Annotated in this window: 38 protein-coding genes and 5 tRNA genes (2 of these 43 running past the window's edge); 2 read left to right on the top strand and 41 right to left on the bottom strand. The window is 44.0% G+C overall.

The features are described from left to right. The 27 genes from ACX0G7_RS05365 to rplK form a co-directional block, all read right to left on the bottom strand. Positions 1-1,807, bottom strand: the 5' portion of a protein-coding gene (locus ACX0G7_RS05365) for a glycoside hydrolase family 2 protein (protein WP_458922399.1). The gene continues 1,043 nt to the left of window position 1, outside the view; the window shows 1,807 of its 2,850 coding nt (coding positions 1-1,807); it begins with the start codon at positions 1,805-1,807; its stop codon lies beyond the left edge, outside the window. Positions 1,808-1,843: 36 nt separating this feature from the next. Beyond that, complete coding sequence (locus ACX0G7_RS05360; protein ID WP_458922398.1) at positions 1,844-2,821, bottom strand: mannonate dehydratase; 978 nt, start codon at positions 2,819-2,821, stop codon at positions 1,844-1,846. A 22-nt stretch (positions 2,822-2,843) separates the two neighbouring features. Then, complete coding sequence (locus ACX0G7_RS05355) at positions 2,844-3,638, bottom strand: SDR family NAD(P)-dependent oxidoreductase (RefSeq protein WP_458922397.1); 795 nt, start codon at positions 3,636-3,638, stop codon at positions 2,844-2,846. Positions 3,639-3,647: 9 nt separating this feature from the next. Continuing rightward, positions 3,648-4,838 (bottom strand): enolase C-terminal domain-like protein, encoded by a 1,191-nt coding sequence (locus ACX0G7_RS05350; RefSeq protein WP_458922396.1) that lies wholly within the window; start codon positions 4,836-4,838, stop codon positions 3,648-3,650. A 62-nt stretch (positions 4,839-4,900) separates the two neighbouring features. Continuing rightward, positions 4,901-6,229, bottom strand: coding sequence for an endo-1,4-beta-xylanase (locus ACX0G7_RS05345; RefSeq protein WP_458922395.1), 1,329 nt, complete (start codon positions 6,227-6,229; stop codon positions 4,901-4,903). Positions 6,230-6,300: 71 nt separating this feature from the next. Continuing rightward, positions 6,301-7,749, bottom strand: a complete 1,449-nt coding sequence (locus tag ACX0G7_RS05340) for a RagB/SusD family nutrient uptake outer membrane protein (protein WP_458922394.1) — start codon at positions 7,747-7,749, stop codon at positions 6,301-6,303. A gap of 94 nt (positions 7,750-7,843) precedes the next feature. Further along, positions 7,844-10,864: a SusC/RagA family TonB-linked outer membrane protein gene (locus ACX0G7_RS05335; RefSeq protein WP_458922393.1), complete on the bottom strand. Its 3,021-nt coding sequence runs from the start codon at positions 10,862-10,864 to the stop codon at positions 7,844-7,846. Positions 10,865-11,481: 617 nt separating this feature from the next. Then, a complete protein-coding gene (locus ACX0G7_RS05330; RefSeq protein WP_458922392.1) occupies positions 11,482-12,216 on the bottom strand; it encodes an IclR family transcriptional regulator in 735 nt (244 codons plus the stop codon). Between the two features lie 351 nt (positions 12,217-12,567). Then, the gene (locus ACX0G7_RS05325) at positions 12,568-13,524 is read right to left on the bottom strand and encodes an isoaspartyl peptidase/L-asparaginase family protein (RefSeq protein WP_458922391.1); all 957 of its coding nucleotides are present in this window, start codon (positions 13,522-13,524) and stop codon (positions 12,568-12,570) included. A gap of 27 nt (positions 13,525-13,551) precedes the next feature. Beyond that, positions 13,552-14,547, bottom strand: a complete 996-nt coding sequence (locus tag ACX0G7_RS05320) for a bifunctional heptose 7-phosphate kinase/heptose 1-phosphate adenyltransferase (RefSeq protein ID WP_458922390.1) — start codon at positions 14,545-14,547, stop codon at positions 13,552-13,554. 84 nt (positions 14,548-14,631) lie between these two features. Then, positions 14,632-15,132, bottom strand: coding sequence for a YybH family protein (locus ACX0G7_RS05315; protein ID WP_458922389.1), 501 nt, complete (start codon positions 15,130-15,132; stop codon positions 14,632-14,634). Positions 15,133-15,229: 97 nt separating this feature from the next. Then, positions 15,230-15,487: a hypothetical protein gene (locus tag ACX0G7_RS05310; RefSeq protein WP_458922388.1), complete on the bottom strand. Its 258-nt coding sequence runs from the start codon at positions 15,485-15,487 to the stop codon at positions 15,230-15,232. Positions 15,488-15,505: 18 nt separating this feature from the next. Continuing rightward, positions 15,506-16,945 (bottom strand): APC family permease, encoded by a 1,440-nt coding sequence (locus ACX0G7_RS05305; protein ID WP_458922387.1) that lies wholly within the window; start codon positions 16,943-16,945, stop codon positions 15,506-15,508. A 154-nt stretch (positions 16,946-17,099) separates the two neighbouring features. Continuing rightward, positions 17,100-17,696 (bottom strand): OmpH/Skp family outer membrane protein, encoded by a 597-nt coding sequence (locus ACX0G7_RS05300; protein WP_458922386.1) that lies wholly within the window; start codon positions 17,694-17,696, stop codon positions 17,100-17,102. 327 nt (positions 17,697-18,023) lie between these two features. Next, positions 18,024-22,316, bottom strand: coding sequence for a DNA-directed RNA polymerase subunit beta' (rpoC, locus tag ACX0G7_RS05295; RefSeq protein WP_458922385.1), 4,293 nt, complete (start codon positions 22,314-22,316; stop codon positions 18,024-18,026). A 151-nt stretch (positions 22,317-22,467) separates the two neighbouring features. Continuing rightward, positions 22,468-26,271: a DNA-directed RNA polymerase subunit beta gene (rpoB, locus tag ACX0G7_RS05290; protein WP_458922384.1), complete on the bottom strand. Its 3,804-nt coding sequence runs from the start codon at positions 26,269-26,271 to the stop codon at positions 22,468-22,470. Between the two features lie 333 nt (positions 26,272-26,604). Beyond that, on the bottom strand, positions 26,605-28,149 hold the full coding sequence (locus ACX0G7_RS05285) for a RagB/SusD family nutrient uptake outer membrane protein (RefSeq protein ID WP_458922383.1): 1,545 nt from the start codon (positions 28,147-28,149) through the stop codon (positions 26,605-26,607). 23 nt (positions 28,150-28,172) lie between these two features. Further along, positions 28,173-31,289, bottom strand: a complete 3,117-nt coding sequence (locus ACX0G7_RS05280; RefSeq protein ID WP_458922382.1) for a SusC/RagA family TonB-linked outer membrane protein — start codon at positions 31,287-31,289, stop codon at positions 28,173-28,175. A gap of 440 nt (positions 31,290-31,729) precedes the next feature. Then, complete coding sequence (locus tag ACX0G7_RS05275) at positions 31,730-32,785, bottom strand: LacI family DNA-binding transcriptional regulator (RefSeq protein WP_458922381.1); 1,056 nt, start codon at positions 32,783-32,785, stop codon at positions 31,730-31,732. Positions 32,786-32,889: 104 nt separating this feature from the next. Next, positions 32,890-35,175 carry a GH92 family glycosyl hydrolase gene (locus ACX0G7_RS05270; protein WP_458922380.1) on the bottom strand — a complete coding sequence of 762 codons (2,286 nt, stop codon included), beginning with the start codon at positions 35,173-35,175 and terminating at the stop codon, positions 32,890-32,892. A gap of 63 nt (positions 35,176-35,238) precedes the next feature. Further along, positions 35,239-36,255 carry a LacI family DNA-binding transcriptional regulator gene (locus tag ACX0G7_RS05265; RefSeq protein WP_458922379.1) on the bottom strand — a complete coding sequence of 339 codons (1,017 nt, stop codon included), beginning with the start codon at positions 36,253-36,255 and terminating at the stop codon, positions 35,239-35,241. A gap of 189 nt (positions 36,256-36,444) precedes the next feature. Next, positions 36,445-38,064 carry a RagB/SusD family nutrient uptake outer membrane protein gene (locus ACX0G7_RS05260; protein ID WP_458922378.1) on the bottom strand — a complete coding sequence of 540 codons (1,620 nt, stop codon included), beginning with the start codon at positions 38,062-38,064 and terminating at the stop codon, positions 36,445-36,447. Between the two features lie 48 nt (positions 38,065-38,112). Then, on the bottom strand, positions 38,113-41,127 hold the full coding sequence (locus tag ACX0G7_RS05255) for a SusC/RagA family TonB-linked outer membrane protein (RefSeq protein WP_458922377.1): 3,015 nt from the start codon (positions 41,125-41,127) through the stop codon (positions 38,113-38,115). Between the two features lie 355 nt (positions 41,128-41,482). Next, positions 41,483-41,857: a 50S ribosomal protein L7/L12 gene (gene rplL / locus ACX0G7_RS05250; RefSeq protein WP_458922376.1), complete on the bottom strand. Its 375-nt coding sequence runs from the start codon at positions 41,855-41,857 to the stop codon at positions 41,483-41,485. 175 nt (positions 41,858-42,032) lie between these two features. Beyond that, a complete protein-coding gene (rplJ, locus tag ACX0G7_RS05245; protein WP_458922375.1) occupies positions 42,033-42,722 on the bottom strand; it encodes a 50S ribosomal protein L10 in 690 nt (229 codons plus the stop codon). Positions 42,723-42,748: 26 nt separating this feature from the next. Next, positions 42,749-43,441, bottom strand: coding sequence for a 50S ribosomal protein L1 (gene rplA / locus ACX0G7_RS05240; RefSeq protein WP_458922374.1), 693 nt, complete (start codon positions 43,439-43,441; stop codon positions 42,749-42,751). 42 nt (positions 43,442-43,483) lie between these two features. Then, complete coding sequence (rplK, locus tag ACX0G7_RS05235) at positions 43,484-43,927, bottom strand: 50S ribosomal protein L11 (RefSeq protein ID WP_458922373.1); 444 nt, start codon at positions 43,925-43,927, stop codon at positions 43,484-43,486. A 184-nt stretch (positions 43,928-44,111) separates the two neighbouring features. On the opposite strand from rplK, the gene ACX0G7_RS05230 reads away from it, so the two are divergent. Then, positions 44,112-45,371: a transglutaminase-like domain-containing protein gene (locus ACX0G7_RS05230; protein ID WP_458922372.1), complete on the top strand. Its 1,260-nt coding sequence runs from the start codon at positions 44,112-44,114 to the stop codon at positions 45,369-45,371. Positions 45,372-45,647: 276 nt separating this feature from the next. On the opposite strand, the gene ACX0G7_RS05225 is transcribed toward ACX0G7_RS05230, so the two are convergent. The 12 genes from ACX0G7_RS05225 to rpsU form a co-directional block, all read right to left on the bottom strand. Further along, entirely contained in the window at positions 45,648-46,043 is a 396-nt protein-coding gene (locus tag ACX0G7_RS05225; protein ID WP_458922371.1) for a hypothetical protein, read from the bottom strand. Between the two features lie 135 nt (positions 46,044-46,178). Then, the gene (gene nusG, locus ACX0G7_RS05220) at positions 46,179-46,769 is read right to left on the bottom strand and encodes a transcription termination/antitermination protein NusG (protein ID WP_458922370.1); all 591 of its coding nucleotides are present in this window, start codon (positions 46,767-46,769) and stop codon (positions 46,179-46,181) included. A 2-nt stretch (positions 46,770-46,771) separates the two neighbouring features. Next, positions 46,772-46,963 carry a preprotein translocase subunit SecE gene (secE, locus tag ACX0G7_RS05215; RefSeq protein ID WP_458922369.1) on the bottom strand — a complete coding sequence of 64 codons (192 nt, stop codon included), beginning with the start codon at positions 46,961-46,963 and terminating at the stop codon, positions 46,772-46,774. Positions 46,964-47,067: 104 nt separating this feature from the next. Continuing rightward, positions 47,068-47,138 (bottom strand) — tRNA-Trp (locus ACX0G7_RS05210). A 135-nt stretch (positions 47,139-47,273) separates the two neighbouring features. Next, entirely contained in the window at positions 47,274-48,461 is a 1,188-nt protein-coding gene (gene tuf / locus ACX0G7_RS05205) for an elongation factor Tu (RefSeq protein ID WP_458922368.1), read from the bottom strand. A 151-nt stretch (positions 48,462-48,612) separates the two neighbouring features. After that, a tRNA-Thr gene (locus ACX0G7_RS05200) sits at positions 48,613-48,684 on the bottom strand. An 84-nt stretch (positions 48,685-48,768) separates the two neighbouring features. Beyond that, positions 48,769-48,844, bottom strand: a tRNA-Gly gene (locus tag ACX0G7_RS05195). A gap of 176 nt (positions 48,845-49,020) precedes the next feature. Then, positions 49,021-49,102 (bottom strand) — tRNA-Tyr (locus ACX0G7_RS05190). A 17-nt stretch (positions 49,103-49,119) separates the two neighbouring features. After that, a tRNA-Thr gene (locus tag ACX0G7_RS05185) sits at positions 49,120-49,193 on the bottom strand. A 289-nt stretch (positions 49,194-49,482) separates the two neighbouring features. Next, a complete protein-coding gene (locus tag ACX0G7_RS05180; RefSeq protein ID WP_458922367.1) occupies positions 49,483-49,782 on the bottom strand; it encodes an HPF/RaiA family ribosome-associated protein in 300 nt (99 codons plus the stop codon). 163 nt (positions 49,783-49,945) lie between these two features. Continuing rightward, complete coding sequence (locus ACX0G7_RS05175; protein WP_458922366.1) at positions 49,946-50,848, bottom strand: tyrosine-type recombinase/integrase; 903 nt, start codon at positions 50,846-50,848, stop codon at positions 49,946-49,948. Positions 50,849-50,996: 148 nt separating this feature from the next. Next, on the bottom strand, positions 50,997-51,194 hold the full coding sequence (rpsU, locus tag ACX0G7_RS05170) for a 30S ribosomal protein S21 (RefSeq protein ID WP_458922365.1): 198 nt from the start codon (positions 51,192-51,194) through the stop codon (positions 50,997-50,999). An 87-nt stretch (positions 51,195-51,281) separates the two neighbouring features. Here rpsU and ACX0G7_RS05165 point away from each other — a divergent pair, with 87 nt between their 5' ends. After that, positions 51,282-51,878, top strand: coding sequence for a riboflavin synthase (locus tag ACX0G7_RS05165; RefSeq protein WP_458922364.1), 597 nt, complete (start codon positions 51,282-51,284; stop codon positions 51,876-51,878). Between the two features lie 2 nt (positions 51,879-51,880). On the opposite strand, the gene ACX0G7_RS05160 is transcribed toward ACX0G7_RS05165, so the two are convergent. Then, complete coding sequence (locus ACX0G7_RS05160; protein ID WP_458922363.1) at positions 51,881-53,401, bottom strand: hypothetical protein; 1,521 nt, start codon at positions 53,399-53,401, stop codon at positions 51,881-51,883. Between the two features lie 129 nt (positions 53,402-53,530). Then, positions 53,531-57,671: the 3' portion of a putative type IX secretion system sortase PorU2 gene (gene porU2 / locus ACX0G7_RS05155; RefSeq protein ID WP_458922362.1), read on the bottom strand. The gene runs 914 nt beyond the window's last position; only the last 4,141 of its 5,055 coding nucleotides appear in the window; its start codon lies beyond the right edge, outside the window; the stop codon is at positions 53,531-53,533.

The raw sequence follows: 57,671 nt of genomic DNA, 5'->3' as shown, positions 1-57,671 counted from the left end.
TTCTACCTAAGCCTTTAAACTCACCGTTATTAACCGTTTCGTAGAACAAGGAAGCTTCAGGCATGCTATGCATCCCGGTTTCTGAGATCCACGCTTCTTTGCCATAACTTTTATTGTACCAGGTCGGATCCATGTCCGGATATACATGGATGCTGCCATGATCGGGAGTTGTGCGAACAAAAAATCTCGAAGGATCAAAGGTGCGCAAATTCCTTTCCAGGATGCCGATGGAAGCCGCATTACCGTAAGAGTAGGGATTAAATTCATTACCCCCGCACCAGATAACAAGTGATGGATGATTTCTTAATCTTATGATATTCTGCACCACCTGTGCTTCCCAGATCTCCTGCGGATATTCCGGTGTATCCTGGTTACCTATGGGAAAATCCTGCCATACCATCAGCCCGAGTTCGTTACAGATCTTGTATAGCGTGTTTGTTTCCAGCAAGCCTCCGCCCCAGATCCTGATTAATTGTACACCCATTTTTTGTGCAGCCGAGAGTGTCCAGCGGTATCTTTCTTCCGAGGTTTCCAGCAGGATATCCTGCGGGGTGAAGTTCATCCCCTTGACAAAGATCTTCTTACCGTTTACAATGAATTGCCAGTTATCAAATCTGTCACCGGTTCTCGGACCCGTGCCAGGAACTCTTTCTATAGTGCGTATTCCATAGTCGAACTGAGCTTTATCGACTACCTGCCCGTCTTTTTTCAGTGATACAGTTACCTTATATAAATTCGGTTTACCAAGACCGTTAGGGCTCCAGATGAGTGGGTTGGGCAAATCAAAGTCCTGTTCCAGCCAGCTTCTTCCTTCAAATATTTTTGAAGGAAATTCTTTTTTAAAAGTTGCTTTTCCAGGTGCCTCCATTTCTATAACCACACTCACGTCACTTTTTACAGGAATAAAGGGAACCCCTTTCTCATCCGGGTGCCGGATCTGTGTATTGTTCCAGGGATGAAGTTGTTTCAGCAGTGAATGCTCACCGGAAAATATTTCGGCGGATAAATGGAGTGAACTCTTAGTCCCGTCAATACTTTTCGTAGTGAGATAAGGTCTTTCCAGATGTACTTTGGGTGCAATTTCGATCCTTACTCCCTGCCACATACCAATAGAAAAGAAAGCCTCACCGCCGGAGCCGCCCGAAATAACCCATGGCTTTATTATGCGTCCGCTTGCTCTTGGATTGAAGCCCGGGCGTTTGTCAAAATCAATCCTGCCGGAAACGGCACGCGGCAAGTCTTTTAAGTCTGTGGGTTTATTCCCCCAGTTACCTGCCCGTACTTCGACAACTATCTTGTTTGGCTGGCCGGGTTTGATAAAGCGACCAACCTCAACATTAGGGCCACCAAACATTCCTTCATGTTCACCAACGAGGCTATCGTTTAACCAGACTTTGGAAAAATAATCAACTCCATCAAAGCACAGAAAAACATAATTGTCCTTCACCGATGCAGGTATTTCAAATGACCTGGAATAATACCAGGCCTTTTCGTCTGTCCATTTATACAACACAGAATTAAGGTTATAATATGGATGCGGCAATTTACCTGCCTTAAATAAAGACCAATGCACCGAATTAGGTATGGTTGTTTCAAACGCGTCCTTTTGGTTACTTAGTTGTTTTAGGTCGGCGACAGAAGTATCCATGTATGACAGGTTCCATTTGCCATTCAGATCTATATGTTGGGTACCGGTTCTCGGGGTAATGTACCACGGCTGTGCCAGGCGCTGTGAAAATGCGATCACTGGTAATAAGAAGCAGATGATTGCAACGAGGTAAACAGGTTTCGTTTTATGATTCAACATAATATTTCAGTTAATTGTGATCGCTTTTCCAATAAGTCATTGATATGTTATACCGTTCGCATCCATTAAGCCCTTCATATAACCAATTCCAAAAAGATGTCCCTTCATTGCATAGCCGTGGTTTGAATTGTCGTCTCCTGCCATGGTTGGAACATGATCGGAACGGATAGGCCCGTTATATGAAGCGTTATGATAAGCAAGCAAGGCGGCGCTCATGTCCGTAGGACCATTATCATGAAAGGTTTCATGAAAGTCTGCGCTGTTGCCAAGCACGTCCCGGAGATGTACAAAGAATATTTTTTGCGTGGCACTGAACTCTGCAATCAGGTCGTATATGTTTTCACCCATGGTGACATAGGTGCCCTGGCAAAAAGTTAATCCATGGAACGGACCTTCCCATAAACTCAATGCCTTGCGGATAGCTGCTGCATTTGTGAAGATCCTGCCAATGCCCCTCAACGGTGAAACCGGCGGGTCGTCAGGATGCAGGGCCATTTTTACGCCGGCTTTTTCAGCAGCCGGCATAACCTTCATTAAAAAATATTTATAGTTGTCCCAGATCGTTGCTTCACTGATCTCCCCGGCGTCAGTATAGCCGGATTGTTTAGAATCGGCGAGATTAAATCCACTTACCAAGGCACCACCTCTTTCAGGTATCGTAGTATTTGTTCTGTACCATCCAATGCCTGCCATAAAATTGTAACAAAGAAGATTTATATTAAGTCTGCCCATGTTTTCAAGCATCAGGCAGTATTTGTCGAGATCTTCATCCCTCCCCGGCAGGCCGAGTTTAATTCTGCTCATGTCAAACTGGTCTCCCTCAAGCCCGGTAAGGCTTAAGCCAAACGAGTCAAAGGTTCTCTTGGAAGATTGTAAAGAGCTGAAGTCCCAGGGGGGTAGTTCACCAGTGAGTTCTGGAGCAAGCTTAGCTATGGCATAGCTGATACCCATCTGCCTGCACAGATGCCATTTTTCATCCGGCTTATTCCCGAAAAATAAAAAGGACAATTTCACAAGTACTGTTTTATTGTTTGATTCACTTGCTTTTTTTAAAAGGTTCTGGCTTGCTATAACCCTGCTTTAGCGTCCATCCACCGTCAATGGTTATTGTTGCCCCGGTCATATAGGTCCCGGCAGACAGCAGGTTACAGATAACCGCCGCAATCTCTTCCGGCTGACCAAGTCGCCCGAGGGGAATGTTTGATGTGACAAGCGCTAATTTGTCCACGTTTTTCCAGGTGTCAGCATTCATACCAGTCTGAATGGCACCAACCGCAAATGTGTTAACCCTGATATTATGCGGGGCGAGTTCAAGAGCAACACCTTTCATTAATGTCTCGAGAGCACCCTTTGTAGCTCCATACACGCTTAATCCTACACCTGGTTGTAATCCATTAATGGATGTGATGGTATATATACAACCCTCAGTTGAACTGTCTATCATTCTTTGTGCAAATCGTTGGGTCAGCAACAATGTGCCTTTAAAGTTTATGTCTATAAAATGATTGACGTCTTCGATTGTCGTATCAAGAAAATGTTTTTTGTAGGAGACCCCTGCGTTGTTGATAAGGAAATCAAACCCATTAAATTTTTGCCAGGCCTTGTCACCCAGCTGCGCCGCCTGTTCTATATTACCAAGGTCCGCCTGTATAATTTCCGCATAACCACCTCCTGCTTTAATCATCTCTGCAACTGACTCTGCTTTTTGCGCTTCCCTGTGATAGTGAATGAGCACTCTTACGCCCATTTCAGCCAGTTGTATGGCTATTGCCTTCCCTATCCCGGATGAAGCTCCGGTAACAAGCGCTTTTTTTCCTTTCATTTCAATCATAAAACATTTTTATAGTCCGCCTACGACCGGATACCAATCTGGTCTCCTGGGATCCTGGTGAAACCTGGCGTAATAATCGCCCATTTTATGAAAGTATTTCTCATAATGTTTCATTTTATCTTCATCCAGGCGGACACCCAGGCCCGGCCCCTGGGGAACCTGGATACTTCCGTTCAAATACTTTAGTGGTCCGCCTTCTATGATATCATCAGTGAGATAATGATAATGTGCATCGCCGGCGAAAGACATGGTCGGAATGGTTGAGGCAGTATGCAGCATGGCCGATAGTTCAATGCCAAACTCAGCACCACTATGCATGGAGATACCCAGGTTAAAAGCATTACAGACTGCTGCAAGGTCCTTTACTCCCCGCGGACCTTCCCAGTAGTGCAGGTCGGTAAGTACAACATCAACGGAGCCAAGTTTTATAGCTGGTGCCAGGTCTTCAAACTTTGCAGGAAACATGTTTGTAGCAACTGGTATTCTTACCTGGCGTTTTACGGCGGCGTTTCCTTCAAGTCCCCATGACGGGTCTTCGAAATATTCAATATTCAATGGTTCAAGGCGATGGCCAATCCTAACGGCAGTTGCCACGGACCATACGCCATTCGGATCGATCCTCAGGCCAAATTCATCGCCCAGCTGTTTACGACAAAGTTCCAGCACCCGTGCTTCTTCAGACGGCTTCATCACCCCCGCCTTTAGTTTCATCGAATTAACACCAAGTGTTTCATGCAGCTCCACGCAATGTTCAGCAAGATCTTCAGCAACGCTGTCATCGCCCCCGCCGGGCCGGTCGTAGCGCCAGAAAAGGTATCCAATCATCGGGATCTCACTGCGGACCGAACCTCCAAGCAAATCACTCATCGGGCGGTTCAGCACCTTGCCCTGTATGTCAAGGCAAGCCATTTCAATGGCTGCGTATAACCGGGCATTTGACATATAATAAATGCTGCGTAATACTTTTAGCTTTATTGTTTCCAGGTGAAAAGGATCTAACCCAATTATCCTTGGCTTAAGTTTCTGCAAGGCGCCGCACTGATCGCCGCCGCCAACTTCACCAAGCCCGGTAATACCTTCATCGGTAAAGATTTCAAGGATGGTCCTAAGAAAATATCCGGGATGCACACCGGTATTATGACGGAGCTGAGCATTCAATGGTATCGCCACACACCTGGTTCTGATGTCAATAATCTTCATGTAACAGTAATGGTTAGATAATAGATCTCTGTTAATTATTTCATGTTGAGAACACCTCCTGACTATGGCATTTTGCCAGACTTAGCAGCGTCTTTTGATAGCCTCAATTTGAGTTTTGTCTCTTTTTTCCCCTGTCGGACAGTTACCTCGTAATCGCCGTAAAATCCCCGGAATGAGAAACTGTCTTTACCGGTAAGAGTCGTATTAATGTTGGTTTTCCAATCGTGATTAATTAATCTGTCCAGCACTGTGTAAGATGGCTTAGCGGAAAAATCATTATTTAATAAACCGCCATTCCATTTGTCTTCCCCTTTCACGGCAGTTCCATCAACCAGGTTCCACCAGATGATTGCCTCAACGGCGGGATGACTGAACCATAGCCTGTAGAAGTTGCGTGTGAGCCTGGCCTGGTTCACCTGCCCTTCAGCGTTATAGGGAAGTGTCGGAATAGTGATCTCTGACACGTGCAATGGCTTGTTGAAGCGGCCGTATAAGTCAAGGGCGCTGAACAATTGTTTTGGAGTCATAGCCGAGCCTGCCACAACGTTTTGATGCAACTGTTCATTGAAAAAATGGAACTGCATACCGATCGCATCAATTCTGCAACCTCTTAGAAGGAGGTTCTGAATAAGCATATAATAAGGACTATACTCCTGTTGATTATTCTGCCAGATGGAAGTCACCTCGTTAATCATGAGTTTGGTAGACGAAGGGAAAGCTTTCATAGCAGTGATAAAAGACTTATATACATAATCCCCGGGCATGGGTACATCCGGAAAATAATGCAAAGCCTCATTTACAACATCCCAGGTGGAAATTTGCTTACCATATCGTTCTCCTATCTCACGAATACGATTGGTGATTAGTTTTTCAATCTCCGCTGTGTCCTTAGGTATCCACGTTGGGACTGCATGCGCCGGATGGTTCCAGACCAATGTATGACCTTTTGGCGTTATGTTGTATTTACTGCAAAACGCCAGAACCGCGTCAGGCGGAGGTCTTCTGTAAATTACAGAGCTATTGGCAGCATAGCGAAGCTCGCCGCGTTTAGGCTCAAGTGTTTGCCAGTAAAAAGGAACAGCCGCCTGATTGAACACCTTTGCAAAGGAATCTTCATATTGCTTATTTCTTTGTTCATTTTCAAGTCCATTCACCATAAACGCATTGGCACCAAACTGAAATTCATGGCTGATCTGCCTGACAGACAGTTCAGTCTTTCCCTTATAGACTGGAATGCTGAAGGAAATCTCTCCCTTCCTGTTTTTCTCAATGCCCTGGCTGATCCGGCTTTCAATCTCTGTGTCCGACCAGATAGAATCAAGGCGTTGGTTTTGAGCTTGTACTACCCAGCATACCGGCAGCATAACAACCACAGCAAAAAGTTTTTTCATACGCATCGTATCGCTTGCATTTTCATGCAACTGATTTTACATAGTGAATGATGAATGCACAGCAATTGCTCTCAATAGCCGGGGTTCTGATCGGCTACCGGATCCAGTGCTTTGTTATAGTTCATCTCGGATAATGGAATTGGCCAGAGCAGAAATTTGTCTGCCACGTTTACGCCCTTTACTTCGAGGATTTTCGCTTTAACAATGCCCATGCGTTTCAGATCATGCCAACGCTTGGCTTCGTAAACTGTCTCATAGCCTCTTTCTTTCACTATTTCATTAAGGAATGTGGTGGCATTATAGTCTGCTATCTTAAAATCAATCGAAGAAGGTAACAACGGTGGCAGGCCATAAGCCCGTCTGTGCACCATGTTCAATCTTTCAACAGCTAATGGTGTAGGTCCGTTGTTGGCACGGCTCGCTGCCTCAGCATACAACAATAAAATATCTGCAAAACGATAGAACGGATAATCATTTCCCGCGGACGTTTGTGTGCTTGCAGCAACATCTTTGAATTTTCTGAACAGGACCGAAGTTTTTCCCAGGCCAATGTCGTAGCTATAAAGATTGTAAACTTTACGCAGGTCAGACGTACTCCAGTTTTTGATAACCGGGTTGGTTACAGAATCAGAATAATGTGCGTAGAATCCACCGGCTCCGTGATAGCCGGCTCCGGGATGATGCGCAAACATAACATACTGCCAACCCTGGCCGCTTCCCTGCTTGCTGAATTTGAGGTAAAAGATCTCCTCAGAAGTATTGACCACGTCCGGTCCGAAAACCTTTTCAAAGTCGGCACTCGTGGTGACCGGTACTAAAGAAAACTTACCTGACACAATCACCTCATTGGCTTTTTGCGTGGCTTCGGTATATTTTTTCTGATACATATATACTTCTGCAAGCACGCTCTTGGCTGACCATCGTGATGGACGTCCGGGCTGACTGCTGACATCAGGCAGAGCCGATTCTGCATCTGTCAAATCTTTAACAATGAGATTGTAAACTTCAGCTTCAGTTGACTTTTCTATATCCTGTTCCGTCATATTTTCTTCAGTGCGAATTGGCACCCCGCTCCAGTTTCGAACAAGAAGAAAATAGGTAAACGCACGTAAGAACTTTGCTTCGGCGACAAACCTGTTCACATCATTTGCACTGATATTAGTGCCGTTCGGAGCATTGGCTATTACCAGGTTGGCATTTCTGATCGCCCGGTAAAATTGATCCCAAATTTGTCCGGTACGTGTAATATTTGTGTTGTCAAGTGTCTGGTATGCATTCAATGGCAGATAACTACCGCGTCCATAAATATAGTCACCATATGTTTCTATCTGCGCCGGGTAAAGCCCACTCAGGCAGTTTGGATCACGCAGAGGGCCATAGATGGCATTCACTGCTGTTTCAACTTCGGGTGCCGTATTGTAAAACACTTCTGCAGCACTTGATTTTGGTTCTTCTGTCAAAACTTTTTTGCAGCCGGTCGAAACAACGACCATCGCAAAAAGGAATATTATATATTTCATACGTTTATTTTTTTCGTCGCTTGAAGCGAGTTTGTAAACTTTTTTAGGTCTTGACAACGGGCGCACCGTCGTTTCGCACAAACCAGCGGATTCGTCAGAAGCCGGCACGAACTCCGATCGTTACTGCTTTGGCTGTCGGATAACTATAATGGTCAATACCCTGCATGATCGAATTCGATCCGCCGTAGCTATTGATCTCGGGATCAAAGCCGGAATAATTGGTGATCGTGAGTATGTTCTGACCGCTTGCGTAAACCTGTAAACTTTTGACCCATTTCATATTTGTTTTTTGCATGGGTATGTTATATGCAAGCTGAATATTTTTTAATCTCAGGTAAGAACCGTCTTCAACAAACCTGGTTGAGATCTGTGCTGCGGTTGTACGGCTGATGATGGGGTATTTGCTGTTTGTGTTAGTTGGTGACCAGTTGCTGTTATAAACATCTACCGGCATATTCAACCCGAAGCCGTAGTCAAGGGTTTGATTCACTGAACTCAGATTGAAGATATCGTTGCCCTGTGATCCCTGGAAAAAAGCGCTCAGTTCAAAACCTTTCCATGCAACAACCGTATTAAAACCATATATAAAATCTGCAGTCGGATCGCCGATAAAGGTTTTATCATTGGTATTGATCACTCCATTCTTATCGATGTCCTCGTAAATTATCTTTCCTTTTGAATCATAACCAATATCCCTGAAGCCGTAAAACTTACCGATTGATTCGCCCTCACGAAGCCTGTTTATATAATCATTAACTACCGTGATGTTAATACTTGAACCGAGTACGTCTGCTCCATTATAGAGTTTAACTACTTTGTTCCGGTTAAATGCAATATTACCGGAAACAGTAAGTGATACATCACCATCGCGTAGTATATCTGCGTCAGCGGTTAACTCCCATCCTTTATTCTGGACCTCACCGATATTCTGTATGGTAGATGTGTAACCAAGCGATGAAGGCAGCTGCACAGTGTTTAATAAGTCAGTCGTGTTTTTGACATAATAGTCAACACTGAGCCTGAGGGCATTGTTAAGAACAGCAATGTCTGCACCTATATCGAGTTGTTCTGTTGTCTCCCACTTAAGGTCGGCCGGTAGTCTTGAACCCGGTGAATAAGTCGGATAAAGTGCGTCACCAAAGATCACCGACCCGGTACCTAAAAGATTGAGTGTCTGATATGGTCCGATGGCTGTACTTCCTGTAATACCCCAGCTACCCCTGATTTTCAAATCAGAGATAAAAGATTGTTGCTTCATAAACTTTTCTTCGGTAACCTTCCAGGCTAAAGCCATTGCCGGGAAGTAGCCCCATTTGTTATCCTCGCTGTACCTTGATGATCCGTCTGCCCGGAAACTGATGGTAGCAAGATATCGATCCATCAATCCATAATTGATACGGCCAAGTCCGGAAACCAGTGTAGACTTTGAATAGCCACTTCCGGGTGTTCCGAAAACTGCCGCCGCACCGAGGTCATATGACTCCTGGATATTACTGATAAATCCGCTTGCACCGGCATTCATATTTGTGTTCACGAAGTCCTGGTAAGTGAAGGCACCGGTTACAGAAAGATCATGCACACCAAATTTCTTTGTATAGTTTACAAGGTTCTCACTAAGTACACTGGTAAAGTTTGAAGAGCTTACTGCAGCCGACCCGGTTATTGTACTTGATGAAGTACCATTTGAGGTGATATAACCGTTATTGTATGCATTGGTTCCATTGTCTGTATTCTCTATACCACCGGATATCTTTATTGACAAACCCGAAAAAGGCTTGTAAGTAACTCCTGCATTAACAAGAACCTGGTTACTGCGAAGATGGTCAAGCTGTTCATTAACATTGAGAACAGGATTCTGCATTACATTCGAGGTGAAATTATAAGACGTCGACAAGTTGCGGTAAATTCCATTGGGAAGATACGGTGTGAGTGTCGGTGCGGCTGATAACATAGCAGATATCGTAGAACCTCCGCGGTTACCACCGCCAGAATTCCTGCGTTCTGATTCAATGCGCGCAAGGTTCGCCATCACATTGATACTTACTTTGCTACTGATGTCGCTTTCGATATTGGTGCGGATCGTATACCGGTCAAACGTACTGTTTTTCACTATTCCATCCTGTTTGAAAATTCCTCCTGATACAGCATAACGGGTTTTATCGGAACCACCACTCACAGTAACGTTATGGCTGAATAACGGTGCATTGTCATCTAAAACCAGGTCCTGCCAGTTTGTGCCGGCCACCCCTTTAAGGCTATCCACCTGCTCCTGTGTGAAGTAAGGAGCGATGTTATCATTTTTTGCCTGCAGATTATAAAACTCGGCCCATTGACCGGCATTCATCATGTCCAGTTTTTTCGTTGGAGACTGACTGGAATATCCAAAATCATAGTTCACCCTCACATCGCCTTTTTTTCCTTTTTTGGTTGTAACCAACACCACACCATTTGCCCCGCGGGTACCATAAATCGCAATAGCCGAAGCATCTTTAAGTACTTCAACAGATTCAATATCGTCTGTGTTCAGTTGGTTGAGACTACTGCCGTTCAAAGGAAATCCATCCACTACATATAATGGTTCATTACCACCCTGAACGGAGTTTGTACCTCTTATCCTTACGCTGATCGCACCGCCCGGCGATCCGTTGTTCTGGATCACCTGCACCCCGGCTGCGCGGCCCTGTAAGGCCTGCACAGGGCTCGTATTTGGGAAGATGCCGATGTCTTTCGACTTAATCTGTGAAACAGATCCCGTGAGGTCTCTTTTCCTGACTGTTCCATAGCCGATGACAACTACATCATCAAGTCTTGATCCGGCTAGTTCAAGGGTTACGTTGATGACCTGCTGATTGTTGATTTCTACTTCCTTTTCTGCGTATCCGACATGTGATACGAGGATAGCGCCTGTACCGGAGGGAGCGTTTAACCGGAAATTTCCCTGGTCATCAGTGTTGACACCATTTTCATTTCCTTTTAATCTGACACTCGCTCCTGCAATCGGAACATTTTCTGCTGAAGTTACTTTACCAGAAATGGTGAAGGTCTGGCTGAATAAGTTTGGGGATACGATGCTACACAGGATTGTGAGAAGCATCAGGACACTTTTGGCGGGCATAAGCAATTGTTTACAATTTTATAATGTAAAATTCAATTTTACTATATAATAAATATAGTCAATCACCTGCATTCGGAACAAATAATTATTGAGAAATATTTTGAAATTTTATTTTGCTGCTCTCGGGGAAGGGCGATACGGGTTGTCGGTTTACAAAAAAATATCGCTTTGCCGATGAAAATTATCTGGGCTTAGCCCGTATTGATCAACACCATCAAGATGATAATAACCGAAAAGGTCATCGTAATCGTAAGTACCCTTCGTCATATTAAATACAGTTGGCACCCTTGCATAACACTCGGTGTCATGTATAGATGTCTCATAGTGAATAACAATGGTTACCGTAAATCCTAGTTGTTATTTTGGAATAAAAGTCGTTATCGTAAATCACAGGTGTTATAGTATAAGCACAGTCGTTACCGTAAGTCACAGGTGTTATAGTATAAGCACAGTCGTTACCGTAAGTCACAGTTGTTATAGTATAAGCACAGTCGCCATCGTTGAAGAACAGTCGTTATCGTAAATAATGGTTGGTATCGTTGAAGATAAAGGCTAGCGTGCAGAATGATTGGTTTGGAGACGAACAGTGTATCCAAATGATATATGCGGAATGCTGGCTATGATAAGTTTGCACCAATTACTTCGGATGCTTTTTTGATCTGCCTGATTATATCAACCTTCTTAAGATTGTTAAAACGAAGCGATGGCATGTAAACGCTGAGTGCTGCTATCACTTTTTCTTCTTTATATACTGGCAGTGCTATCCCAACTATCTGGTTAACCGTCGTCTGGATGGCATAGCCCTGGCTTTTTATTTTTTTCAGATTCCTGAGGAGACTCTTAAGATCGGTTACACCATCCCATTCGCCGGTAGCCGGAGGGCCATACTTTTCTATAAATTTCTCAATCTGAGGTTCGGGCATCATAGCCAGTAGTAAACGACCGGAAGCCGTATCGTAAGCCCTTTTTTCTGTCGCCGTGTTCGCCTGGAGGTAGTTTTTACTTTGAACCCGGTAGATTACCGACCTGATATCGCCCTTAAGCACACAAAGCAATGAATTTTCATTCATGCTTGAAGTAAGTAGCTCCATCTGTTCCCGCGAAGCATCAACAAGGTCTTTCTGATAGCCGGCATTGCCCGTGAGTTCGTAAGCTTTTGAGCCAAGGCAATAGCCTTTTTGTTTACCAAGTTTATCGAGGTATTTGCGATCAACCATTGTCTTGATTATGTTGGCGCAGGTACCCGCATTGAGATTCAGGTCGGAGGCGATCTCTCCGAGCGGCCTGGGACTTTCCGGATCTTTTGCTATGTATTCCAAGATATCAAGTGCACGGTTTATCACCTGGATCATATACTGAATTGATTTAATAACCCGAAGCCGGGTTAAGGAAATAACGAAATGTAAATTACTATTTTATAATGTAAAATCAAACGTGGGTGGCTTTTGGCGCCCCAACCATCATGTTATCGCGGAATTAAATGGTTATAGCGGCTCATACCTTAGTGGGGCGACGTACGGGACGCACCGAAACCGGGAAAAATCGTCGATTTTATATTATAAAATGAAATTTTATAATACCATAAAAGTAAGTCCGGTTTCGAAGTATTCCAAAAAGCATTACCTGATCCTGATAATGGTAAGTATATTTAGGTATCAACTCCTTTACCTATCGGCATACCAGGTATGATTTCAGAAAAAATATCAGTTGGATGGTTGATAAATAGCCACATCAGAAAAACCATCACTACTTCGCATTGCCCTGTACATGCCAGCACTGTTAAACACCATAGCTGCATTACCCGAGGCATCAACACCGATCAGCCCCCCTTCTCCCCCGATGGATATCAGCTTTTCCTTTACCACGTGATCCATTGCCTGTTGCAATGTATAGTTTTTGTATTCCATCAATGCGCTGACATCATATGCAGCTACGCACCGGATGAACATTTCACCGTGACCCGTACCCGAAATGGCGCAGGTAGCATTATTCGCATAGGTTCCTGCCCCGATTATCGGGCTGTCACCAATTCTTCCATATTTTTTATTGGTCATCCCACCAGTGCTGGTTGCGGCTGCAAGATTTCCATGCTGGTCACACGCAACGGCGCCAACAGTCCCAAACTTTTTATCTCTCATCAGTTCTTCCAACTCCTGGTGAGTATGGTCCAATGAATAGTTGTCCGAATCCCTTATCTTTTTCCATTGATCATAACGAAACTGTGAAAAAAAGTATTCGTCTGGTTCCAGCTTCACCCCTTGTTTGATGGCAAAGTCGTTGGCACCTTTGCCACTCAGAAAAACATGATTACTGTTACGCATTACTTCAGTTGCGAGTTCAATAGGGTTCCGAACATTCCTTACCCCGGCAATGGCGCCGGCAGCCAGAGTACTGCCATCCATGATGGCAGCATCCATCTCCTGCACACCTTTCTTTGTAAAAACCGAACCACGTCCTGCGTTGAAAAGGACATTATCTTCAAGTATAACAAGGGCAGCTTTGATGGCGTTAATAGCAGAACCACCTTCTTCAAGCACCGCATAACCCGCATTCAATGCTTCCCGCAGACCATAATAATAAGCCGATTCAAGTTCAGGAGTCATATCCTGCTTAAGAATCGTACCCGCTCCTCCATGTATCACAAGTGTATATCGGCCCATAAATAATACTAAGCTTTAATTAAGCAATTATTGCAATAATAATTTGCATTCATGCAGGAGTTTACCTTTGTCGATCGCGGCAGTTCCCACTTCCTCACAAACCAGTCCACCCGCTATGTTCGCAACCTCGGCCATCATATCAACCCTGCCGGTAGCCGCATAAATAAGAGAGGCAACCGCAATCACCGTATCACCAGCACCGGAAACATCGGCGATGTTCCTGATGTGCGAAGGAACGATATTCCCTGAATGCCCATCCTGGTAAAACACCCCTTTTTCTGATAGGGTGATGAATGAAATGCGATGGTTCAGCCGGGCATGTAACTGCTGATGAATATCGTTCAGTGTTTCTTTATTGACCTCTTCTATCAGCAGGTTAAGGCCATCTTTTACTTCCTTAAGATTGGGTTTAAAAATATCAACCTCCTGGTAACCGAAAAAATTCTTTCGCTTGGGGTCAACAGCGGTTACAACCTGATGTTGCCGGCAGATCGCTATTGCGTCCCTGATCAATCCTTCCGTCAGCACCCCTTTGTTATAATCTTCAAAGATGAGTATCGCCGGCTTCTCGGTTTCTACATAAGAACGGATATTGTTTAACAGTTCCTGTTCATCGTCCTTATCGAGGTCCTTCGTAATCTCGGAATCCAGGCGCATCATCTGCTGATTCCTGCTGATCACCCTGGCTTTGTTCGTTGTGATGCGTTTACTGCTTTGAAGCAGGTAATCGGTATTGATCCCTTTTGATTCAAAAAGCTGTTTCAGGGATCGTCCATCTTCATCCTTCCCTGTGGTAGTAATAATAGAAACCTGTGCTCCCAACGAAACAAGGTTAAGCGCCACATTACCCGCACCGCCCATCCTTAGTTCTTTTTTATCGAGCGCTACGACGGGCACTGGTGCCTCAGGAGAAATTCTCTCTACGTGCCCCCACAGGTAAGTGTCAAGCATCACATCGCCCACCACTCCTACTTTAATCTCTGAAAAACGGTCAAACAATTTATCGAAATCTATGAAAGCCATTAACTAAGCTTTATTTGAAGCTGCAATATAATATAAAGCTCATGCCCGCAAAACTTTGAGAGGTACCGGCCTGGCACGGGGCGGTCAGTTCTTTTCAAACTTGGTTCTCGTGAGATAATCGCGGAAAATCTTATAGGATCCCCCAGGGTGTTTTCTCCAGATCAACACAAAGTTCGTGATTGAATTTGCCTCCTTGTCTTCTCTGAGATATTTCAGATCCGACCTGCCGAGCTGATACACAAATTCACCTTCACCTCCAACTTCGACCACTGATAATTTCCAACCCCTTCCTTTGTCTTTAAGTGCCACCCAGTATTTTTCAAGTCCTTCCCTCCCCTTAACAGTATAGCTTTCATCCACAATCTCCCCGTCATCCGCATAGAATGCAGCGACTTTCAACATATCGTTGTTATTGAAAGCAGCTTCCATTTCCTGGTTCAATCTTGCGATCTCTTTTTTCACCGCGGCCTTATCCGGTAAAGACTGAGCCACCAGCGTGAGAATATTGAAGTGAATAAGAATGAGTGTGAAAAAAATACCGGTGCAGATCCTATCCTGGATTGCGGTTTTATAGATATTATACATACCCGGAGATTTATTGATTAAACGTAATGACCAGGAATCCGATTCCCGGTTCAATTTAACACAATCAACAACATCTTAAAACAATCAATCGACATCATCAATGCGCCGAAAAATGCTGGGCAGTCAACAGGTAAACGTGTGCAACCTGGACAGTCAACAGCTTAACGTGTGCAACCTGGAAAGTTAACAGCTGAGCGTGTGCAACCTGGAAAGTCAACAGGTGAACGTGAGCAACCTGGAAAGTTAACAGGTGAACGCGAGCAACCTGGACAGTCAACAGCTGAGCGTGTGCATCCCGGACAGTCAGCAGCTGAGCGTGTGCAACACCTGTGGTCGGTAAGCTTCGCCGATGCAAATCAAGCCGGGTTATTCATCAGGCAGACTGCGGCTTATTCTTTGAGGCAGCAAGGTAATACAGCGGTATGCCCAATAAAACGATCGCCAGGCCGATACCGGCATATAATGGCTTCAATTTTATGAGGAACACGCAGAACACAATGGCCAGGATGATATAAATAATGGGCAGGAAGGGATATCCAAATGCTTTATATGGCCTTGGAAGATCCGGTCTTTTCTTCCGGAGAATAAAAATGCCGCCAATAGTAAGTGCATAAAATAGTACGACCACAAAAGAGATCATATCGAGCAGGTTGCCGTAGCTTCCACTAAGGCATAGCAAAGAAGCAACAAGACACTGGATCCAGAGTGCATATTCGGGAACCGCATGTTTATTCAGCTCACTGGTTTTGCGGAAGAACAAACCATCTTTTGCCATCGTATAATAAACCCTGGCTCCCGCGAGGATCAGGCCATTATTACATCCAAATGTTGAGATCATGATCATCACGGCAATGATGATAGCACCTGCTTCAGCAAAAATCTTTTGGGCAGCTGAGGTAGCCACGCGGTCATTGGGCGCAAAAGCAATTCCATCCAGCGGGAGAACATACAAATACATAAGGTTCGCAGACACATAGATGACTGTAACGATCAATGTACCCAGGAACAGGCTTAACCCGATATTTCTTTGAGGGTTTCTGACTTCGCCGGCAATAAACGTTACGTTGTTCCAGGCATCAGAACTAAATATGGATCCTACCATCGAGGCGGCAATTGCCCCGATCAATACTGTTCCCCCTATTGGTTCCCATGCTGATGCAACCGGTGCGGCAGTATCGCCTTTAAATGAAAGCGCATTAAATCCTGTAGCCCAGTTCTCATCCCAGAAGTTTTCTGTTACGAGCAAAAATCCAAAGATGATCAAACCAAACAAAGAGATAAGCTTGGCTGATGTGAAAGTGGTTTGAATCAACTTCCCACCTTTTATGCCTTTGGTGTTGGTATAAGTTAGAAATATGATCAGGGCTATACCCAATAACTGGGCCGCTGAAATAGTAAAGGGCTTATCCGATGAACCAAGTGAAAGGAGGACATTATTTTCGCCAACCGAAGGAAATAGATAAGCGGTATACCGACTGAAGGCCACTGCTACAGCCGCAATGGTAGCTGTTTGGATAACAGCAAAGAAACTCCAGCCATATAAAAAACCCATCATGGGGTTATAGGCCTCTTTAAGATACACGTACTGGCCACCTGCTTTTGGATACATGCTACTCAATTCGCCGTAACTGACCGCAGCACTGATGGTCATAAAGCCGGTAATCAACCAGACCGCAATGAGCCAGCCTGCACTTCCCACATTTCGGGTTATATCTGCACTAACGATAAAAATTCCTGAGCCGATCATTGATCCGGCAACGATCATTGTAGCATCAAATAATCCGAGGGAGGGCTTAAATGCGGGTGACTCCATATTGAATTTTGGTTTTTTCAGATGTTAACCGGAACACACTGACGTGTAACCGAAGACCTTGTATTGAATAAACAATTAATACCAGGCTTGAAGGTTCAATATACAAACGTCAAATGGTTTATCAATTAAAAACTGAAAAAACCGCCACCTATGGTTATTTTTTCTTGCTCTTATACTCCAGGTTCAAACCGGCGATGAGGTCGCGCGTAATATTGTGAGCGGTGTCTTTATAATAAATGAGACCAGGCTGACTTGTCATAATATAAGAGTAGCCCTTGTCTTTATTGAATTTTTTGAGGAAATCTTCGATGGTTTTATTCATCTCCTGGGCCATCTTAAACTGCAGATCCTGCAACTCCATCTCCAGCTTTTGTTTCTGGGTCTGGTAATTTTCATTCATCTGGTTGTATTCGCGCTGCGCAGCTTCACTTTCTGTCTGCGTCATGGTTTGTCCCTTCTTGTTCCATTCTTCAATTCTGCGCTGATAATTGTTTTTCAGCCCGTTCAATTGAGTATTCATCTGTTGTTCCTTCAGCTTGAATTTTTCCATGGCGTCCTTAACATAGTCAAGGCTGTTTTCAACCGAATCCATTTCGAAATAAGCGATAGTAACCCCGGTGTTAGCTTTCTTCTGAGCAGTATTTTCCGCCCTGATCTTTTTCACTTCCTCCTGGTGATTGAAATGCAGATAAAATAAAACAGCAACCAGGATAAGAGCAAGTGCACTGAGAAGGGTAGAAATATTCTTCATAATGTTTGTTTAGGAAAAACCTGCGAAGTTCTTTACACCGTAAAGACAGGGCTTGTTAATTAATGTGGTTAATATTAGTTTGATTGGCAATGTTAACAAGCAAGTAGCCTGTAGTGAAGCCCCGGACCGTAAATTCGGGGATTGCAGAACCAAGGCTTGCAAGATAAAATGTTATCCGAAATAAATTTGTTAAAAATCCCCCCGTGCCGGTTAAGCTGCGCCGGTCTTAAAGCCGGTCAATGGCAAAAAAAAACCTGGTCCCGCATGTGCGGGACCAGGCAAATTAAATTGACTTATAACATTGAACAAGATGTTTTTACACCAATCTTATTCTTCATCATCAAAGTTCATTGCTTCGCGCGTTGTTTGCAGCAATTCATACTCTTCCTTGCTACCCACAATCATATTTTCGAAATCGCGTAAACCAGTACCAGCCGGGATCGGATGACCTGTAATTACGTTTTCTTTCAATCCAAGCATATCATCTGTTTTACCCTGTATGGCAGCTGATGACAATACCTTGGTTGTTTCCTGGAACGACGCAGCCGAGATCCAGCTTTGTGTACCCAGTGACGCCTTTGTAATACCCAGCAGGACAGGATGTGAAGTTGCTGAATTAGCATCACGGAATTCCACGAGTTTTTTGTCTGAACGACGCAACATTGAATTCTCTTCACGGATCTCTCTGAGCGATGCTATCTGACCAGCGCGCATTTTTGTGCTCTCGCCCGGATCACTAACAACCTTCTTATCGAAGATCCAATCATTTTCTTCAATGAAATCAAGACGGTCAACAAGATCTTCTTCAAGGAAACGGGTATCACCCGGATCAATGATCTCAACCTTCTTCATCATCTGGCGTACGATCACCTCGATGTGTTTGTCGTTGATCTTAACACCCTGCAAACGGTAAACTTCCTGAATTTCATTCACAACATATTCCTGTACTGCAAACGGTCCTTTGATAGAAAGTATATCGCCCGGAGCAACCTGTCCATCTGACAACGGCGCTCCCGCTTTAATAAAGTCACCGTCCTGAACCAGGATCTGGCGTGTCAAAGGCACGAGGTATTTCTTTACAACACCATCTTTCGCTTCAACCACAATCTCGCGGTTACCACGTTTGATAGCTCCGAATGCAACCACACCATCGATTTCGCAAACGATAGATGGATTACCAGGGTTACGTGCTTCGAACAATTCTGTTACCCGTGGCAGACCTCCTGTGATATCACGCTGCATACGCAGAGTTCTTGGGATCTTCACGAGTACCTGTCCAGCTCTCACATCGTCAGCCTCATCAACTGTGATATGTGAACCAACCGGAAGGTTATATAACTTAACATCCTTTCCTTCAACAATAAGTGTCGGAATCTTTGTTTTATCTTTTGTTTCAATGACAACTTTCTCACGGTGACCAGTTTGCTCATCAGCCTCTTCACGGTAAGTGATACCTTCAATTACATTGTCAAACTTGATGCTACCGGCAATTTCTGCAACGATAACGTTGTTGAACGGATCCCATGTACAGATCGTATCTCCTTTCTTAACTGTCTGACCATCCTTAACCAGCATAGTGGCACCGTATGGTATATTAACAGTGATCAGCAGACGATCATTCTTGACATCCATGATCCTCAACTCACCGGTACGACCGATAACCAACTGGGTTTTTTCACCAGCTTCGTTTTCAGTTGCAACAAGTCTCAGACCATCGAACTGGATTGTTCCATCAAATTTGGCATACAGTGAAGATTCAACCGAAGCTGATCCCGCAACACCACCCACGTGGAAGGTACGAAGCGTAAGCTGTGTACCTGGCTCACCAATTGACTGGGCAGCGATGATACCAACTGCATCACCTTTCTGTGCAAGATTACCTGTTGCCAGGTTCTTACCATAACACTTCACACAAACACCGCGCTTGCTTTCGCAGGTAAGTACGGAACGGATCTCAACAGTTTCGATACCGGCCTCTTCAATGCGTTTTGCAATGTAGTCGGTGATCTCAGAACCTGCTTCAACAATTGTTTCGTCTGTCTGGAGGTTATAAATGTTATGAAGAGAAGTACGTCCCACAATACGATCCAACAGTGGTTCAACAACTTCCTCATTATCTTTCAGCGCAGAGGTGGCAATACCACGCAATGTGCCGCAATCTTCTTCAGTAATAACCACATCCTGTGCAACGTCAACCAGACGACGGGTAAGATAACCCGCATCGGCCGTTTTCAACGCTGTATCCGCAAGACCTTTACGCGCACCGTGCGTAGAGATGAAGTAGTCCAATACGTTCAGACCACCCTTGAAGTTTGACAGGATCGGGTTTTCAATAATCTCAGATCCTGATGAACCTGATTTTCTTGGCTTAGCCATCAGACCCCTGATACCGCACAACTGTTTGATCTGTTGTTTGGAACCACGCGCACCTGAGTCAAGCATCATATATACCGAGTTGAACCCTTGTTTATCCTGGGCCAGTTCACGGATCAATGTTTCAGTAATACGGGTATCCACACGTGACCAGATATCAACGATCTGGTTGTAACGTTCGTTGTTGGTGATCAGACCCATGTTGTAGTTATCCCATACTTCATCAACTTCACCTTTTGCATTTTCCAATACTTCCTCTTTAATAGAAGGAATGATGAGGTCATTGATGTTGAAAGACAAACCACCCTGGAATGCGATCCTGAATCCAAGCAACTTGATATCATCAAGGAATTTCGCCGCCTTTGGTACATTGGTGATGGTAATGATATCACCGATGATCTCACGCAGATTTTTCTTCGTTAGCAGGGCATTGATATAACCTACTTCTTTAGGAACATTCTGGTTGAAGATGACACGACCAACAGTTGTTTCAATCAGCTTACGCGTGAAATTGCCCCTGATATCGCGAACTTCTGCTTTTACTTTGATGAATGCATGAAGGTCGATTTTACCTTCGTTGTAAGCAATCACCACTTCTTCAGCAGAATAGAAATGTTTACCTTCTCCGCGAACGATCTCATCGCCAATAGTCTTTTTACCCTTGGTAATATAATAAAGACCAAGTACCATGTCCTGTGAAGGCAGGGTGATCGGCGCACCGTTCTGCGGGTTAAGAATGTTATGGGAAGCCAGCATTAACAACTGTGCTTCAAGAACAGCTGCATTGCTCAAAGGAACGTGAACCGCCATCTGGTCACCATCGAAATCCGCGTTGAATGCAGAACACACAAGCGGATGTAACTGGATCGCTTTTCCTTCAATCAATTTTGGCTGGAAGGCCTGGATTGATAAACGGTGCAGTGTTGGAGCACGGTTTAACATCACCGGGTGACCTTTCAATATATTTTCAAGAATATCCCAAACAACGGCTTCTTTCCTGTCAACCAGTTTCCGGGCAGACTTAACCGTTTTAACGATACCTCTTTCAATCAGTTTGCGAATGATAAACGGCTTGAACAACTCGGCGGCCATATCTTTTGGAAGACCGCATTCGTGCAGTTTCAATTCAGGACCAACAACGATAACGGAACGACCGGAATAGTCAACACGTTTACCAAGAAGGTTCTGACGGAAACGACCTTGTTTACCTTTCAATACATCACTGAGTGATTTCAATGCACGTCCACCTTCCGCTTTAACAGCATTCGATTTACGTGAGTTATCAAACAATGAATCCACGGCTTCCTGCAACATACGTTTTTCGTTACGCAGGATCACCTCTGGTGCCTTGATCTCCAACAGCCTTTTCAGACGGTTGTTCCGGATGATCACCCGGCGATACAGATCATTCAGATCAGAAGATGCGAAACGACCGCCATCCAAAGGAACAAGCGGACGGAGTTCCGGTGGAATAACAGGAATATATTGCATGACCATCCACTCAGGACGGTTTGTAATTCTTGTGTTTGCTTCACGGAAAGACTCAACAACACTCAGACGTTTAAGAGCATCCGCCTTACGTTGTTGTGAAGTTTCAGTTGCAGCAGTATTACGAAGATCAAATGATAACTGATCAAGTTCAATGCGACCCAAAAGATCATGAACTGCTTCAGCTCCCATCTTGGCGATGAACTTCTGAGGATCTTCATCAGGAAGATACTGGTTGTCTTTTGGCAAACCTTCCAGGATCTCGAGATATTCTTCTTCAGTAAGAAGATCGTTAGTTTTCAGGTTACGATCTTCACGGATACCAGCCTGGATCACCACGTATCTTTCATAATATACGATGCTTTCCAGTTTCTTTGAGCTAACGCCCAACAGGTAACCGATTTTATTTGGCAAACTTTTGAAATACCAGATGTGTACAACAGGCACAACCAGTTTAATGTGACCCATGCGCTCGCGACGAACCTTCTTTTCAGTTACTTCAACACCGCAACGATCGCAAACGATACCCTTATAACGGATACGCTTATACTTTCCGCAGGCACACTCATAATCTTTGACCGGTCCAAAAATACGCTCGCAGAACAAACCGTCACGTTCAGGTTTGTAAGTGCGATAGTTGATGGTTTCAGGTTTCAGAACCTCACCGTAGCTGCGTTCCAGGATGGAATCCGGAGAAGCAAGCCCGATAGTGATCTTTGAGAATGATGACCTTGGACGATTTTCCTTTTTGATAGCCATATTATTGAAATGCTTTCTTTTTTAAAATCAAGTTCTAATTTTCAGCCTCCGTTATCGGGTTTCGACTCGCTAATCGAGGGCTTCGCCCTCCGTAGCCCATGAACCACTCCCACAATCAACCCGATACGGGCGTAGGAGGGGCGTAGGCGGATTAGTCGAATTTCAGATCCAGTCCGAGACCTCTCAATTCATGTACAAGTACATTGAATGATTCCGGAATACCTGGTCTTGGAATATTATCGCCCTTAACGATGGCTTCATAAGTCTTCGCACGGCCGATGATATCATCCGATTTAAGGGTAAGTAATTCCTGGAGAATGTTTGATGCACCATATGCTTCAAGTGCCCAAACCTCCATCTCACCAAAACGCTGACCACCGAACTGTGCTTTACCACCCAGCGGTTGCTGCGTAATAAGACTGTATGGTCCGATTGAACGTGCGTGCATCTTATCGTCCACCATGTGGTGCAATTTGATCATATAGATAACACCTACCGTTGCTTTCTGGTGGAAACGCTCCCCTGTCTCACCATCATAAAGATAGCTGTGACCGAAGGTTGGCAGTTTTGCCTGATCGATATAATCAGCAATTTCTTCTACCGTAGCACCATCGAAGATCGGCGTAGCAAATTTCACCCCGAGTTTCAGACCTGCCCATCCGAGAACAGTTTCATAGATCTGTCCAAGGTTCATCCGGCTTGGTACACCCAATGGATTCAGTACGATATCCACCGGCGTTCCATCTTCCAGAAATGGCATGTCTTCTGCACGAACGATCTTTGCAACGATACCCTTGTTACCGTGACGACCTGCCATCTTATCTCCCACTTTCAGCTTACGCTTAACCGCGATATAAACTTTCGCGAGTTTCAGTACACCTGCTGGTAACTCATCACCGATTGATATGTTGAACTTTTCTCTTTTGTATCTACCCAGTTCTTCGTTATACTTGATATTGTAGTTGTGAAGAAGCGTATTGATCGGATCATCGATCGAAGGATCGCCTGTCCAGCCCAGTGGATTGATGTTCTGATAATCCAGTGTAGCCAGGTTTTTAGCGTTGAACTTCGCACCTTTACCGATCTGCATTTCACCGAAGTTATTGGCAACACCCTGCGAAGGTTTGTCTTTCAACAAAGTCTGCAGTTTGCTTAGCAACAGATCCTTCAGATCAGTTGTATTTTTTTCGTGAACTTTTTCAAGCTTCTCGAGAGATGCTTTCTCACGGATCTTTGCATTCTTATCTTTCTTGGCGCGTTGGAATAGTTTCTTGCCGATTACCACACCTTCAACCCCGTTTGGAGCTTTCAATGAAGCATCTTTCGCATCACCAGCCTTGTCACCGAAGATCGCACGAAGCAATTTTTCTTCAGGAGTCGGATCAGATTCACCCTTAGGTGTAATCTTACCGATCAGGATATCTCCTTCTTTAATAGCAGCACCCATACGGATGATACCATTTTCATCAAGATCCTTTGTTGCTTCTTCAGAAACGTTCGGAATATCCGGTGTCAGTTCTTCTTCACCAAGTTTGGTATCACGTACTTCCAGTTCATATTCAGAAATGTGAACAGAAGTGAACAGATCCTCACGAACCACTTTCTCATTGATTACAATCGCATCCTCGAAGTTGTAACCCTTCCATGGCATGAATGCCACCTGCAGGTTACGACCCAGTGCAACTTCACCATTCTGTACCGCATATCCTTCAGTCAGGAAGTCGCCTTTTTTCATCCGCTGGCCTTTCTTAACGGCAGGCTTGTGGTTGATACAGGTTTCCTGGTTTGTTTTGATGAATTTGGTCATGTTATAAACACGCAGATCATCTTCAAAACTTACCAGGCGGTCAGCTTCTGTACGATCGTAACGGATATGAATTTCTTTACCGTCTACGTATTCAATAACACCATCACCTTCTGCGAGTATCTGTACACGTGAGTCACGTGCTGCCTTTGCTTCCAGGCCTGTTCCAACAATTGGTTGCTGGGGACGGATCAAAGGAACAGCCTGACGTTGCATGTTAGAACCCATCAGGGCACGGTTAGCATCATCATGCTCGAGGAACGGAATCAGGGAAGCACTCAAACCAACGATCTGGTTAGGAGCAACGTCCATAAACTCAACCTCTGTTTTATCAAGGATCGGGAAGTCACCTGTCTGACGGGAACTAACCCTGTCTTCAGCGAATTCACCTTTCTCAGTTAATGGGGCACTTGCCTGCGCGATCTTAGCGATATCTTCTTCTTCAGCACTCAGGAAAGTAAGTTTCTTCATTTCAACTTTACCGTTATCCACCTTGCGGTAAGGAGTTTCGATAAAGCCCATCTCATTGATCTTTGCGTGAACACAAAGAGTAGAGATCAGTCCAATGTTTGGTCCTTCAGGTGTTTCAATGGTACAAAGTCGTCCGTAGTGTGAGTAGTGAACGTCCCGAACCTCGAAACCAGCTCTTTCACGTGACAAACCTCCGGGTCCGAGTGCAGAGATACGACGCTTGTGCGTGATCTCGCTCAACGGGTTGGTCTGGTCGAGGAACTGTGATAACTGGGAGGTACCAAAAAATGAGTTGATAACAGAAGAAAGCGTACGTGCATTGATCAGGTCAACAGGTGTGAACACCTCATTGTCACGAACGTTCATACGCTCACGGATGGTACGTGCCATACGGGCAAGACCAACACCGAACTGTGCATACAACTGCTCTCCCACTGTTCTAACACGACGATTGCTCAGGTGATCAATGTCATCGATCTCAGCCTTACCATTGGTCAGACGGACCAGGTACTTGATGATTTCGATGATATCTTCTTTTGTTAATGTCTTTTGTTCGATAGGATAGTTAAGATTCAGCTTACGGTTGATCTTGTAACGTCCAACTTCACCCAGGTCATAACGCTTGTCACTGAAGAACAATTTGTCGATGATACCACGTGCTGTTTCATTATCAGGAGCATCTGCACCGCGCAACTGGCGATAGATATGCTGAACCGCTTCCAGCTCAGAGTTGGAAGTATCCTTATTGAGTGTGTTGTAGATGATCGCGTAATCACCACCAACATCTTCTTTCTGAATAAAAACGCTTTTCACATCCATTTCAGAAACCATTTCTATGGCCTCTTCATCAAGGATGGTATCGCGCTCAAGAACGATCTCGTTTCTTTCGATGGAAACGACCTCACCGGTGTCCTCATCAACGAAATCTTCTACCCATGTTCTGAGAACGCGGGCAGCCAGGCGTTTGCCCAGGTATTTTGTAAGTTGTTTTTTATCAGCCTGAACTTCGTCAGCCATCCCGAAAAGTTCGAGAATGTCTTTGTCAGTTTCAAAACCAATAGAACGCAACAAGGTGGTAACCGGGAATTTTTTCTTACGGTCGATGTAAGCATACATGACATTGTTGATGTCTGTTGCAAACTCCATCCAGGCTCCTTTGAAAGGAATAACCCTGGCGGAATAGATCTTGGTTCCGTTCGGGTGGATAGACTGACCAAAGAATACACCGGGCGAACGGTGCAACTGTGAAACAACCACACGCTCAGCACCGTTGATAACAAAGGTACCGCGTGGGGTCATGTATGGTATATTACCGAGGAAAACGTCCTGAACTATAGTCTGGAAATCCACGTGCTCTTCATCGTTACAGCTTAACCTGAGCTTTGCTTTTAAAGGCACAGCATAAGTTAAACCCCGCTCCATACACTCTTCGATAGTATAGCGTGGGGGATCGATAAAGTAATCAAGAAACTCGAGGACGAATATGTTCCTGGTGTCCGTGATAGGGAAATTTTCCTTAAACACCTTAAACAATCCTTCGATATTCCTTTTGTCAGGAGTAGTCTCCAACTGGAAATATTCTTTGAAAGACTGGATTTGGACTTCTAGTAGATCAGGGGCGTCCGCTAAGTTTTTAATTTTACCGAAGTTGACCCTGTTTTGCAGTTTTGTAGACGACATATGTTTTAAAACCGGTTTTTTTAGTTGTTCGAACTTCAAAAGTGCCATATAGGCAAAAAAATTACATGGCAACCCTTAGGTTCCCGATGTATTGATAACGAGGCGATTATGAATTTTTCGTCATTAAAAATCTATCCTCAACTGATTATTAGAATGAAAAATGGAGGGCAAAGGTAAGGAATATACCAGTAAAAACAATAAAATCAAAAGTCTATTCTCAGCATTAAGGCTTCCTTCACAATTTCATAATGCCAGTGGTCCAGAACTGAAAAAACCACAATTCCGGAAGCGGCTGCTATCCGGAACTGTGGTTCACATTAATATAAGTTGTAATTAGTAACCCGGATTGTTTGGTGTCAGGTTCGGGTTATTTTTCATTTCGTTTGTAGGCAAAGGAAGCAAAAGATTCTTTTCCTGGTAAGTCACTCCGTTATCAGGGAACTTATGGCCGACCAATGGTTCGAAGGTTTTGGTAGTTACATTGAATGCCCTTCTTGTTCTGAGCATATCATACCAGGTGATTCCTTCATAAGCCAGTTCATGCCATCTCTCTTTCAGAACCGCATCACGGAAGCTTGCTTTGGTAAAGGTGCCGACAGCGGGCGTACCCAATCCTGCCCTGTCTCTGATCAGCTTCAGGGAATTCCAGGCCGCACCGGAGGGAGCAGCATCAACTTCATTCTGCGCTTCTGCGTGAATAAGTAATACATCTGCATACCTGATGTTCATAATATTCAGGCTGGATACATTTGTTCCGGGAACACCTGAAGTACCATTGGCAACAATATCAAAATGTTTGAATATGTATGGGTTACCTACTGATTTCAATGGACCACTTCCTTCTGTATAATAATTGGTGTAATAGAAGCCCTGGCGATCGATGGTCCTTTTGTCCCCGGCATCATAGGTTGCAACAAATGAAGGTACAGGTACGTTTGAACCAATCTCGGTACCATAGCTTGAAACACCCTTGAAGTTTGGCAGCAAGGCAGCCTGGATAGGGTTATCGGACACTCCACCCAGGTACTGTATTTCGAATATATGCTCATCCCGGTTCTCGGTAGACAAAGCATGCAGTTCATCATAAGTAGCAAATAACTTGAAGCTACCGCTGGTGATTACTTCATTAGCTTTATCTGCAGCCAGTTTGTAGTGGGTAGCACCTTTACTCAACGGGAATCCCGCCATTGTAAGATAAACTTTCGCTAATAGCGATTTAACGGCGCCTCTTGATGCACGTCCGCTGTTATCGGTCCATGGCAGATCGCCGGCCTCAGCAGAAACGAGATCAGCTACTATCTGGTCATAGACAGTTGCAGCAGCAGTGCGGTTAGGAAGCAACATTTCATCAGTGAAACTTTCAACAGGCTGAATGATCAAAGGAACATCTCCCCACATACGCACGAGGTAGAAGTACGCCCAGGCACGAAGGAAACGGGCCTGTGCCAGGATCCTTTTGCGGGCAGTTTCATCCATTGGTGTAATGTCCGGAACCTTTTTAAGGATCAGGTTGGTTTGTGCTATTATACTGTACAAGCCATTCCACCACTGTGTGATCAAAAGGTTATCACCGTTGTACGAAAGACCGATGATGTTGTTAAGATCGGAGTTCTGACCGGTTTCAGTTTTAGCTGTACCGCTAAGCATTTCCGGAAGCGACCAGTTTTGTACAAAGATACCGGCACCACCGCCGATGAAACGGGTCTGCGCATAAGCAGCTGCGATAGCTGCATCAGCATGACCCGGCAGCGTGAAATACGTTTCTTCCGTAAGGTTGCTTGGATCCTCTTCATCGAGGAATTTGTTACAGGCTGAACTGGTCATTACCACGGACAGCAACAGCACCTTGCTTATTGATTTTATATTGAATGTCTTCATGATTATTTCTTTTCAGTTACTGTTTAGAATCCGGTATTGATACCAAAAGTGAACATTGTTGGCTTAGGATAGTCAAAGAATGTTTGTCCCTGTGCAAATGCGTTACCATAGGTTGAAACTTCCGGATCGTTACCGCGATAGTCTGTTACCAGGAAGAAGTTCTGCACAGAAGCAAATACCCTGAGCCTGTTCAATTTCAGTTTTTCATATGTCGCAGCCGGGAATGTATAGCTTAACAACAGGTTTTTGCCACGGATAAATGAGCCATCCTGTACCCAACGGGTATCAACGTTTGTAACATAACCTGCCCTTGTATCCCTGATTGCTGCAATGTCAGAATTCGTATTTGACTTACTTGCATCATATGCACCGAGAACAGTACGGTAGCTGTTGGCGATAGCCTGACGATCTTCACCTGAGTGAGTGGACATATTCAGGATATCATTACCATACACATACTGTATTTCTAAAAGCAACTCGAAGTTTTTGTAACGGAAAGTATTAAACAAAGATCCCCATGCATCAGGATTACCGTTTCCGATAATGGAACGGTCAGCATCATTGATCTGGTAGTCACCATTTACATCAAGATATTTGATATCACCAGGCAAAATTGGTTTACCACCGCGATAGCTCACAAACTTAGCAGCTTCTGCAGCTTCTGATGGCTGCCAGGTTCCAAGACGGGTAAGTCCCCAGAATGAACCGACAGATTCTCCAACGCGGATGATATTAGTCTGGTTAGTAAAGTTTGGACCTCCGAGGCCGAAGATATCAGCCGGAGTGGCAAGGGCCAGTACTTTGTTCCTGTTAAGAGAAAGGTTGAACCCGGTGGTCCATCCGAAATCTTTACCGGCAACATTCACAGTGTTTATGCCGATCTCAAGACCCTTGTTTTCCATGCTACCAACGTTACGCGCAATTGTGCTGTAACCGCTTGAAGTTGGCACAGGTGCATTGAGCAACATATCAGTTGTCTTCCTGTAGTAAACGTCAAATTCGAGGTTGATCCTGTTATTAAGAAAGCCTACTTCAAGACCGATATCAGACTGGGTGGTTTTTTCCCATTTCAGATCCGGGTTTTCAAGACGTCCTGTTCCAACTCCTGCAACTCTAACGTTACCAAGTATACCGGTATAAGAACCGAGAACACCCAATGATTGGTAAGGTGCAATTTCTGAGTTACCGGTAGCACCGATACTTGCCCTTAATTTGACGTTAGAGAAAACTTCGCTGTTTTTAAGGAAATCTTCCTCAGACACTCTCCAGCCCACAGCAGCGGAAGGGAAATAACCCCATTTGTTTTCTTCTCCAAACTTGGAAGAGGCATCAGCCCTGCCGGTGAAGGTGAGAAGATATTTGTCTTTGAAGACATAGTTGATACGACCAAAATAAGAGTTCAGAGAAAACCTGTTCCTGACAGAGGAAGAAGCATTTTGCTGACTACCCTGGCCGAGGTTATTGTATTCAAAGAAATCTGTTGAGAAGTTTTGGGAACTTGCACTAAAGAAAGTGTAATTGTTTTCCTGCCATGACAGACCAAGTAAAGCAGTCAGGTCATGATCAGTTCCGATTTTCTTTTTGTATGTGAAATAGTTTTCTGAAGACCAGAAATTCTCGCGGCTGTTATTTTGGTTAGCAGTACCATTCTGGTTCCTGGAAATCTGGTCAAGTGACCGGCCGCTGTATTCGCGCTGACCTCTTGTAACGATATTGACGCCAAGCTGGCTCCTGAAAGAAAGGCCTGGTGCAAGGTCAATGTTCATATACACATCACCTAAAGTTGTCTGGGTGTTATACAACAATTTCCTGTCTGTAAGAATATGAACCGGGTTTGATCCTCCCTCAGCACCGGGATAGAGGTAATTATCACCCCATGAGCCATCAGGAAATTTTACCGGAAGGAAAGAGAAGGATTCGGTAATCATACGAACAGAGTTAAGACCGCCTGTTCCCTGGTCAACGATATTTTCTTCCTGGTTGTGATATCCGAGGTTACCTCCAAAACGCAACCACTCTTTAATTTTTGTATCGAAAACAAACCTGGCTGAATATCTTGTCAGGTAAGAATTCAACAACAATCCATTATCATCCCGATAACCGAGATAAGCTCCAAAGCTATTGTCTGCGTTACCACCGGTAATGCCGATCTGGTGGTTCTGGGAAAGTTTGCTTTGAGTGGCTTCTTCTAACCAATCGGTATTGTAGAGGGGAGCTCCATTCGCGTCGAACAGATTAGGGAGTTTTTTCCTTTTCACCCTTGGGTCTTCAACGGTGCTATAGGCACCTGAGGCCCATCCTGCCGGATCATAAACCTTGATATTGTCGTAAGAAAGATTTTCTATATCAAGGTATTCCTGTGCGCTCAGCATTTCAACCCTGTTTGGTCCGATCGTCGGAACGCTCAGATCCATATCGTAGGTGATTCTGCCACCGCTTCTGCTACCTCTTTTGGTAGTAACAAGAATAACACCGTTTGCACCTCTTGCTCCATAGATTGCAGTTGCTGATGCATCTTTCAATACCTCAACTGAAGCAATGTCGCTCGGGTTGATATAGTCAATAGAATTACTGTTGCTCGATTGGGTTCCTATAGGCAGGGCTACTCCATCTACAATGTACAATGGATTGCTGGTTGCCTGGATAGAACTGAAACCGCGGATGCGTACGTTGGTCTGACCACCGGGACGCCCCGAGTTTGTATTCACCTGTACGCCTGGCATTCTGCCTGCAAGCGCCTGGTTCAATGAAGCTGCCGGTCTTTCCTGCAATTGGGAAGCCTTAACTGTGGCTACCGCGCCGGTAAGGTCAGACTTCTTTTGAGTACCATAACCAACAACCACTACTTCACCGAGTGAAGCATCATCGGTTTTTAATTGTATGTCAATGGTTGTGCGGTTACCAACTGTAACTTCCTGGTTGGTCATACCTGTAAAACTGAAAACCAGGACGGCATTGTTCCCGGGAACATTAATTGTGTAAACCCCCAACCCATCTGTCGTAGTAGCAGTTTGGGTTCCTTTTACCTGGACCGTTACACCTGCCAGTGGCTGGGCGTCCGCGGAGGAAGTTACTTTACCGGTCACACTTTTTTCCTGTGAGAAACCGGTAAGAGACAATAACAGCAAGAGGATGCCCATTGAGCATCTTTGCAAGCAGACTAGTCTTCGTTGTTTCATAATGAAAGTTGATTTGTTTAGAGAGATCAGAATACTATAACGATTTAGCTAAGGCCTGTAAATAAATTTAAAAACTCGTCTTTTTATCAAAGATAAACGTCGTCATGTGCAACGTATTTATGTAAAAACGAAATAATAGGAACTAGCTTAGTGATTCAGATTGAGTGTGGCAGGTTTCCATATGCATTGGTTTTTGGCTGTAAGGCAAACGTTTTGGTTAAGAAATTACCATGTTACCAGGGTGTATACATGGGTTTTGCAATCGGTTAATACACGGTTAATACAGTTATGAATCAACTGCTAAATTATGTGACTAAAATGAAACTGCAATAATTTTTTGATGTTCCATTTTCTTATCCGGATTTAAGACCCCGGCAACGATAGAATAGCTGCAAGCTTCATCATATTTTTTCCAACGGATGTTTTACCTTTTCCCTCGTGCCGCTCGATTCGCGGATCATCAACTGTGTCGGAAACTGCCAGACTTTGTTGTCAGCCGGTTCCTGACCCTGTGTGATCTGTTCGACGAGCAGTCTTACTGCGTTCATGCCAATTTCGTTGGTCGGTTGTCTTACCGTTGTAATACCCGGTGTATATAACCGGAATATATCATGATCATCAAAACAAACAACAGCAAGTTCACCAGGTATATTAATATGCAGGTTCCTGATGCTTTCAAGCCCGGCGATACCCAGGTAATTCGTTGCAAAAAAAACTGCATCCAGCTTTGAGTCTTTCTCCAGGAAGTTTGCGATCATGTAAACAGCATCGGGTTGCGGAGTGTTCACCGGTACCCTTAAAATTTTATTAGTGGCTGACCGGCAACCCGGTCTTTTAATGGAATCCAGGAAAGCAGCCTCTCTTTGCTTCATTTGAACCAGCCCCATATCAACTGTTACAAAACCGATGTTGCTATACCCGTTGCTTATCAGGTGGTCCATTCCCTCCCGTACACCGTTATAATTGTCTGCCAGGACGCAAGGTAAATTAACCTCAGGAAAATGACGGTCCATCAGAACAACGGGATGCTTTTCTTCCTGCAGCGAACGGATATCATCACACATTTCCTCTGTTGGTGTGATGAGGAAGCCATCCACCTGCTGCTGGGTCAGCAACTTTATCAGTTGTTTACCTTTTTTTCCATCATTTTCCGTGCTGCAGAAAACGACATTGTAACCCAATCTCTCGGCTTCCACTTCAATAATTTTAGCAAGGCCCGCAAAAAAATTATTTGAAATGTCCTCAACGATGAGGCCAAGAATTTTGGAACTACCTGTCCTGAGACTAACAGCTATTTTGTTTGGCTGATAACCGGACTTCTCAGCAAATTCCCTGATCCGCTTTTCCAGTTGTTCGCTGATCCGCATTTCTTTTCCCTTGCCATTTAGCACAAGTGAAACAGTTGAAGGTGAGACCCTGACAGCTGCCGCTATATCTTTAAGGGAAGTCTTTTTCATATGACTCAGCTAACCTGTTTGAAAAACCTGATTGCAGGATCGCCCTGACACCCCGAACAATCATTATATAGTGTTCATCAACCGGGGTATCTAAACAGAACGCCTCAGGGTTTGGTATAGGAATATGGATAGGCTTTTGAAGTAGTGCCTCTCTGCTTAGCTGGTTGGGACTGCATCTCAAACTGCAACTTTCCACCCTTCTGAAGATCAGTGTGCTCAAGCCAGTTTTTCTCAACAACCACGCCGTTCCATTTCACCTGCGACACATATTTATTTTCGGCTGAACTTTTTGGTGATTCTATTTCAATCTTCTTCCCATTGTCCAGTGTAACAACCATCTTTTTGAATAAGGGTGTACCCATTACATACTGTGTGGTACCGGGACAAACAGGATAAAAGCCCATCGCTGAAAAAACATACCAGGCCGAAGTCTGGCCATTGTCTTCATCACCACAGTAACCATCAGGCGTGGGCTTATACAGCCGCTCCATTACCTCGCGTACCCAATACTGTGTCTTCCAGGGCTGGCCGGCGTAATTATATAAATAGATCATGTGCTGTATGGGTTGATTACCGTGGGCATACTGACCCATATTCATGATCTGCATTTCACGGATTTCGTGTATTACACCCCGGTAGTAGCTCTCGTCGAAAACCGGGGGCATGTTAAACACTGAATCAAGCATCCTGATAAACATCTCATTTCCACCCATCAGCTTTTTCAAACCCTCGATATCATGAAATACGCTCCAGCTGTAGTGCCAGCTGTTTCCTTCCGTAAATGCATCACCCCATTTGAATGGATTAAAAGGAGACTGGAACTTACCATCCTGGTTTTTACCCCGCATAAGTTTGGTTTCGGGATCGAAAAGATTCCGGTAGTTCTGGCTACGCTTTTCGTAAAGATCAATTTCAGCCTGCGGGCGTTTGAGTGCTTTTGCAAGTTGCCAGATCGTAAAGTCATCATATGCATATTCCAGCGTCCGGGCCGCGTTCTCATTAATCTTCACGTCATAAGGAACATAACCAAGTTCATTATAGTATTTAACTCCTGCCCTTCCGACAGCGGTCACCGGTCCTTCATTGTTTGCCCCTTTTACCAGCGCTTCCCAAAGGACGTTCATGTCCTGTCCCCTTACTCCTTTGATATATGCATCGGCCACAACAGAAGCTGAATTGTTACCAACCATCACACTTCTGAAACCAGGGCTCGACCACTCCGGAAGAAAACCTCCTTCCCTAAAATCATTTGCCAGCCCTTCCTGCATTTCCTTGTTGATTGACGGATATACAAAATTCAGGAATGGATACAGTGCACGGAATGTATCCCAGAAGCCGGTTCCCGCAAACATGTAACCAGGTAAGGTTTTACCGTTATATGGACTATAATGTACCATCTCACCTGCAGCATTATATTCATAGTGCTTTTGAGGGAACTGCAGTGTCCGGTAGAGGCAGGAATAGAATGTCTTCGTTTGTTCTATGGTGCCGCCTTCCACACTAAGTTTGCTCAGCTGTTTGTTCCAGGCAGACTTTGCTTTTTGTTTAGTGCTTTCGAATTCATCGGTCCCGACTTCTTTATCGAGGTTCAGCTGTGCCTGTTCATGGCTGATGAATGAAGATGCCACCTTAAGACCGATCTTTTCTCCTTTTTTTGTTTTAAAACCGATGATGGCTCCGGCATGCCTGGCTGTGATCTCTATTGAATCTCTCACCAGCGTGCTGTCGTGCCAGCCCATAGACATCGTGAAGGCTTTGTCGAGCTGGATAACGAAATAATTTTTGAAGTTTGCAGGAACGCCGCCACTGTTGCGGGTCGTGTATCCTATTATCTTTTTCTCTGAAGGAATGATCTTAACATATGATCCCCGGTCAAAGGCGTCAACTACCAGGAATGCACTATCAGTTTCCGGATAAGTAAAACGGAATTGTGCCGCTCTTTCGGTGGCGGTAAGTTCTGTGACGACATCCGCGTCTGCCAGGTATACACTATAATAATAGGGCTTTACAACCTCTGCTTTGTGGGAGAACCAACTTGCCCGGTCATTCTGGGTAAACTTGAGTTTGCCAGTAACTGGCATTATTGAAAACTGCCCATAGTCATTCATCCATGGCGAGGGCTGGTGAGTTTGTTTAAATCCACGGATCCTGTCAGAACTATAAGTGTAAGCCCAGCCATTACCCATCATTCCGGTTTGTGGCAGCCAGAAGTTCATACCCCAGGGAACCGCGATGGCCGGATAGGTATTTCCGTTAGAGAGGCTCGGCTTGGAATCAGTGCCCATCAGGGGATTAACCCATTCAACCGGATCAGAAACTTTCGAGACCAGCTGCGCATTGCTCACGAAGGTAAGAAGCGAGAAAAAAGGGAGTAGAATAAAGCTTTTCATAAATCAAGCATTTGAAACCGAAAAATACTATACTAAATCGTTTTTGCAAAAAGAAAAGGAAAATTATGTGCTACCCCTTTCTATCAGGGTACCCTTGATCTGGATGCCAACTTTGTCCGAACTTACTTTGTCTTTACCCAGCTGTTTCAGCAGCAGGTTAATGGCGGTTTTGCCAATCTCCTCAACGGGTTGTTTTATCGATGCTATACCAGGTGGATACAGACTAAAGATATCGTGGTCATCAAAGCAGATCACTGCAATATCTTTTGGAATCTTAAGATTAAGTTCATGGATGCTTTGAAGTCCTGTGATTCCAAGATAGTTTGTTGCAAAAAATATCGCATCAAGTTCAGGGTGTTTGCGGATGAAATTGCAAAGTGCTTCCACGCCAACTTCCTTTTCATAATTATACGGCAAGCGGAAGATCAGTGATTTTTGAGCAGGAATTTTATGTTTTTTAAGTGCCTCCAGGTAAGCCTGTTCTCTTTGCCTGATTTGTACCAGGTCCATTTCAACCGTTACAAACCCTATTTTTTTATGCCCTTTCTGTATCAGGTGATTCATGCCCTGGGTGATACCGGAGATATTGTTGACAAGCACATAAGGGGCGGGTACGTCCGGAAAATATCCATCAATGAGTACTACCGGCTTTTTATGCCTGAGCAACTCTTCAATATCTTTCTCCAGCCCCACAACCGGAGTAATAAGATAGCCATCCACCTGGCTGTGTGATAACATACGGATCATCTCCTGCCCTTTAGCCAGGTTGTTCTCCGTGCTGCAATAGACGATCCGGTATCCGAATTTATCGGCTTCCTGTTCAATGATACGGGCGAGGGCCCCAAAAAAATTCCCCCCGATACTTTCAACGATAAGACCTAATATTTTTGACTGGCCGGTTCTGAGACTAACCGCTACCTGGTTAGGCTTATACCCTTCTCTTGCAGCTACCGCTTTGATTTTCTTGGCCAGCCGTTCACTTATTCTCATTTCCTTTTCCTTACCATTCAGTACGAATGAAACTGTCGATGGCGAGGCGCCGGAAAGTGTGGCAATATCCTTTAAAGATACTTTTTTCATTAGAAGATTTTTTAGCGCTACAGGATCAGGCTCAACACAACAGGCAAAGGCGTAGGGTCCAAATATAACCGAATCATATCATCTGAAAAGATTCATCTTTTCTGCCGCACAGATTTGCTCTCAGAGACAGGCGGAAAAAGCAAAGGTCATATCGCGATGATATGACCTTTGGATATTATTGAAATCTGATTAGTAACCAGGATTCTGTTCAAGATTTGGATTCAGCACACGTTGCCTGTTAGGGATGGGGAATAATTCCTTGTTTTTATCGTTGCTTGGCACGTGATCCCACCATGCAGTCGAAGTAAATTTTCCGAAACGGATAAGATCCTGGCGACGGAAACCTTCCCAAAGAAACTCCCTACCTCTTTCAGCCAGCAATTCGTCCATGGTCAAAGTGGATGTAGTGTAAGCCTCGGTAGCCCAGTCGGCAGCTGAAAATGAACGTTTCCTGGAATCATTGATCAGCGTAACAGCTGCTGCTGTGGCTGCATTCCCGTTCTTTCGCATCAGCGACTCCGCTTTCGCAAAATAGATCCAGGTGAGCCTGTAAATTGCCCAGTCAGTGCTCATGTAAGTAGCATCTGCCTGGCGGCCCGGTTTGTATTTATTGAATCTGAGACCGCTGTTCTCTTCACCCTGGGTCATGTCTGACTGCGTTTTATTTTCACTTACGCGCTGAATGCTGTCAACAAAAACCAGTTGTTTACCGGAATATTCTTCTGAACCCAATACCGGCCTGGTTGGATCAGTGAGATACCATTGTGGTCCTCTGAGTATCCACTCACTTCTCCTCAGATCATTGCTTTTAAATTTGCTGAAAACACCCGGGATCATAACCACACCATCATTTCCATTATGTGTTCCATCATAGATAAAACGCTGATTGAAATGATAAAAGTCGCTTGTCCATTGTGGCTTCCAACCCGATCCGTTTACAAAGTCATATGCAATTGAGAAGATGATTTCCCTGGAAAGATGATTGGTTGGTTTATAGGTATCAGTAATGTTCGGATCGAGAGCCATTGCCCCGTTCTGCCCGCCGGCCGTGTTATTAATCAATGCGTCACAGGCTGCAATACAATCATCCCAGCGCGCAGTTCCTGTCCACTTTTCTGCATTCAGATACAGCTCGACCAACATACCATATGCGGCAGCTTTGGTTGCCCTGCCGATCATGGCAGCGGAAAGATTCGGCAGCGCATTGATGTTATCCTTGATTTCTTTCTCGACATAAGCGAAAACCTCTGATCTTGGTTTTGTGGGCGGACTTGGCTCACCTATTTTATAAGCAATGGGGATATTACCATAAAGATCCATCAGCCTGATGTAATGAAATGCACGGAGCATTTTCATTTCAGCGATATAAGCCGCTTTTTCAGCTTCGGTGATTCCCATATCAGCAATGTTCCTTGCCTCCAGGTTTTCGATCGGGCTTGAACAAAGTCCAAGACCCCACCACATAAGCCTCCAGGGACCCCAGATTTCTTCACCGTCGTTTGTCCATGTATGATAGTGATCCCTGATCCAGGTTCCACCATCCTGGCCATGCCTTCCTTTAACCGGCCAGGCCAATTGATCGGCAGACAATTCACTCAAACGCCACCATCCGTTTTGCCCCGGGGTGATCCAGGCATTTGCGTGAGTATATGGACGGAGAACCGCGGTTAATACCTCGTTTTTATTATTGTAATAATTCTCAGCAACATATTCGCTGTATACATTTTCATCCAGTTTTGTACAGCTATCAAGAGCTGCCAATGGAAGCAGCATCAGGGAATATTTCAGAATGCTTTTAAACTTTCTCATTTATTAAAATTTATACTTATTCAGAATTAGGTTTCTAAACATTTTTATTTAGAAGCCAAGATTGAGACCGAACAGGAATGAAGTAGTGCTCGGGTAAGGTCCACGGCCATCTAAACCAGCATCAAGACCGGTGTCATTGATAAAATCAGGATCGTTGCCAGTGTACTTTGTAAATGTTGCAAGGTTCTGTGTAGATGCATAAACCCTGAGACTTCTCACCCATTGGGATCTCAATTTGAAATTGTAAGCAAGGGTTACTTCGTCAAGCTTTATATAACTACCCGACTCGAGGTAATAATCTGAATATTGATATGTGTTGGCAACTGTCGAAGTGTTCAGCTGATTATGCTTTTCAAATGTACTTTTTAAGAGGTTAGTACTTGTTTGCTTATTAGCATAGGTCATAGCCATACGATTCAACACCTTGTGTCCGAATTTACCACGGAAGAATACACGAAGATCAAATCCTTTATAGCTGACAGAGTTGGTCCATGATGCATAATATTTAGGAATTCCGTATCCTAACACTGCGAGGTCGGTTGTATTAGGGTCTGTTGAAGTATTGATCTGGCTGAAAGGGACTGCTTTGTTATTCCGTGTGTAGAACAACCATGAGCCATCGTTTGCAAAACCGGCAAAACGTTTACCCCAGAAAGCACCAAGCTGGCCGCCTTCAACAGTTCTGATAGCAGCACCTAAAGCGCCTGCACCGCCGATATCTCCATAGGTCTTTGCAGTTCCCTTATATTGTTCGTTAGAGAAAGTGACGAGCTTGTTAGTTTGAGTACTTCCTGTGAAATCCATGCTCCAGTTCAGGTCCTTCCCTTTTATTACCTGGCCGCTTAAGGTAAGCTCAATACCACGGTTCTCGATGGTTCCAACATTTGTATAGATACTTGTTTGTACATAGGCTGGTAACTGGGTATCAAATGTTTCGAGCAGGTCAACGGTTCTTCTTTGGAACACTTCGATTGCACCGGTAACCCTGTTGTTGGCTATACCGAAATCAAGTCCAAGGTTCAACTCTTTTTTTGTTTCCCATCTCAGATCCGGATTAGGGTTCCTGTTTGGTCCGTAGGTCTGGCGCCATACACCATCGGGATAAAGGTAAAAACCACCAGTGCCCAATGTTACATAAGAGGCATAGTTTGCAAATCCAGTGTTGCCTGTTTCACCATATCCAACCCTGAGTTTCAGGTAATTGATAGTGCGTGAGATGGACTGCATAAAGTTTTCCTTTGAAAGTTCCCATCCTGCTGAAACCGCGGGGAAACTTGCCCATTTGTTGTTTTCTCCGAACCTCGATGATCCCTCGCGGCGAAGTATACCCTGTAAATAATACCGACCCTTGTAAGAGTAGTTGACCCGTCCAAAAAAAGCGATCAGGGTATTGTCATTTTTATTACTTGCCATGTTGCCTCCCTGCGCGCGCTGCCAGTTCCCTGCACCCATGTTGTTATTTTCAAACAGATCGTTCACATATCCTGAGTTAGCGAAAGACGAACTTTCATTTACCTCGTAACGATAACTGTAACCCGCTACAGCGGCTATTGTATTCTCACCGAACTCCGTGTTATAGTCGATGGTTGGTTCAAAAGCGTAGTTATTATTATTAACCTGGCCCTTGTATGCATAACCAGTTCCGTTTGGCTGAACATTGTTTGTGCTGCCAACAACAGAATTTCTTGAACCAATATCTTTATACTGGTTATCTACATACATATCTCTCTGCAATGCTCCGAACGCAGAAATCCTCAGGTTCTTCAGCACTTCTAATGTGAACTTCACATCCAGTGATGTTGTCTGCTGACTTCTCTTGGACATTTCCTGGTCGTAAATACTTGCCTGGTTGTTCGAGCCTGTGGTTCCGGGATCCTCATAAAAAGATCCATCAGCATTGTAGATGGGTTGAGTCGGAAGGCGTGAAAGAATAGTCTCCCAGCCGATGCCGACCAGGTTAGCCTTATTGTAGTTGGTTGCAAGATTTATAAGTGTGGTCAATTTATCGTTGAAGCCCTTGTGGTTCAGGTTCAATCTCGCACCATAGTTTGTTCTTTCATTTTGATTTGCTATTCCCTGTAAAGCCTGGTAGTACAAGCTTGCGCGGTAGGTCATATTTTTTGCTCCACCCGAGATTGCCAGGTTATGATAATGGCTCAGATTATTGGTATTATGCACCTCATCTTCAAACATGTTGTTTGACACGCCGCCCCATAAAGGATTGTCCCGGTTAGCCGGAAGTTTTCCCTGTGAGATCAACTGACGGATCTCGCTGGCATTGTAAAACTCAGGCATCATTACTGGTATTTCATGACGGACATATGCGTTATAGTCAAATCTCGCTTCACCTGCTCTTCCTTTTTTTGTAGTGATGAGGATCACACCTCCATTACCCCGTGTACCGTAAATTGCTGCCGCGGATCCGTCTTTTAATACGTCAATAGAAGCAATATCATCCTGTTGTAACAGATCAAGGTTACCCCCTGGTATTCCGTCTATAACAACCAATGGAGAGTTACCCGCGGTGAGCGAGTTTATACCCCTGATCTGGATGCTTACACCAGAATTAGGGTTTGATCCCCCGGTCCTGGTAATGGTAAGACCAGCTACTTTACCCTGGGCCAGGTCCAACACATTTCTTGCACCACTCTGGCGAAAATCGTCCGGAGTGATGGAAGAAACTGCGGAGTTGATCTCTTTTTTCTTCAAAGTACCATAACCGACTACCACAACTGCATCCAGAGAAGAAGTACCGCTTCCCATGGTAATGTCAAGCACACTGTCGTTGGTAACATTAACTTCCTGGGTTGCGAACCCGGTAAAAGTGAAAACAAGGGTAGTATTACCGGCAGGTGTTTCCACGGAGAATTTTCCGTCGTTGCCGGTCTGAACACCTGTCGTGGTGCCCTTCACAGACACGCTAACCCCCGGCAATGGCACATTGTCCTGGTCCTTGACTGTACCAGTGATGATTCGTGTTTGCGAAAACGCAGTACTTGAGAATAAGAAAAACAGCATGCTGACCAGCATGACCTGCTTTGAAAGAAATCTGAGTTGATTCATGCAAGTGGGTTTTTGTTTTGGTTAATCCGAAAATTGTGCTAAACCGTTTTAGCTATCAGGCCCAAAAAAAATATCAAAAATGATATGTTGGAAGAGAGTGCTTCAGAGCTGACTAACGGAAAAAGTTAAACGATTCGGGATTTTTGTTTGTGTGCCAATATTACGCATCAAAATCGATTTAGCAAAAAAGTTTTAGCATTTCCTTAAGAGAGCTCTGAAGGAATAAGACTGCATTTCTGAACGAATGCTGCTTGAGGTTACAGGTATTTCTGATGATCTTACCTTGATAGGGATAAATAAGAAAACGGCTGCTCCAAACTAATGAAACAGCCGTTTATAAGATATAAGCTAAGTCTTACTGCATTTCAACGTCAGCACCAGCTTCTTTCAGCTTAGCTACCATTGCTTCTGCATCAGCTTTGCTGATTCCTTCCTTGATTGGTTTTGGAGCGCTGTCAACCAGGTCTTTCGCTTCTTTAAGACCTAAGCCTGTAAGATCTTTAACGATCTTAACAACACCTAACTTAGATGCACCACCGCTTTTCAGGATAACAGTAAATGCAGTCTGCTCTTCTTTCGGAGCTGCACCGCCTTCACCACCTGCTGCTGCAACTACAGTTGCTGCTGCTGGTTCGATACCGTATTCTGATTTAAGAAAATCAGCCAATTCCTGTACTTCTTTTACAGTAAGGCCAACCAGTTGTTCTGCTAATGTTTTTACGTCTGCCATTTGATTAAAATTTTTTCCGCCTTCAGTGCCTGGGTCTCAGACTCCGGCGGACATGATTAAAAAAATTTTGCCTTTATTATTCCCTCAGGCCTGGGATATTATCAGGTATAAATCTGCGATTTTAGCTTCGGTTTGCAACAATGCTACAGGGTAGCCGGAAGCTGCTAACGAGTGCTTAAGCTTGTGGCGCTGCATCAGGTGCATCTGAAGCCGGGGCTTCGGGTGCTGCTGGTGCACTTGCTTCAGCTGCTGGTGCGCTTGCTTCAGCTGCTGGTGCACTTGCTTCAGCTGCTGGTGCGCTTGCTTCAGCTGCTGGTGCACTTGCTTCAGCTGCTGGTGCAGCGGCTTCAGCCTTTGTACCACCACCTGCAGCAAGTTGTTCGTGATGATGCAATAAGGCCGCGAGTACTCTCTTGGCTGGTGATTGCAACAACCCGATCACTTCACCGATCAGTTCATTTTTGGTCTTGATCTGGGTCAGTGCTTTCAGGCTATCGTCGCCTGCGTAGATATCGCCATTGATAAAAGCTGCCTTCAGTTCGGGCTTTTTACCATTGCTTGTCTTCCGGAAAGAACTGATGATCAGCGCTGGTTCCTTTGGATTCTCAGAAAAAAGCAAGGCAGTTACCTTGTGCAATGATTCGTAAACGCCTTCGTATTTCGTGCTGTCCAGTGACTCAAGTGCTTTTTTAATGAGGGTGTTCTTTGCAACTCTCATTTCAACCTGCTTGTCAAAACAAGCACGGCGGAGTTTGCCTACCTGCTCAACACTGAGTGATTCAGTATCGGCAACATAGAAGTTATTGTATTGTGAGAATTTGCCTTTCAGCAATTCGATCACTTCATTTTTTTCCTGTTTGTTCATAACAAAAGTTTTATCCGTAGCCGGAATTAGTTCATTAATGATTTTGTATCAACAGCAATTGCCGGACTCATAGTAGTTGCCATGAAAATACTTTTCAGGTAAGTACCTTTTGAAGATGAAGGTTTTGCCTTTACAATCGCATTGATCAGCTCGTTGCTGTTCTCGGTGATTTTTTCAGGACTGAAACTTACACGACCGATAGAAGCATGGATGATTCCAGCCTTATCAACCTTGAAAGCAATTTTACCACCCTTAACTTCATTCACAGCTGCTGCCACATCATTGGTAACAGTTCCGGTTTTTGGATTTGGCATCAGGTTACGTGGACCTAATATCTTACCAAGTTTACCAATCTTAGGCATTACTGAAGGAGTTGCAATGATAACATCAACATCAACCCATCCGCCTTCGATCTTTTGTACAAATTCGTCCAGGCCAACATAATCAGCACCTGCCGCCTTCGCATCAGCTTCTTTATCCGGGGGACAAAGAACAAGTACTTTTTTAGTTTTACCTGTACCATGTGGCAAGCTTACTGTGCCACGGATTGCCTGGTCTGCCTTCTTAGGATCAACACCCAAACGGATATGGAGATCTACTGAAGAATCAAATTTTGTTGTATTTATTTCCTTTACAAGTGAGGAAGCCTCCTTTAAGGAATATGATTTTGTCTTGTCAACTTTAGACTCGACTGCTTTTCTTTTTTTAGGTATTCCCATGATCATTCAAGTTTTAGAGTCCCGCACGTGCGGGATGAACAATTAATTTTCCCAGGGTGCTTTACCATCAACGGTAATACCCATACTGCGGGCTGTTCCGGCAACCATGCGCATAGCGCTGTCGAGTGTAAAGCAATTCAGGTCACTCATTTTGTCGTTGGCGATTGCCTCGACCTGTGACCAGCTCACTTTACCCACTTTATTACGGTTTGGTTCCTTTGAACCACCCTGCAATTTGGCTGCTTCTAACAACTGAACGGAAGCTGGAGGAGTCTTGATGATGAATTCGAAAGACTTGTCTGAATAAACGGTGATCAGTACCGGAAGTACTTTTCCCATCTTGTCCTGGGTACGTGCGTTGTACTGTTTGCAGAATTCCATGATATTAATACCCTTGGAACCCAGTGCCGGACCCACCGGAGGCGCAGGATTTGCCTGGCCGCCCTTTACCTGTAGCTTTACGTAGCCGGTAATTTCTTTTGCCATGTTTTACAATTTTTTTGGTGATAGCGTGCCGGTTTATCCGGCACTCCCAAACCATTAGAAAATAAGAACTTTTTATTTGGGGACGCGAAAGTACGACTTTATCTACTAATAACAAAGAAAACATATCTTGCTACCCCGAGCTGATTCAAAATGATTCAGTCACCTGTCGACAAGCTAATAATCAATGCGTACCGTCCGGATACAATTCATCCTGTTGCTGATCACCCTGGTTCTGGCACTACTTAACTGGTACGCCAGGAAGCAATTACCGGACAGCTATGCCCTTCAACTGTCTTACAATGAATTATATCTTGATCCGGGGTCACTAAGAATAAAAAGCGCGAAAAGTGAAGAAAATAAGCTCGCCATTCAACTCGGAGGGTCGGTCCACAAACTCTCTTCAAATATCCCCCCGAAAAACTTCTCAGATAGTAATTCTTTAAATTTCAGCTCGGTAGATACTGGCCGCGTATTCTGGCTCCATCAATATGGGTCTGTTGATTCATTCCGATTTTCAATCAACTTCGCCCCGGAACAGCTTTATCGATCCTTCGGGAACGCCGCGAAAGGCAACTTCGAGATAAACAGTTCTTCGCTTGTATTCTCAGATGCCAGCCTGATTGATCATGCAGAGTGGGCCTATGATTTCAAAAACCTGAAACAGGAAGCCCAGGAAGATAAAGATCTGCAGGAGTATCTGAAGGATTCGATTGGTATCCGCGACTCAGATCCGGGGCTCGCCAGGTTAGAAAAGATTTTCTTTCATCTTCTTCCGGTAACCTCACCAAATCTCGGTGTGCCGGCGGACTCGGTGAACAGTAAACAACCTTTGGAATTAGTTGGCCTGTTAAAACGTCATCGCGTGAAAGTCTGGTGCGGCAATCTTTCTACCTTGCTGGGAGCTATGACCTCGGCAGCTGGACTTCCTACGCGCCTGGTTACGACAGAAGGTTACCACTCTTTTACCTATCCTGTGCATTCCTTCAATGAAGTTTACCTGCCTGAGTACAGATTGTGGATTTATACTGATCTCACTTCCGGAGTTGTATATCTCAAAACCAATGATAGGTTATTAAACACTGTCGAAATAAACAGGATGCTGAGGGCAGGAATATCCGGCGCAGATGTCAAAGCTGTTACAGGCAGGGATAGTATTGACAACACTCCTATTGACAGTCTGCCGCCTTACTTTACCTCTTACTTCGCGGCCCCTCAACGCTTTCGGTTTTACTATCCACGGTACCTCCGGGAACAAAACCTGCATTCTCCCTGGATCAGGATCAAAAGATTTCTTCAGCCAGCCTACAACTTCGCTTACTACAGCGAGGAAAATCATTATGCTGCCAACGGCTTTTGGTTCAGATCGCTGACCGGTTACCTGCTGATCCTTGCAATCATTATCAGTGTAGTTTACTTCGGCGCTTCGATTCTGCGCCGGAGATGATGAAGTCACCCAAAACAACCATGATTTTACTTTTTGTGTTGCCACGCGGCTGCCAGGTACAGGTTTGTTGGATGAAGACCTGATTGCCAGTATTTTAATGCAGAAAACTTGACCTGATCAGTTTTTTTAAGTAATTATGCAAAAGAAACGATCGCTATTTGTAATTGAGCACTTAATTAACATGTTATGAATAACTAATTGGCTACGTTTTTCATTTTTCGAAATTTTATGCGTAGCTTTTCTAATTAAAAAATTAAATTCTACTAATATTTTTTACTAACACTCATTAAATTCAAACAAAATGGCTAAAGCAAAGAAGAAAGCAGCTCCTAAAAAGGCAGCTAAGAAAGCAGCTCCGAAGAAAAAGGGAGCAAAAAAAGCAGCTCCTAAAAAAGCAGCTAAAAAAGGTGCAAAAAAGAAAGCCGCTAAAAAAGCAGCTCCTAAAAAAGCTGCCAAAAAAGGCGCAAAAAAAAAGGCCGCTAAAAAGGCCAGCCCCAAAAAAGCCGCAAAAAAAAAAGTAGCTAAGAAAGCGGCACCAAAAAAGGCTGGTAAGAAAAAAGCAGCTAAAAAACGCGCTTCCAGGTCATCAGACAGCGATTCCGCTATGTCAATGCCAGGAGCTGAGCCAGCAAATGAAATAGGAACTGATGTTCCTTCAGATAGCGCAAACATGTAAAAGCAATTTTACCTGTATAACAAATAAAAAAAGCCCTCTTGCGGGGGCTTTTTTTATTAATATCCTCTAGGGGAATTTTGTATTTTACCTGAAGCAGCTCACTGGCTTACGCAAATAGTTCAGATTGCATATCAGGCGAGTTTTTCAACCTGCATGTAGTTTAATTCAACAGGGGTTGAACGTCCGAATATCTTCACGGTTACTTTCAGCTTTTTCTTTTCATCATTCACCTCTTCGATCATACCATTGAAATCGTTGAACGGACCTTCAATGATCTTAATCGTTTCACCCACAATGAATGGCTCGCTCATAGTTGTACCACCAGCCTCGGCCATCTCATCCATCTTCCCAAGCATCTTGTTCACTTCGGCCTTACGAAGCGCAATCGGCGTTTCTTTTCCAAGAAAGTGAATAACACTGTTTGTATTCTTAATCGCCTCGCGGAGATCTTCAGACAACTTTCCATCAGTCACTTCTATCATCACGTAGCCTGGGTAATAGTTTCGCTCACGCATCACCTTTTTACCATTCTGCACCTTGTAAACCTTTTCAACAGGGAGAAATACCTGCTTTACGATATCGGTCCAACCACTGCGCGCAATTTCCTTATCCAGGTATTCCTTTACTTTCCGCTCCTTTCCGCTAACGACCCTAAGCACGAACCATTTGGTTTCCTGCTGTGAGGTTTCGTTATCGTGTTGCTGAGTAGTTTGATTTTCCATTATCAAAAAAATGAGTAGATTAATTTCAGACCCGACTGAGCCACAAGATCCATTCCCCAAACCAGGCCGGTGATCACGAGGGTAGCTACCAATACGATCACGGTGGATTGTTGCAATTGTGCCCAGGTAGGCCAGGTTACTTTTTCGAGTAACTCTTTATAGGATTCCTTAAAATAATTCGCAACTTTATTCATTTGCTTGGTTTAAATATTCGGTGTTTTCGGTCCGGTATCTAATTCAAAACACCGAACGGTATAAGTTTATTATATCGTGACGGTGTTAATTTCGAAATACTTTGCACGGGCACTAGGATTCGAACCCAGATCAAAGGTTTTGGAGACCTCTATTCTACCATTGAACTATGCCCGTATGTCAACTAAGGTCCGAAATAAAACCAAGCATGTAATGCTTTAACCAAGATTTTTTTAAGCTTAAAAAAAGTGCCTGTAAGCAGGCACTTTTTTTTTACTTACTTGATATTTCAGACGATTAGTCTGTATGGAATTACTTGATAATTTCAGTAACCTGACCAGCACCTACGGTACGGCCACCTTCCCTGATCGCAAATTTCAAACCTTTTTCCATTGCGATTGGTTGGATCAGTTTAACGCTGAGTGCAGTGTTATCACCAGGCATAACCATTTCAGTTCCTGCAGGTAATTCAACTTCACCGGTAACGTCAGTAGTACGGAAGTAGAACTGAGGGCGGTATTTGTTGAAGAATGGAGTGTGACGTCCGCCTTCTTCTTTGCTCAGTACATAAACCTCTCCTTTGAATTCAGTGTGTGGAGTGATTGAGCCTGGTTTTACAAGCACCATACCACGACGGATCTGGGTCTTTTCAATACCACGCAACAACAAACCAGCATTATCACCAGCTTCACCGGCATCGAGTAACTTACGGAACATTTCTACTCCGGTTACTGTTGATACCAATGGAGCATCCATCAGACCTACAATTTCAATAGCCTCACCAACTTTGATACGTCCTCTCTCGATACGACCAGTTGCAACGGTACCACGACCTGTAATTGAGAATACATCTTCAACTGACATCAGGAACGGTTGATCAACCGGGCGCGGAGGCAATGGAATGTATGTATCAACAGCTTCCATCAGCTCTTCAACAGCTTTAACCCATTTGGCATCTCCGGCCAAAGCACCGGTAGCAGAACCCTGGATAATTGGTGTATTATCACCATCGAAACCATAGAAACTCAGCAATTCGCGGATTTCCATTTCAACCAGTTCCAATAATTCCGGATCATCAACCAGATCCACTTTATTCATAAACACAACCATACGTGGTACACCAACCTGGCGGGCAAGAAGGATGTGTTCTTTTGTTTGGGGCATTGGTCCGTCAGTAGCAGCCACAACTAATATAGCACCGTCCATCTGGGCAGCACCTGTGATCATGTTCTTCACATAGTCAGCGTGACCAGGACAGTCAACGTGTGCATAGTGACGATTAGTGGTCTGATATTCCACGTGAGCTGTATTGATGGTAATACCTCTCTCCTTTTCCTCTGGTGCAGCATCAATTTCATCATACTTTTTCGCCTGCGCAAAACCCTTTGTTGCAAGGATAGTGGTGATTGCAGCTGTTAAAGTAGTTTTACCGTGGTCAATGTGACCGATGGTACCAACGTTGACGTGGGGTTTATCCCTCTTAAAAGTCTCTTTTGACATCGTTATCTGTTTTTAGTTGTGTGTTTTTTTGTTTGTGCAGCGCACAATTTAAATCTTAATACTGATAAACCTTGAATACTAATAACCTTGCTCTGATCAATTGCTAACTGGAGTTCAATTAATAACTGAAAAAATAAACCATAGTATGCAGAGCCGTTGATGAGAATCGAACTCACGACCTCTTCCTTACCAAGGAAGTGCTCTACCACTGAGCTACAAAGGCGTTTCAGTCATTGAGTCAGTGGTACCTAAAGAAAGTCAAATACAACAGCTAACTTTTTGACCTATTTGACTTTGACTGTTTTACTGGAGCGGGAGACGAGGCTCGAACTCGCCACCTATAGCTTGGAAGGCTATCGCTCTACCAAATGAGCTACTCCCGCATTAAAAATTACTCAAAGAACTAAACCTGTTTAAAACCGCAAAATCAGGCGCAAATTAGTGAATTAGCCGCTGAGAAGAACAAAAATCATCTCCCGACCAAATTCCACCTTATGCTACCCGGGCCTGCTGTTCGTATCCTGCCGGGGCCAAAGCTGACAGCACGAAACGATAAAGGTGGGCAGGAGTGGATTCGAACCACTGAAGTCGTAGACAGCGGATTTACAGTCCGCCCCATTTGGCCGCTCTGGAACCTGCCCTTCTGAAACATGATTAGAGCCAGTGGAGGGATTCGAACCCCCGACCAGCTGATTACAAATCAGCTGCTCTGGCCAACTGAGCTACACTGGCATTAATTCTTTTATTCCTGATCCGGTCTATTATGACAGTTTCAGTAATCATGTTTCAATTCTCTGAAAACCAATACTACAAAGAGCAATCACAAGTCAAAACTTCACCCCCCTAATTTTTGGGAAGGCAAAGGTAACTGAATTTGTTAAATCGAAAAATTTAAAAACGGAATTTTTTTCATCATTTCATACGATCACATAGAACCGTTCACAAATGAAAGTACCAGAAACTAAAAAACCTCCCGAAGGAGGTTTTGAAAAATTTATTATTTGAACTTTTTGTGTAATGGTTAAGCTACTTTTTTATCTTTTTTTCTTTTGATCTGCATAACAATCGAATTGAGTGCTGCATCAAATGATTCTTCGAACGATTTAGAGGATGCCTTGACGAAAAATTGTTGCCTCGGCACAGAAACCCTGATTTCAGCGATCTTGTCCTTGATGTTGTGGACCACATTGTCTAGTTTAAGATAGACATCAACTTTGATAATACGGTCGTGAAAGGTAGAAATCTTCTGCAGTTTATCGCTTACATAGTCTACTAATTTACTATCGGCATTAAACCGCACAGTCTGAATGTTAACGTTCATAACTATCGCATTTTTAACAGTGAACAATATATGAAAGAGCTTATAATATTTGCCAAAAAACAAATTCTGACCTTCATTTTATCCCTTCGGATATGATTGTATGAAGTTAACTAACCGGGGGGGTACCACCAAATTAAAAGTCCGGAAAAATAACCCGCTTTTTTCACGCTTTTGGATGAGCTTTCTTATGTATGTCCTTTAATTTCTGTATGGAATTATGTGTATAAATCTGGGTCGATGAAAGGCTCGCATGGCCCAGCAATTCCTTTACTGCGTTGATGTCTGCACCATTGTTGGAGAGATGCGTTGCAAAGCTGTGACGCAGTATGTGCGGGCTTTTCCGGTCACTTGTAGTGATAAGGGAGAGATAATGTTTTACAGTGAGATACAGGTATTTCGGATAAAGTTTTTTACCCTTGTCATTCACCAGCAAGGTGGGTCCGGAAGTATCTGATAGTAAGGTTCTCTTTGCAGCAATATAGCCTGAAATACCTTCTGTTAAACTTCCACTTACCGGTATAACCCGTTCCTTGTTTCCTTTACCAACTACCTTTATTGTTTTGGCATTTATGTTGACCTGGCTTTCCTTCAGATTCATCAGTTCGGATAACCTCATGCCGGTGTTGTAAAATATATCAAGAAGCAGGCGGTCTGTCCTTCCCTTCCAGTTATCGGGGAATTCAACATGGGCCAGCAAGGTTCCCATATCTTTTTCTTCCACATAGCCCGGCAGTCTTCTGGCTATCTTGGGAGCGGTAACATTTGTCATCGGAGAGCTTGCGACGACACCGGTCCGCATCAGGTATTTAAAAAATGCCCGGACGGAAGAAATTTTGCGGTTAATGGATCTCGCGCCGAGCTTTTGCTCTTTTAATCCTGCTAGCCAGCTTCGCACAAAAGCAGCGCTCAGTTTCGATGGATCTCTCTCCTCAAACTGCGCAGCCGTAAATGAAAATAATTGGGAAAGGTCATCCTGGTATGCACGAACCGTATGCTCAGAATACCTTTTTTCAAAGCGGAGATAGTCTATAAAGGCGCTTATCTCAACACCGGGGATAGTATCCATAATCTGACGACTAACTTTTTTGTAACCAGCAAACCTGCTTCAGTCTTAAAGTTAACAGCTTTCACCTGAAAATCAGTAACCTATGGACACAAAAAATAGCTGTAGCATTTTCACACTACAGCTATAGCTATATTTGTCCTGGCTGATCTTATGCTTCGATCTCGCCCGTTACGATCTTCTGCTTGTAAACCGCTTTCAACACCTCTCCACGACGCTTGACAGACTTCTTTGTATAAGACTGGCGCTCTCTCAGTTGCAACAGGATTTTAGACTTCTCAAATTTCTTTTTATACTTTTTGAGTGCCTTGTCGATATTTTCGCAGTCTTTTGAATCAATGATCAACATAAAATGATACCTTTTTTAATTCTTTAAGGACGGCAAAGATAAAACAAAATCTGAAATAGTAAAACAGAAAAATACGAATTTTGCGAAATGTTTACCGGAATAGTCGAATCCCTCGCCCTGATTGAATCTGTAACGCATGAGGCTGGAAATGCCGTATTTTGGCTTTCGTCTCCTATCTCCGCAGAATTTGGGATAGATCAGAGTGTATGCCACAACGGCGTTTGTTTAACGATAGAAGCACTCGAACCTGGTCGTCACCGGGTTACAGCAGTGGCCGAAACGCTTAAAAAGACCGACCTGGGTACCTGGAAGGCCGGAAATTATGTGAACCTGGAAAGAAGCATGATGATGAACGGCCGTCTTGACGGACATATTGTCCAGGGCCATGTTGACACAACAGGCAGGATCATTGCGATTTCCCCGGACGAAGGAAGCTGGAAAATCAGGATAAAATTTGACAGCTCTTTCGCCCCTCTTATCATAGAAAAAGGCTCAATCTGCATGAACGGGATAAGTCTTACAGTATTTGACATTACACCAGACGAGTTTTCTGTTGCCATCATACCTTATACCTGGCAAAATACCACGCTAAAAACACAACAGACCGGTGATATTGTAAACCTCGAATTCGACGTAATCGGCAAGTATATCAACCGTATCCATACCCTTTCAAACGAGAACTGATGTTACTGATACCGGATAAACCGCTCTTTATCCCAGAACCATAATTCAGTGCTGTCCCCAATTTCAAGATATTTAAGAGGCTGGTTTTGTTTGTCAAAGTTGGATATGGTTAAACGTCCCGCGCCCATGTTCACTGACTTGCCAAAGTATATGGTATCGGCAACCTTTTGGGGTAAGACTTTCACCGGTAATGAATTATATTCTGCGTTGTTCAGATAGTTTGCCACCCATACTCTTTCGGTGTCGATTTTGTTCAATAGCATGGCTTCCCTGAGTGCATTCCTGAATATGTATGCGCCCCGATACTCTCCCGGAACGTTTATCAATATGATTTCCTTGTCTGAAGCCGCAATAGCTGCTATTTGCCTGACGGAGGAATTCGTGATCGCTGATGCTTTTTCCCAGTTCGAATTATTGACCTGGATAAAGTAAATATTGAATAACAGGATTGCTGTTATTACTATCCTTTGCACGACCTTCCCCCATGAGGATCTAACAATGATATGCGCGAGAAAAAGGGCAATAAACACCGAAGGAAAATAAAGCAGCCTTTCACCTTCCGAGGTCCTGGTACTGACACCAAATGTTACCGGAATAATTAATGACACCAGGAGGCAGCAAAGGATAACGAGTTCATCTCTTCTTTTTTTTATTGTCGCCGGGAGGTTAACTGCACGGCTGAACCAGGTGCTACCATACAAAATTACAAGAGCTGAGAGGGCTATAATCTGAAATGTTGAATTCGATGATGGTGGAACAAACATCCTGCCTGCCACCTTAAAAAAATTAGTTGCAAAAGTAAAAATTGAGAAAGCATAACCCCCATATCCGTATTCACTCACAACAACTCCCGCCACGTTATACCTCAATAAAAAATAGACAAACACGGTTATAGCAAATACGATCAGCCAGGTAGCTATTTTTTCAGCGGATCCTGGCTTGTTCCCGAAAATGATGAGCATGATAAAAGGCAACAACAGGATCGATTCATAGGCAAGAAGTCCGAGGAAAAAAAGAAAACCTGTAACAACATACTTATAAAACGGTTTTAGGTTCGAGATAAAACACAACATACACGCTAATCCAAAAAAAGTTGCTATCACGGAACCACGTCCCACGATCCACGTGATCGATTCGTTGTGAAAAGGATATGTTGCAAAGAGTATTGCCGAAACCCATGCAAAGTTTCGCCTGTCTGCCTCTTCCATTTGAAATGGAAGCTTAATTGCGAGCAGGAAAAGGAGAAAGGCTGATGCTCCGTGTAGCAGAACATTGGTGATATGATAATAGAAAGTATCCAACCCTACAATGGCATGTGTGGTCAGGATAGTAAAGTCGGAGAAGGGCCGGAAAAATCCCGGTGTAGCCAGGCTCCCCCTCACACCTGCCCTGTAGACAGACTTGAAATCATCCGAAGCAAAGCCATTGTGTAGTACCGGAAAATATAAAAGAAGGGATAATGTGACAAATACAATCAGCGGAAGCCATCTTTTATCAAAAAAGTTCGGACCGGAAGCCTCCATATTTCATACAAGTTTCGTTAAAGTTAATACCCGTGACCCGATTCTATGCGGCCAGTGCAAATTATGTCCGGATAAAGAAAGGGGATAAGGTGTGGACCCTATCCCCTCTCTTTATCCGGACAATTATCTTTATCTCATCAGGTACATCTTCCCGTAACCGTTATTGAAGAACTGATCAGTATTATCACCTTCAGCCTTGTACTTCTCCATGGATTTGCCATTCATGGTTGTTACAACACGGTAAAGATAAACACCGTTCGCCAGCTTCTGGCCGTACTGATCGGTACCATTCCACTTGAACTCTGTTATATTTCTTCCGATACGAATCGGGCCGAGTTCATTCATGGTGATCTCCCTCACAATCTTGCCCGTAACGGTCAAAATCTGGATCTTCATGTTCTGGGGTATTTCACTTCCCGTCAACGTAAACACAAATGCAGTGGAGGTGCTGAAGGGGTTCGGATAGTTCATAAGGTTTGATATCATAGGTTTTGATATCACCTTAAATGTTACACGGAACTCGATCTGACCCGCCTTATTTCCGCTCCTGTCTTTTCCCTTAACGATCAGTTCATACTCATCGCCTTCAGGATTGTATTGTTGCAGGAATTGCGGATTGAAATCGATCGAGGCCGTATTATCATCGCTTGAAGTAGCAGGATTAAATCTCAATGTATCATTGTCATAACGGAACGTTCGAAGACTTCCATCCGGATATCTCACCTGGATAGTACTCAGCGCAGTATCGTTCAACAAGAGGTATTTTGCATCATCCTTCAATTTGATCTGGATCCTTGGCTTCGCGGATACAATGTCACGGTTTAATATGTGCACACCATCAAATGTTACATCAAGGATTGGATTGACGTTGTCTGTGCGGACATAAACATTTTTGTAAAGGAAGTTATTGAAATGTACCTGCTCAGGTTGATCATTTTCAGTATTAAACTCTACAAATATCGTGTTCATACCTGGATACTTGCGGCTGTCCAGTTCAAACCGTAGCTGTACAGTGTCGTTAAATGACAGTGGCTTTTGCCTTGGCATATCGATCACATGAGTAACATTGCTCTGATCGAGAATAGTGACCTTTACTTTGATACTGTCAAATGGCAGTTTACTTACATTCTTAAACGCAATTCCAAATTTGATGGGTTCACCGGCTTCAAGAGTGTCCTTACTATTCAGGAAGATACTGCTCGCGAGCCCACCTTCAGGGACGCCCTTATAATATACGCGCCAGTATTTTAGCTGGTATGGTGTAAGTTTAAGGGAATCAGGATTGCGCATCTGCAGTTTGAGATACGGGTATTGAGCTGCATCAATTGCACTCAGATCAAAATTTTGCGTACTCCTGTCTACCTGTGCAAGTACTGCCTCGACGTTATTATTATCTATACCGATCACATTGATGGTAGGATTGTCATCTGTAGGAGCTTCAAGGCTTTCCCCTCTCCAGATCAACTGTTGCCATTCCTTGGCTGGTCCAAACCTGGGTGATATAATATATCCAAGGGTATCCTTTGTAGGAGTCTTAACCGATACAAGGATCCTATCGTTCAAGCCTGCGCTGATTCTGTAAACCGGAAGAAAATTCAGATCATTTTTCCGGTAAATAAGTGTCCAGCAACGGGGTGAGTTGATCGTATCGATACCAAGCAAACCGGCAGCGAACAACTTGTGATAAAGGGAGTTATTAGAGCCATAAATCAAAGTATCATTTTGCCATGAAGATGGTAATGATGCCATACTGTAGTCAATTGAACGCACCACAACATAAGCTCCATCCGGAATATAATTCATGAAATTGACCATATTATTCCGAGAAGCGGCATTCATATACGAAAACTCGAAATTCCAGTTTCGCGACGGCGCGCAATTCGCTGAACCACTTCCAAAAGTAAACAGGTTAGCTCCTGTTGCACTGACGTTTTTCCAGGGCTGAAACGTAATCGGGTCGAATACGTTAAAGATGAGTGACCGTCCTACGCAGGCACTTGCAATTTTCGTTATTCCGTTAACAGTAAGCGAAAAGTCAGTATCGTTGAGCCCACTGGTTGGATACACTCCCTGGCGAACAAATATATCGTTATTGCGGCTTTTAAAATCCCACTTACGGGTGCTGTCCTGCAGCCAAAGCCGATCTGCATTAGACTTTATATGCTGGTAATAATGCGATTGATTAAAACCACTGACTGTTCCGGGTATGAATATAAATGAAGAAGTGGACCACTGGTAATTACCCCCTGTTGGAGGTACGATGGATATTCTCCAATAATAAACAGCGCTGTCCTGGTAAGCAATTCCAGGCAGCAATTCAACTATACCCCCGGCCGAATTAACTGTCTTGCTAACTTTGAAAGGAGAGTCGAAATTTTCTGTAGTATCTACCTGGATAATATAGTCCCTGGCAAGGCTGAATGGATTCGCCGTGGAAGCATACAATTTTTGATTTGGATCATTCACAATTGAGAATGGATATGGATACACTGGTCTTGCTTCATCTTCAAAGATGAAAAATTCTTTGGTGACCAGGTTATTGCTTTCTGACATTTCATCGATCTCACCGTCAGCATCTATAAAAACAGAAAGCTTATTCATACCCTTGTCACGCAGTGTAACAATAGGGATAATTAATTCAATGGAGTCCGTATGCTTCACCCCCGGCATCCTTTTGCTGTATATGGTTTCCTGGCTGCCATCCGGGTAAGTTCTTTTTATTGAGAGGGTGATAGAGTCGGGAGTTGCTTTTCCGAGATTCACCGTTTTTACCTTGAGGGTGAACTCATTTTCTGCTATTGAAATGAAAGCCGGGTTAAGGTTAATCAATGATTCTTCAACCACATAATCCGGTTTTCTTTGGGTATTCATATTAAGTGCAGGGTCGCCATGAAAAGTGATCTGTTCTGCATGAAGCCTGGCATAAAAATCACTCGTACCCGCAGCTGTAATAAGTGCTGCCAGTGCGTTACGTTGATTCCCACCCATCGTACCCCCCTCCGTCTTACCTATAACCCCGTAAAGGCCATTAAGAAAGAGGTTAAGATAGTTTACGATTCCAAAATGGGTACTGGCCACAAAGGCGATAGTTCCCCGCCCTTTCGCAAGAACAAACTTTTCAGACAGGGTTTCATTAACCGAAAGCCTTTGAGGAAAATAAGTAAAAAAGTTTCCGGCGTTACATCCATTCACATAAAATACCGGGTACTTACCAAAGTTTTCATATGCCGACGGGTTATCAAGATTGAATTCAAGTGTTGTTGAAGAAGAGTGACCAAAATAGTTGAGCATGGAAATTCCCTCGGCAAAAAGCTGTGTCAATCGCTCTCCCCCGCCCGTTTCGGTTCCGCTTTGAGTTGTTTTACAAAACGTATATACTTTACCACCGAAAAGGGTGTCTTCAATGATACCTTTGTAAACATTCATGAAATTACATAGAACTGTTCCCAGGTAAGAGTCGCCTCCACCTGTCACATGCACTACATTTTTCATCCATAGACGACCCGCAATTGTATTCGGAGAATTTTTCTGAACATCTTCATATTGCTTTACCTTGTCAAGGTAGTCTTCAACCTCCTTAGCTGAAACTACGGATAGTCTGCCTATCGGTGTTTCGGGCACCGGGCTCAACACACCGGCTGCTGCCAGCATATTATCTGAAGCCGGAATTCCAAACGTTGGGATAAGGTTAAGCCGTTCAGCAACCGGATCAAATTCACGTAAACGATATTGATCATAGGTCATACCATGCCCAATCAGAAACGCATGCTTTGGAAGTACCGCGAAAGTTGCACGCGCATACCTTAAGAAATTTTTTACAGACAATGGATGCTTTTTAATTCCAAAAGCAAACTGATCAACTAACTCGTCAATATCAATAACCTTGGAAACATGTCCGCCACCCATAGGTGTAGCCCGGTAACTGGCGTAATCATTAACAGGATTATTGCCTGTCGATCCGTTAAAAAGGCTTGAATGGGAAATTATGAGATAGGTGCCCTGGTTAGTTGTGAGTGAAAAATCTATGAATTTCTTTGTGGCGAGTGCAACTATACTGTTTATGTTGGAGGGATCCTGGGATGATAACAGGTATTTGACAGGCACAGTAGTACCCGGCAATTCAAACCTCACCTTCCCGGGGACGGAGGTGTTACCAATGTATCGTTTGCCGAGACTAAGGTCTAACAGTACTGGTGCCGCGCCCCCCTGGTTAAAATTCGAAATCTCAAGCAAATAACCAGCGGCCTTCGCAGGCAGGTCAAATTTGAAA

Source organism: Flavitalea antarctica (assembly GCF_054461535.1).
Note: the sequence above shows the minus strand (reverse complement) of the source record. Positions and strands in the feature narration are given on the sequence as shown.

Excerpts from the sequence above, each read along its gene's own strand:
- ACX0G7_RS05260 (WP_458922378.1), bottom strand. The coding sequence starts at position 38,064 with ATGAGAAAGTTTAAAAGCATTCTGAAATATTCCCTGATGCTGCTTCCA.
- rplK (WP_458922373.1), bottom strand. The coding sequence starts at position 43,927 with ATGGCAAAAGAAATTACCGGCTACGTAAAGCTACAGGTAAAGGGCGGC.
- ACX0G7_RS05225 (WP_458922371.1), bottom strand. The coding sequence starts at position 46,043 with ATGTTTGCGCTATCTGAAGGAACATCAGTTCCTATTTCATTTGCTGGC.
- ACX0G7_RS05330 (WP_458922392.1), bottom strand. The coding sequence starts at position 12,216 with ATGATCCAGGTGATAAACCGTGCACTTGATATCTTGGAATACATAGCA.
- ACX0G7_RS05345 (WP_458922395.1), bottom strand. The coding sequence starts at position 6,229 with ATGAAAAAACTTTTTGCTGTGGTTGTTATGCTGCCGGTATGCTGGGTA.
- nusG (WP_458922370.1), bottom strand. The coding sequence starts at position 46,769 with ATGGAAAATCAAACTACTCAGCAACACGATAACGAAACCTCACAGCAG.
- ACX0G7_RS05280 (WP_458922382.1), bottom strand. The coding sequence starts at position 31,289 with ATGGGCATCCTCTTGCTGTTATTGTCTCTTACCGGTTTCTCACAGGAA.
- rpsU (WP_458922365.1), bottom strand. The coding sequence starts at position 51,194 with ATGTTGATCATTGATTCAAAAGACTGCGAAAATATCGACAAGGCACTC.
- ACX0G7_RS05180 (WP_458922367.1), bottom strand. The coding sequence starts at position 49,782 with ATGAACGTTAACATTCAGACTGTGCGGTTTAATGCCGATAGTAAATTA.
- ACX0G7_RS05230 (WP_458922372.1), top strand. The coding sequence starts at position 44,112 with ATGCGTACCGTCCGGATACAATTCATCCTGTTGCTGATCACCCTGGTT.
- ACX0G7_RS05175 (WP_458922366.1), bottom strand. The coding sequence starts at position 50,848 with ATGGATACTATCCCCGGTGTTGAGATAAGCGCCTTTATAGACTATCTC.
- rplJ (WP_458922375.1), bottom strand. The coding sequence starts at position 42,722 with ATGAACAAACAGGAAAAAAATGAAGTGATCGAATTGCTGAAAGGCAAA.
- ACX0G7_RS05355 (WP_458922397.1), bottom strand. The coding sequence starts at position 3,638 with ATGATTGAAATGAAAGGAAAAAAAGCGCTTGTTACCGGAGCTTCATCC.
- ACX0G7_RS05300 (WP_458922386.1), bottom strand. The coding sequence starts at position 17,696 with ATGAAGAATATTTCTACCCTTCTCAGTGCACTTGCTCTTATCCTGGTT.
- ACX0G7_RS05315 (WP_458922389.1), bottom strand. The coding sequence starts at position 15,132 with ATGTATAATATCTATAAAACCGCAATCCAGGATAGGATCTGCACCGGT.
- ACX0G7_RS05320 (WP_458922390.1), bottom strand. The coding sequence starts at position 14,547 with ATGGCTTTCATAGATTTCGATAAATTGTTTGACCGTTTTTCAGAGATT.
- ACX0G7_RS05305 (WP_458922387.1), bottom strand. The coding sequence starts at position 16,945 with ATGGAGTCACCCGCATTTAAGCCCTCCCTCGGATTATTTGATGCTACA.
- ACX0G7_RS05335 (WP_458922393.1), bottom strand. The coding sequence starts at position 10,864 with ATGCCCGCCAAAAGTGTCCTGATGCTTCTCACAATCCTGTGTAGCATC.
- ACX0G7_RS05275 (WP_458922381.1), bottom strand. The coding sequence starts at position 32,785 with ATGAAAAAGACTTCCCTTAAAGATATAGCGGCAGCTGTCAGGGTCTCA.
- ACX0G7_RS05340 (WP_458922394.1), bottom strand. The coding sequence starts at position 7,749 with ATGAAATATATAATATTCCTTTTTGCGATGGTCGTTGTTTCGACCGGC.
- ACX0G7_RS05165 (WP_458922364.1), top strand. The coding sequence starts at position 51,282 with ATGTTTACCGGAATAGTCGAATCCCTCGCCCTGATTGAATCTGTAACG.
- ACX0G7_RS05325 (WP_458922391.1), bottom strand. The coding sequence starts at position 13,524 with ATGGGCCGATATACACTTGTGATACATGGAGGAGCGGGTACGATTCTT.
- ACX0G7_RS05350 (WP_458922396.1), bottom strand. The coding sequence starts at position 4,838 with ATGAAGATTATTGACATCAGAACCAGGTGTGTGGCGATACCATTGAAT.
- secE (WP_458922369.1), bottom strand. The coding sequence starts at position 46,963 with ATGAATAAAGTTGCGAATTATTTTAAGGAATCCTATAAAGAGTTACTC.
- tuf (WP_458922368.1), bottom strand. The coding sequence starts at position 48,461 with ATGTCAAAAGAGACTTTTAAGAGGGATAAACCCCACGTCAACGTTGGT.
- ACX0G7_RS05265 (WP_458922379.1), bottom strand. The coding sequence starts at position 36,255 with ATGAAAAAAGTATCTTTAAAGGATATTGCCACACTTTCCGGCGCCTCG.
- rpoB (WP_458922384.1), bottom strand. The coding sequence starts at position 26,271 with ATGTCGTCTACAAAACTGCAAAACAGGGTCAACTTCGGTAAAATTAAA.
- rpoC (WP_458922385.1), bottom strand. The coding sequence starts at position 22,316 with ATGGCTATCAAAAAGGAAAATCGTCCAAGGTCATCATTCTCAAAGATC.
- ACX0G7_RS05160 (WP_458922363.1), bottom strand. The coding sequence starts at position 53,401 with ATGGAGGCTTCCGGTCCGAACTTTTTTGATAAAAGATGGCTTCCGCTG.
- ACX0G7_RS05270 (WP_458922380.1), bottom strand. The coding sequence starts at position 35,175 with ATGAAAAGCTTTATTCTACTCCCTTTTTTCTCGCTTCTTACCTTCGTG.
- ACX0G7_RS05285 (WP_458922383.1), bottom strand. The coding sequence starts at position 28,149 with ATGAAGACATTCAATATAAAATCAATAAGCAAGGTGCTGTTGCTGTCC.
- rplA (WP_458922374.1), bottom strand. The coding sequence starts at position 43,441 with ATGGGAATACCTAAAAAAAGAAAAGCAGTCGAGTCTAAAGTTGACAAG.
- rplL (WP_458922376.1), bottom strand. The coding sequence starts at position 41,857 with ATGGCAGACGTAAAAACATTAGCAGAACAACTGGTTGGCCTTACTGTA.
- ACX0G7_RS05255 (WP_458922377.1), bottom strand. The coding sequence starts at position 41,127 with ATGAATCAACTCAGATTTCTTTCAAAGCAGGTCATGCTGGTCAGCATG.